Origin of the sequence: Falsiroseomonas sp. E2-1-a20 (assembly GCF_051433195.1) — a bacterium.
GTDB lineage: Bacteria > Pseudomonadota > Alphaproteobacteria > Acetobacterales > Acetobacteraceae > Falsiroseomonas.
The window spans coordinates 1-57671 of sequence record NZ_JBHMFT010000027.1 but is presented as its reverse complement, the minus strand read 5'-3'; the positions used below and the strand labels follow the sequence as shown (position 1 = coordinate 57671).

Annotated in this window: 46 protein-coding genes (1 of these 46 running past the window's edge); 25 read left to right on the top strand and 21 right to left on the bottom strand. The window is 71.2% G+C overall.

Annotated elements, in window-relative coordinates:
• From carA to ACFHPP_RS23930, 6 genes are all read left to right on the top strand, one after another.
• Window positions 1-91, top strand: the final stretch of a protein-coding gene (gene carA, locus ACFHPP_RS23955) for a glutamine-hydrolyzing carbamoyl-phosphate synthase small subunit (protein WP_437165759.1). 1298 nt of this gene lie to the left of the window's left edge; 91 of the gene's 1389 nt are visible here — the last part of the coding sequence; its start codon lies off the left edge, out of view; its stop codon occupies window positions 89-91.
• A 7-nt stretch (window positions 92-98) separates the two neighbouring features.
• Window positions 99-734, top strand: coding sequence for a LysE family translocator (locus tag ACFHPP_RS23950; protein ID WP_437165758.1), 636 nt, complete (start codon window positions 99-101; stop codon window positions 732-734).
• Window positions 731-997 carry a hypothetical protein gene (locus ACFHPP_RS23945; RefSeq protein ID WP_437165757.1) on the top strand — a complete coding sequence of 89 codons (267 nt, stop codon included), beginning with the start codon at window positions 731-733 and terminating at the stop codon, window positions 995-997. Before ACFHPP_RS23950 ends, ACFHPP_RS23945 begins: the two co-directional genes overlap by 4 nt.
• Before the next feature lie 2 nt (window positions 998-999).
• Window positions 1000-4245, top strand: a complete 3246-nt coding sequence (gene carB, locus ACFHPP_RS23940; protein WP_437165756.1) for a carbamoyl-phosphate synthase large subunit — start codon at window positions 1000-1002, stop codon at window positions 4243-4245.
• Window positions 4246-4394: 149 nt separating this feature from the next.
• Complete coding sequence (greA, locus tag ACFHPP_RS23935) at window positions 4395-4868, top strand: transcription elongation factor GreA (RefSeq protein ID WP_437165755.1); 474 nt, start codon at window positions 4395-4397, stop codon at window positions 4866-4868.
• 4 nt (window positions 4869-4872) lie between these two features.
• Window positions 4873-6117, top strand: coding sequence for a threonine ammonia-lyase (locus ACFHPP_RS23930; protein ID WP_437165754.1), 1245 nt, complete (start codon window positions 4873-4875; stop codon window positions 6115-6117).
• Window positions 6118-6123: 6 nt separating this feature from the next.
• Here the strand turns inward: ACFHPP_RS23930 and ACFHPP_RS23925 are convergent, their stop codons facing one another.
• Together ACFHPP_RS23925 and ACFHPP_RS23920 are read right to left on the bottom strand one after the other, a co-directional pair.
• Window positions 6124-7455, bottom strand: coding sequence for a hypothetical protein (locus tag ACFHPP_RS23925; protein ID WP_437165753.1), 1332 nt, complete (start codon window positions 7453-7455; stop codon window positions 6124-6126).
• Window positions 7452-7940: an Lrp/AsnC family transcriptional regulator gene (locus ACFHPP_RS23920; RefSeq protein ID WP_430670714.1), complete on the bottom strand. Its 489-nt coding sequence runs from the start codon at window positions 7938-7940 to the stop codon at window positions 7452-7454. The genes ACFHPP_RS23925 and ACFHPP_RS23920 overlap by 4 nt, the downstream gene beginning before the upstream one ends.
• 180 nt (window positions 7941-8120) lie before the next feature.
• On the opposite strand from ACFHPP_RS23920, the gene trxB reads away from it, so the two are divergent.
• Both trxB and ACFHPP_RS23910 read left to right on the top strand, forming a co-directional pair.
• On the top strand, window positions 8121-9092 hold the full coding sequence (gene trxB, locus ACFHPP_RS23915) for a thioredoxin-disulfide reductase (RefSeq protein WP_437165752.1): 972 nt from the start codon (window positions 8121-8123) through the stop codon (window positions 9090-9092).
• Window positions 9093-9222: 130 nt separating this feature from the next.
• Window positions 9223-10131, top strand: a complete 909-nt coding sequence (locus tag ACFHPP_RS23910; RefSeq protein WP_430670716.1) for a LysR family transcriptional regulator — start codon at window positions 9223-9225, stop codon at window positions 10129-10131.
• A 267-nt stretch (window positions 10132-10398) separates the two neighbouring features.
• Here ACFHPP_RS23910 and ACFHPP_RS23905 read toward each other — a convergent pair whose 3' ends face one another.
• Window positions 10399-10665 (bottom strand): DUF6522 family protein, encoded by a 267-nt coding sequence (locus ACFHPP_RS23905; RefSeq protein WP_437165751.1) that lies wholly within the window; start codon window positions 10663-10665, stop codon window positions 10399-10401.
• Between the two features lie 64 nt (window positions 10666-10729).
• On the opposite strand from ACFHPP_RS23905, the gene ACFHPP_RS23900 reads away from it, so the two are divergent.
• Entirely contained in the window at window positions 10730-11197 is a 468-nt protein-coding gene (locus ACFHPP_RS23900; RefSeq protein WP_437165750.1) for a PaaI family thioesterase, read from the top strand.
• Window position 11198: 1 nt separating this feature from the next.
• Here ACFHPP_RS23900 and ACFHPP_RS23895 read toward each other — a convergent pair whose 3' ends face one another.
• A complete protein-coding gene (locus ACFHPP_RS23895; RefSeq protein ID WP_437165749.1) occupies window positions 11199-12140 on the bottom strand; it encodes a 1-phosphofructokinase family hexose kinase in 942 nt (313 codons plus the stop codon).
• Window positions 12141-12189: 49 nt separating this feature from the next.
• On the bottom strand, window positions 12190-13716 hold the full coding sequence (locus ACFHPP_RS23890; RefSeq protein WP_437165748.1) for an L-lactate permease: 1527 nt from the start codon (window positions 13714-13716) through the stop codon (window positions 12190-12192).
• A 156-nt stretch (window positions 13717-13872) separates the two neighbouring features.
• Between ACFHPP_RS23890 and ACFHPP_RS23885 the strand changes: the two genes are divergently transcribed.
• Together ACFHPP_RS23885 and ACFHPP_RS23880 are read left to right on the top strand one after the other, a co-directional pair.
• Window positions 13873-14748 (top strand): universal stress protein, encoded by an 876-nt coding sequence (locus ACFHPP_RS23885; RefSeq protein ID WP_437165747.1) that lies wholly within the window; start codon window positions 13873-13875, stop codon window positions 14746-14748.
• A gap of 14 nt (window positions 14749-14762) precedes the next feature.
• Complete coding sequence (locus ACFHPP_RS23880) at window positions 14763-15773, top strand: 2-hydroxyacid dehydrogenase (protein WP_437165746.1); 1011 nt, start codon at window positions 14763-14765, stop codon at window positions 15771-15773.
• A gap of 45 nt (window positions 15774-15818) precedes the next feature.
• On the opposite strand, the gene ACFHPP_RS23875 is transcribed toward ACFHPP_RS23880, so the two are convergent.
• On the bottom strand, window positions 15819-19982 hold the full coding sequence (locus ACFHPP_RS23875) for a choice-of-anchor I family protein (protein WP_437165745.1): 4164 nt from the start codon (window positions 19980-19982) through the stop codon (window positions 15819-15821).
• A 274-nt stretch (window positions 19983-20256) separates the two neighbouring features.
• Between ACFHPP_RS23875 and ACFHPP_RS23870 the strand changes: the two genes are divergently transcribed.
• The 7 genes from ACFHPP_RS23870 to ACFHPP_RS23840 are packed head-to-tail and all read left to right on the top strand — an operon-like array spanning window position 20257 to window position 32287.
• Entirely contained in the window at window positions 20257-21732 is a 1476-nt protein-coding gene (locus tag ACFHPP_RS23870; RefSeq protein ID WP_437165744.1) for an efflux transporter outer membrane subunit, read from the top strand.
• Window positions 21729-23096, top strand: coding sequence for an efflux RND transporter periplasmic adaptor subunit (locus ACFHPP_RS23865; RefSeq protein ID WP_437165743.1), 1368 nt, complete (start codon window positions 21729-21731; stop codon window positions 23094-23096). Before ACFHPP_RS23870 ends, ACFHPP_RS23865 begins: the two co-directional genes overlap by 4 nt.
• Window positions 23093-26212, top strand: a complete 3120-nt coding sequence (locus ACFHPP_RS23860; RefSeq protein WP_437165742.1) for an efflux RND transporter permease subunit — start codon at window positions 23093-23095, stop codon at window positions 26210-26212. The genes ACFHPP_RS23865 and ACFHPP_RS23860 overlap by 4 nt, the downstream gene beginning before the upstream one ends.
• 4 nt (window positions 26213-26216) lie before the next feature.
• Entirely contained in the window at window positions 26217-29306 is a 3090-nt protein-coding gene (locus tag ACFHPP_RS23855; protein ID WP_437165741.1) for an efflux RND transporter permease subunit, read from the top strand.
• Between the two features lie 46 nt (window positions 29307-29352).
• Window positions 29353-29769, top strand: a complete 417-nt coding sequence (locus ACFHPP_RS23850) for a PadR family transcriptional regulator (protein WP_437165740.1) — start codon at window positions 29353-29355, stop codon at window positions 29767-29769.
• On the top strand, window positions 29766-31094 hold the full coding sequence (locus tag ACFHPP_RS23845) for an FAD-dependent oxidoreductase (RefSeq protein ID WP_437165739.1): 1329 nt from the start codon (window positions 29766-29768) through the stop codon (window positions 31092-31094). The genes ACFHPP_RS23850 and ACFHPP_RS23845 overlap by 4 nt, the downstream gene beginning before the upstream one ends.
• On the top strand, window positions 31091-32287 hold the full coding sequence (locus ACFHPP_RS23840) for an MFS transporter (protein ID WP_437165738.1): 1197 nt from the start codon (window positions 31091-31093) through the stop codon (window positions 32285-32287). The genes ACFHPP_RS23845 and ACFHPP_RS23840 overlap by 4 nt, the downstream gene beginning before the upstream one ends.
• On the opposite strand, the gene ACFHPP_RS23835 is transcribed toward ACFHPP_RS23840, so the two are convergent.
• Window positions 32272-32964, bottom strand: a complete 693-nt coding sequence (locus tag ACFHPP_RS23835) for a cysteine hydrolase family protein (RefSeq protein WP_437165737.1) — start codon at window positions 32962-32964, stop codon at window positions 32272-32274. The two genes, ACFHPP_RS23840 and ACFHPP_RS23835, sit on opposite strands and share 16 nt — an antisense overlap.
• Before the next feature lie 64 nt (window positions 32965-33028).
• Here ACFHPP_RS23835 and ACFHPP_RS23830 point away from each other — a divergent pair, with 64 nt between their 5' ends.
• Genes ACFHPP_RS23830 through ACFHPP_RS23820 form a run of 3 tightly spaced genes read left to right on the top strand, consistent with a single transcriptional unit; the run spans window position 33029 to window position 35405 of the window.
• Window positions 33029-33322 carry an ArsR/SmtB family transcription factor gene (locus tag ACFHPP_RS23830; protein WP_437165736.1) on the top strand — a complete coding sequence of 98 codons (294 nt, stop codon included), beginning with the start codon at window positions 33029-33031 and terminating at the stop codon, window positions 33320-33322.
• 2 nt (window positions 33323-33324) lie between these two features.
• Window positions 33325-34362: an ACR3 family arsenite efflux transporter gene (arsB, locus tag ACFHPP_RS23825; RefSeq protein ID WP_437165735.1), complete on the top strand. Its 1038-nt coding sequence runs from the start codon at window positions 33325-33327 to the stop codon at window positions 34360-34362.
• Window positions 34359-35405: an ArsO family NAD(P)H-dependent flavin-containing monooxygenase gene (locus ACFHPP_RS23820; protein ID WP_437165734.1), complete on the top strand. Its 1047-nt coding sequence runs from the start codon at window positions 34359-34361 to the stop codon at window positions 35403-35405. The genes arsB and ACFHPP_RS23820 overlap by 4 nt, the downstream gene beginning before the upstream one ends.
• Before the next feature lie 5 nt (window positions 35406-35410).
• Here ACFHPP_RS23820 and ACFHPP_RS23815 read toward each other — a convergent pair whose 3' ends face one another.
• On the bottom strand, window positions 35411-35986 hold the full coding sequence (locus ACFHPP_RS23815) for a peroxiredoxin (RefSeq protein ID WP_437165733.1): 576 nt from the start codon (window positions 35984-35986) through the stop codon (window positions 35411-35413).
• 98 nt (window positions 35987-36084) lie between these two features.
• On the opposite strand from ACFHPP_RS23815, the gene ACFHPP_RS23810 reads away from it, so the two are divergent.
• Window positions 36085-37029 carry an isocitrate lyase/PEP mutase family protein gene (locus ACFHPP_RS23810; protein ID WP_437165732.1) on the top strand — a complete coding sequence of 315 codons (945 nt, stop codon included), beginning with the start codon at window positions 36085-36087 and terminating at the stop codon, window positions 37027-37029.
• Between the two features lie 114 nt (window positions 37030-37143).
• On the opposite strand, the gene ACFHPP_RS23805 is transcribed toward ACFHPP_RS23810, so the two are convergent.
• The 5 genes from ACFHPP_RS23805 to ACFHPP_RS23785 all read right to left on the bottom strand — a co-directional run bounded on the left by ACFHPP_RS23805 (window position 37144) and on the right by ACFHPP_RS23785 (window position 41964).
• Entirely contained in the window at window positions 37144-37452 is a 309-nt protein-coding gene (locus tag ACFHPP_RS23805) for a chorismate mutase (RefSeq protein ID WP_437165731.1), read from the bottom strand.
• A gap of 78 nt (window positions 37453-37530) precedes the next feature.
• On the bottom strand, window positions 37531-38262 hold the full coding sequence (locus ACFHPP_RS23800) for an amino acid ABC transporter ATP-binding protein (RefSeq protein ID WP_437165730.1): 732 nt from the start codon (window positions 38260-38262) through the stop codon (window positions 37531-37533).
• A complete protein-coding gene (locus ACFHPP_RS23795) occupies window positions 38259-39596 on the bottom strand; it encodes an amino acid ABC transporter permease (protein ID WP_437165729.1) in 1338 nt (445 codons plus the stop codon). Before ACFHPP_RS23795 ends, ACFHPP_RS23800 begins: the two co-directional genes overlap by 4 nt.
• A complete protein-coding gene (locus ACFHPP_RS23790; protein ID WP_437165728.1) occupies window positions 39596-40804 on the bottom strand; it encodes an amino acid ABC transporter permease in 1209 nt (402 codons plus the stop codon). Before ACFHPP_RS23790 ends, ACFHPP_RS23795 begins: the two co-directional genes overlap by 1 nt.
• Window positions 40805-40944: 140 nt before the next feature.
• Window positions 40945-41964 (bottom strand): amino acid ABC transporter substrate-binding protein, encoded by a 1020-nt coding sequence (locus tag ACFHPP_RS23785; RefSeq protein WP_437165727.1) that lies wholly within the window; start codon window positions 41962-41964, stop codon window positions 40945-40947.
• 238 nt (window positions 41965-42202) lie between these two features.
• Between ACFHPP_RS23785 and ACFHPP_RS23780 the strand changes: the two genes are divergently transcribed.
• The gene (locus ACFHPP_RS23780) at window positions 42203-44629 is read left to right on the top strand and encodes a membrane-bound PQQ-dependent dehydrogenase, glucose/quinate/shikimate family (RefSeq protein ID WP_437165726.1); all 2427 of its coding nucleotides are present in this window, start codon (window positions 42203-42205) and stop codon (window positions 44627-44629) included.
• Here the strand turns inward: ACFHPP_RS23780 and ACFHPP_RS23775 are convergent.
• The 8 genes from ACFHPP_RS23775 to ACFHPP_RS23740 are packed head-to-tail and all read right to left on the bottom strand — an operon-like array spanning window position 44622 to window position 55188.
• Window positions 44622-46256, bottom strand: a complete 1635-nt coding sequence (locus ACFHPP_RS23775; protein WP_437165725.1) for an alpha-D-glucose phosphate-specific phosphoglucomutase — start codon at window positions 46254-46256, stop codon at window positions 44622-44624. The genes ACFHPP_RS23780 and ACFHPP_RS23775 overlap by 8 nt on opposite strands.
• Window positions 46257-46314: 58 nt before the next feature.
• Window positions 46315-48315 carry a M3 family metallopeptidase gene (locus ACFHPP_RS23770; RefSeq protein ID WP_437165724.1) on the bottom strand — a complete coding sequence of 667 codons (2001 nt, stop codon included), beginning with the start codon at window positions 48313-48315 and terminating at the stop codon, window positions 46315-46317.
• Between the two features lie 17 nt (window positions 48316-48332).
• Window positions 48333-49835 carry a helicase HerA domain-containing protein gene (locus tag ACFHPP_RS23765; RefSeq protein ID WP_437165723.1) on the bottom strand — a complete coding sequence of 501 codons (1503 nt, stop codon included), beginning with the start codon at window positions 49833-49835 and terminating at the stop codon, window positions 48333-48335.
• A gap of 12 nt (window positions 49836-49847) precedes the next feature.
• On the bottom strand, window positions 49848-51587 hold the full coding sequence (locus tag ACFHPP_RS23760; protein WP_437165722.1) for a dihydroxyacetone kinase family protein: 1740 nt from the start codon (window positions 51585-51587) through the stop codon (window positions 49848-49850).
• Window positions 51588-51624: 37 nt separating this feature from the next.
• A complete protein-coding gene (locus ACFHPP_RS23755; RefSeq protein ID WP_437165721.1) occupies window positions 51625-52506 on the bottom strand; it encodes a hypothetical protein in 882 nt (293 codons plus the stop codon).
• Entirely contained in the window at window positions 52503-53537 is a 1035-nt protein-coding gene (locus ACFHPP_RS23750; RefSeq protein ID WP_437165720.1) for an MlaD family protein, read from the bottom strand. The genes ACFHPP_RS23755 and ACFHPP_RS23750 overlap by 4 nt, the downstream gene beginning before the upstream one ends.
• Entirely contained in the window at window positions 53519-54211 is a 693-nt protein-coding gene (locus ACFHPP_RS23745) for an ABC transporter ATP-binding protein (protein ID WP_437165719.1), read from the bottom strand. Before ACFHPP_RS23745 ends, ACFHPP_RS23750 begins: the two co-directional genes overlap by 19 nt.
• Window positions 54211-55188 (bottom strand): ABC transporter permease, encoded by a 978-nt coding sequence (locus ACFHPP_RS23740; RefSeq protein WP_437165718.1) that lies wholly within the window; start codon window positions 55186-55188, stop codon window positions 54211-54213. Before ACFHPP_RS23740 ends, ACFHPP_RS23745 begins: the two co-directional genes overlap by 1 nt.
• A gap of 101 nt (window positions 55189-55289) precedes the next feature.
• On the opposite strand from ACFHPP_RS23740, the gene ACFHPP_RS23735 reads away from it, so the two are divergent.
• A complete protein-coding gene (locus ACFHPP_RS23735; protein ID WP_437165717.1) occupies window positions 55290-56429 on the top strand; it encodes a YihY/virulence factor BrkB family protein in 1140 nt (379 codons plus the stop codon).
• Window positions 56430-56662: 233 nt separating this feature from the next.
• Entirely contained in the window at window positions 56663-57595 is a 933-nt protein-coding gene (locus tag ACFHPP_RS23730; RefSeq protein ID WP_437165716.1) for an IS110 family transposase, read from the top strand.
• Window positions 57596-57671: the final 76 nt, after the last annotated feature.

Genomic DNA, 57671 nt, shown 5'->3' with positions numbered 1-57671 from the left:
GTACCACCCGGAAGCCAGCCCGGGGCCGACGGACAGCCACCACCTGTTCCGCCGCTTCGTGGGGATGATCGAGACGCACAAGGCGGGATGACGGGGCGATGCCCTCCCCCGAGACCTTCCTTGTCTTCGCCGTCCTGTCGCTCGGCCTCGCGGTCACGCCGGGGCCGAACATGCTGTACCTCATGTCCCGGTCGCTCGCGCAGGGCACCGGGGCGGGGATGGTCTCGCTGGTGGGGTGCCAGTTCGGCTCCTTCACCATCATGGTCTGCGCCGCCGCCGGCATCACCGCGGCGCTGCTGGCGGTGCCCTATGCCTGGGACATCCTGCGAATTGGTGGCGCGGGCTACCTGCTGTTCCTGGCCTGGCAGAGCGTGCGGCCCGGTGGACAGCCCATATTCGCCGCCCGGCCTATGCCGCGGGAGCCGCGCGCGCGGCTGTTCTGGGTCGGCTTCGCGACCGCGGCGCTGAACCCGAAGGTGGCGCTGTTCTACATGGCGGTGCTGCCGCCCTTCCTCGACCCGGAGCGCGGCAACCTGTTCCTCCAGGCCGCCATCCTCGGCTTCGTGCAGATCACCATCTGCACGGCGTGGGACGCGGTGCTGGTCTGGGGGGCGGCGGGGGCGGCGCGCTTCCTCGGCGCCAACCCGACCTGGATGGCGGTGCAGCGCTGGGTGCTCGGCGGCGCGCTGGCGCTGCTGGCGGTGAAGCTGGCAACGGAGAGCCGGGCCACATGAACGACCTCGCCTTCGGGCTGTTCGCGCTCGCCTATTCCGGCCTGGTGCTGTTCGCCGTCGCCTCCTCGCTACGCCGGCTGATGCCGCCGATGCGCGCGGCGCTCGGCGCCTTCGCGCTGTCCGTGCTGGTGCATGGCGCGACCACGCTGATGATCGGCGAGGCGGCGCCGCTCGCCCTCGCCTTCTGGGGCATCCCCCACCTGCTGATCCTGCCGCTGCTGCTGCTGAGCGCGCGGCGCCAGACGCATTCGAACGGAACCTGACCATGCCGAAGCGCACCGACATCAAGTCCATCCTCATCATCGGCGCCGGCCCGATCGTCATCGGCCAGGCCTGCGAGTTCGACTATTCCGGCGCGCAGGCCTGCAAGGCGCTGCGCGCGGAGGGCTTTCGTGTCATTTTGGTGAACTCCAACCCGGCCACGATCATGACCGATCCGGGCCTGGCGGATGCGACCTACATCGAGCCGATCACGGTGGAGATGGTCGAGAAGATCATCGCCAAGGAACGCCCGGATGCGCTGCTGCCGACCATGGGCGGCCAGACCGCGCTGAACACCGCGCTGAAGCTGGACGCCGCCGGGATCCTGACGAAATACGGCTGCGAGCTGATCGGCGCCAAGGCGGAGGTGATCGACAAGGCGGAGGACCGGCTGAAGTTCCGCGACGCCATGTCGAAGATCGGCATCGAGAGCCCGAAATCCGCCATCGCGCATTCGATGGAGGAAGCCCGCGCCGGGCTGGACCTGGTCGGCCTGCCCTGCGTCATCCGCCCCTCCTTCACCCTCGGCGGCACCGGCGGCGGCATCGCCTACAACCGCGAGGAATTCGAGCAGATCGTCGCCGCCGGCCTGTCCGCTTCCATGACCACGGAAGTGCTGGTCGAGGAAAGCGTGCTGGGCTGGAAGGAGTTTGAGATGGAGGTGGTCCGCGACAGCGCGGACAACTGCATCATCATCTGCTCCATCGAGAACCTGGACCCGATGGGCGTGCACACCGGGGACAGCGTCACCATCGCCCCGGCGCTGACGCTGACCGACAAGGAATACCAGCGAATGCGCGATGCCAGCATCGCCTGCCTGCGGGAAATCGGCGTCGACACCGGCGGGTCCAACGTGCAGTTCGGCATCAACCCCGCAGATGGCCGCATGGTGGTCATCGAGATGAACCCGCGCGTCAGCCGCTCCTCCGCGCTGGCGTCCAAGGCCACGGGCTTCCCGATCGCCAAGATCGCCGCGAAGCTGGCGGTGGGCTACACGCTGGACGAGCTGAAGAACGACATCACCATGGTGACGCCGGCCAGCTTCGAGCCGACGATCGACTACGTGGTGGTGAAGATCCCGCGCTTCACCTTCGAGAAGTTCCCCGGCACGCCGGCGACCCTGACCACGTCGATGAAATCGGTCGGCGAGACCATGGCCATCGGGCGCAGCTTCGCGGAGGCCTTGCAGAAGGGCCTGCGCGGGCTGGAGACCGGGCTGACCGGCCTTGACGAGATCGAGGTGCCCGGCGATGGCTCGCACGCCGCCATCCGCACATCCCTCGCCACGCCGAAGCCGGACCGTGCGCTGGTGGTGGCGCAGGCGCTGCGCGCCGGCATGTCGGTGGAGGAAATTCACGAGGCCTGCCGCTTCGACCCCTGGTTCATCCGCGAGATTTCCCGGATCGTCGACGCCGAGGCGCGCGTGAAGGCGGAGGGGCTGCCGACGACCGCCGATGGGTTCCGCGCGTTGAAGGCGCTCGGCTTCGCCGATACGCGGCTGGCCAAGCTCACCAGCAAGACCGAGGCACAGGTCTTCGCGGCACGCCATGCCTTGGGCGTGCATGCCGTGTTCAAGCGCATCGACACCTGCGCGGCGGAATTCGCCTCCGACACGCCCTACATGTACTCGACCTATGAGGGCGGCTTCGGCGCGCCGGCCTGCGAGGCACGGCCGACGAACCGGGAAAAGATCATCATCCTCGGCGGCGGGCCGAACCGCATCGGCCAGGGCATCGAGTTCGACTATTGCTGCGTCCATGCCTGCTACGCGCTGCGTGACGCCGGCTACGAGACCATCATGGTCAACTGCAACCCCGAGACCGTCAGCACGGACTACGACACCTCCGACCGCCTGTATTTCGAGCCGCTGACGGCGGAGGACGTCATCGCCATCTGCCGCAAGGAGCAGGAGGCGGGCACGCTGCTCGGCTGCATCGTGCAGTATGGCGGGCAGACCCCGCTCAAGCTGTCCCAGGCGCTGCACAAGGCCGGCATCCCGATCCTCGGTACATCGGCCGAAGCCATCGATATCGCCGAGGACCGCGAGCGCTTCCAATTGCTGCTCAAGTCGCTGGGCCTGAAGCAGCCGCAGAACGGCATCTCCCGTACGCTGGACGAGGCGATGGTGGAGGCCGAGCGCATCGGCTACCCGGTGGTGGTGCGTCCCTCCTACGTGCTGGGCGGCCGTGCCATGGAGATCGCCTACAACCGCGAACAGCTGCGCCGCTTCGGGGCGGAGGCGGTGAAGGTTTCGGGCGACAACCCGATCCTGATCGACCAGTACCTGGCCGATGCGATCGAGGTCGATGTGGACTGCATCGCGGACGAGACAGGCGATGTCTACGTCGCCGGCGTGATGGAGCATATCGAGGAAGCCGGCATCCATTCCGGCGACAGCGCCTGTTCCCTGCCGCCCTATTCCCTGCCGCCCGCCATCATCACGGAGCTGAAGGCGGAGACGGAGGCGATGGCCAAGGCCCTCAAGGTCAAGGGCCTGATGAACGTGCAGTATGCGGTGAAGGACGGCGAGATCTTCGTGCTGGAGGTGAACCCCCGCGCTAGCCGCACCGCGCCCTTCGTCGCCAAGGCGACGGGCATCGCGGTGGCCAAGATCGGCGCGCTGGTGATGGCCGGCGCGCATCTGAAGACCTTCGGGCTGGATGACACGGCGGTGTCGCGCCACGTGGCGGTGAAGGAGGCGGTGTTCCCCTTCAACCGCTTCCCCAACGTCGATGTCATCCTGGGGCCGGAGATGAAGTCGACCGGGGAGGTGATGGGCCTCGACCTGTCCTTCGAGAAGGCCTTCCTGAAGTCGCAGATGGGCGCGGGCGTGAAGCTGCCGGAATCCGGTACCGCCTTCCTCTCGGTCAAGGACAGCGACAAGACGGGCGCCATCACCCTGGCCCGCCGGCTGCTGGAGATGGGTTTTCGGGTCCTTGCCACCCGCGGCACCGCCGCGCGGCTGCGGGAGGTTGGGCTGGACTGCACGGTGGTCAACAAGGTGGCGGAGGGGCGTCCGCATTGCGTGGACGCCATCAAGTCGGACGCCATCCAGCTTGTCATCAACACCGCCAGCGGCGGCCAGACGGTGTCCGACAGCTTCGACATCCGCCGCAGCGCCCTGACACACGGCGTGCCGCACTACACGACGCTGGCCGGCGCGCGGGCCGCGGTGCACGCCATCGCGGCCTTGAAGGGCGGAACCCTTGATGTAACCCCGCTCCAGGCCTATTTCACGCGTTCATTCTGAGCGGGCGGGGACGGGATCATCATCCTGTCCCCGCCTCGCCTGTTTCAGTGCAGCCCGCAATCTGCTTGCATGTGGTCGTCCCGCCCTGGCTCCGGCCAGGCGGCGGCCAACAGCAGGGCGGGCCGGGGTGCCCGGAGGAAGGACGCGACGTGCAGAAGTTCCCCATGACCGCGGAAGGGCTGGACCGGCTGACGGAGGAGCTGCGCCAGCTCAAGGTCGAAGAACGACCGGCCGTGATCCGCGCCATCGCCGAGGCGCGGGCGCATGGCGACCTCTCCGAGAATGCCGAATACCATGCGGCGCGGGAACGACAGTCCTTTATCGAGGGCCGTATCGCCGAGCTCGAATCGATCATCCCCTCCGTCGAGGTCATCGACACCTCCAAGCTGTCCGGCAACCAGGTGCGCTTCGGCGCGCATGTGACGGTGGTGGACGAGGAGACGGAGGATGAGAAGACCTACCGCATCGTCGGCGCCTATGAGGCCGACATGAAGAACGGCTCCATCTCCATTTCCTCGCCGCTCGCCAAGGCGCTGATCGGCAAGGCGGTGGGCGACAGCGTCGAGGTGCCGGCCCCGGGCGGCGCCAAGGTGTACGAGATCGCCGGCGTCCGCTTCGCCTGACGCCATGACACCCGTTCGCGCCCTGGCGGTGGAGCCCCCCGCGGGGCCGTCCATCACGCTCGCCGATGTGCGGGCCGCCGCCGCCCGCATCCGCGGCGCGGTGCTGCGCACGCCGACGATATATTGCGATGCGCTGTCCCGGGCGACCGGGGCGCGGGTGCACCTCAAGCTCGACAACCTCCAGGCCACCGGCGCCTTCAAGGAACGCGGCGCGGCCAACCGCATCGCGCTGCTGACGCCGCGGGAACGTGCCGCGGGTGTCATCGCCATGTCGGCCGGCAACCATGCCCAGGCGGTGGCGCGCCATGCCGCGCTGGCCGGCATCGCCGCCACCATCGTCATGCCGCGCTTCACCCCGGCCACCAAGGTGACGCGCACCGAGGGCTGGGGCTCCCGGGTGGTGCTGCAGGGCGAAAGCCTGGCGGAAGCCGCGGCCCATGCCCATGAACTGGCGCTGCGCGAAGGCCTGACCTTCGTCCACCCCTATGACGACCCTGCCGTGATTGCCGGCCAGGGCACCTGCGCGCTGGAGATGCTCGAGGATTTCCCGGACCTCGACGTGCTGGTGATCCCGGTCGGCGGCGGCGGGCTGCTGACCGGCTGCGCCGCGGCGGCGCTGGAACTGCGGCCCGGCATCACCGTGGTGGGGGTGGAGGTCGAGGGCTATCCCGCCATGGCCCAGCGCCTGGCCGGCCAGCCGGTCTCCGTCGGTGGGCCGACCGTGGCCGAGGGCATCGCGGTGCGCGACGTGGGCGAGGTGCCCTTTGCCTGGCTCAAGGCGCATGGGATCGAGGTGGTGCTGGCGCCGGAGCGCAGCGTGGAACAGGCCATCGCCCTGCTGGCGGAGGGCGCCAAGCTGGTGGCGGAGGGCGCCGGGGCGGCCGGCGTCGCCGCATTATTGGCGCATCCCGAGCGTTTCGCCGGCAAATCCGTCGGCATCCCGATCTGCGGCGGCAACATCGATGCCCGCGCCCTGTCCAACGTGCTGCTGCGGCAGCTGCTGCGCGATGGCCGGATCCTGCGCCTGCATTTCGACATCCCGGACCGCCCCGGCGTGCTGGCCGACATCGCCGGCCGCATCTCGGCCCTCGGCGGCAACGTGATCGAGGTGAACCACCAGCAGCTGTTCGGCGCGCCGACGGTGCAGAGCACCGAGCTGTACCTGATGGTGGAGGTGCGCGACGGCCGCCAGGGCAACGCGATCATCGCGGCGTTGCAGGCGGCGGACTACGTGGTCCGGCGGGGATAGCCGGCCTCAGCGCGGGTTGACCCGCGCCTCCCAGGGCTGCGGCCGGTAGTCCGGCAGGATGCGGCAGGGGCCGAGGGTGGTGATGGCGCTGGCCTCGCAGCGCCCCTGCAATTCGGCGGCGCCCGGCCGGCGGCGCGTCTCGGCCCAGCTACGCAGCGCTGCGGCGGCGGCGGCGTAGATCGGGCCGGACAGCTTGGAATGCTCGATCTCGTCGGTGAAGACCTGCAGCAGCAGATGGCCGTTGCCGGCGCGCTCCAGCGTCTCCCGGTACGCCGACTGGTGCTCCACGAACACCGTCATGTCGCCGATTCCGTGCAGGGTCAGCACCGGGATGGCCACGGCGCCGGTGGGGTCGCCATCGGCCGCCAGCCGCGCCGCGGCATCGGCATCCGGCACGATGCGCGGGATGCGGGCGTTCAGCCCGGCATCGTCGGAGGTGCCGGCATAGCGCACGTCGCGGTTGCCGAAGGCGCTGCGCCCCTCCATCAGCCGCCAGCCGATATCGGCGAAGACCATGGTGGCCCAGACCAGGTGCGCCGGGATCGCGGCCTCCGGCACCCGGCTGGCGGCCGAGAGGTCCGCCAGGGCACGGCGCTGCGCCGGGGTCCGCGCCTCCGGCGCCAAATCGGCGCCGGTGCAGGCCAGGTAGCGGGACATCAGCTCCTCCCGCGTCATCCGCTGGCCGCGCGCCAGGCCGAGGGTCACGAGGTATTGCGGCTCCTCCGGCCGCGGATGCGTGCCGCAGATCGCCTGCCAGGCCGCGCGCAGGTCCACCCGCATGTCGTAGGCCCGCGTCGGGCCGGCCAGCACGGCGGAGGTCAGCAGCGCGGCCTGCCAGGGGCGGGTGCCGTCCTGCCCGGCTTCGTTCAGCGTCTCGATCGCCTTGGCGGCGACGGCACCGCCCCAGCTCTGGCCGTGCAGCAGGCTGAAGCGGACGGAGCCCAGCACCTCGCCGGCGATGCGCCGCGCCGCCAGCGCATCCTCGCCGCCGGAGCGGATGCCGAAGCCGGCGCGACGGCGGGAGGTGGAGGCCCAGGCCCAGCCTTCCGCCAGGAATTCGGAGTAGCGCAGCAGATCCTCATCCGTGCTGTCGGCGGCGGGCGCCGACATGCGGGGGCCGCCATAGACATGGGTGACCAGCCCGCCATGCCAGTTTTCCGGCCGCGCCAGCAGCAGGAAGGCGCCGTTGGCGTCCCGGCCGCGCCAGCATTGCGTGGTGGCCGGCAGCCCGGGCGGGCAGGACGCCAACGCAGGCGGCTCGACAGCCGCCGCCACGCCGGGCCAAACCAACATGGGCCACAGCAGGCCGGCCAGCAGAAGGGCAGCCCGCAGCGTCAAGCCGGCACGCCCTCCACCGGCACGCCGCTTTCATCCTTGGTGGTGCGGATGGTCTGCAAGGTCTGCACCCGCAGCACGCTGGCAGCGCCGGTGAGGCGGGAGGTCAGGGCGTTCTCATGCGCGGTGTCGCGCGCCACCAGGCGCAGCATGAAGTCGCCGCCGCCGCGGATCATGTGGCATTCGCGCACCTCCGGCCATTCGCAGACCATCGCCTCGAAGGCCTGGAGGACCGCCTGCTTCTGGGTTTCCAGGCCGACCAGGGCGAAGAAGGTGATCTCCCAGCCCAGCACCTGCGGGTCGAGATCGGCGTGGTAGCCGCGGATCACGCCCTGTTCCTCCAGCCGCCGCACCCGGCGCAGGCAGGGCGGGGCGGAAAGGCCGACGCGGCGGGCGAGTTCGACATTGGTCATCCGGCCATCGGCCTGGAGCTCCGCCAGGATGTGGCGGTCGACCTCGTCGATGTCCGGGGCGGGTGGTTCGGTCATGGCGATGCTGGCGTGTCCCATTCGGCGTGCGCGACGCAATATCCTTTCGGCCTCGGCGATCTACAAGACGCGGGCCGACGAATCCACTCCGACGCCGCAGGCACGCCACGCCGGGCTTGAGCCGCGGGGCCCGGCGGCCGATATGGACCAGGAAGGTTCATTTCTGCCGGATCGAAGCCCGTGTCCCAAACCCGCCGCACCCGCCTGCTCATCCTCGGCGCCGGCCCCGCCGGCTACACCGCCGCCATCTACGCCGCCCGCGCCGGGCTGAAGCCGATGGTGGTGGCCGGGCTGCAGCCGGGCGGCCAGTTGACCATCACGACGGAGGTCGAGAATTTTCCGGGTTTTGCCGAGCCGATCCAGGGCCCCTGGCTGATGGACCAGATGCAGGCGCAGGCCACCCATGTGGGCGCGGAGGTGGTGCAGGACGTGATCACCTCCGTCGATCTCGGGCGCCGGCCGTTCCTCGCCACGGGCGATTCGGGCGACGTGTACGAGGCCGAATCCCTGGTGATCGCCACGGGCGCGCAGGCGCGCTGGCTGAACATCCCCGGCGAGAAGGAATTGTCCGGCTTCGGCGTCTCCGCCTGCGCCACCTGCGACGGCTTCTTCTATCGCGGAAAAGATGTCGCCGTGGTCGGCGGCGGCAATTCGGCGACGGAGGAGGCGCTGTACCTGTCCAACCTGGCGCGGCACGTCACGCTGATCCACCGCCGCGACAGCCTGCGGTCCGAGAAGATCCTGCAGCACCGGCTGTTCGAGCGGCCTAACGTCTCCGTCATCTGGGATACGGCGGTGGAGCAGGTGCTGGCGGATGACAGCGGCCGGGTGCCGGTGGCCCGTGGCCTGGCGCTGCGCAACCTGAAGACCGGGGCGCGCACCGAATTGCCGGTGCATGGCCTGTTCGTCGCCATCGGCCACGACCCGGCCACCGCCCTGTTCCGCGGCCAGATCGCCATGGATGAGGATGGCTACATCCGCACCACCCCCGGCACCACGCAGACCAGCCTGCCCGGTGTCTTCGCGGCCGGCGACGTGCAGGACAAGGTGTTCCGCCAGGCGGTCACCGCGGCCGGCACCGGCTGCATGGCGGCGCTGGAGGCCGAGAAATTCCTGGCGCACCTGCCTGCGGTGGACGTCGCAGCCGCCTGATCGCGAAAAACTTCGCTTTGCGGGGGGTCGCGCCGGGAAAAAAACGCGCGATGCCGCATTGTCATGCTACCCAGGCCGACGGGTTGCGTGGCAGCTTGCCATGACGTCAAAGCAGGGAATCACCGCGGGCATGCCGCTGGATTGGGACAAGCTGCGGGTTTTCCATGCGGTCGCCGAGGCGGGGTCCTTCACCCATGCCGGCGAGACGCTGAATCTGTCGCAATCCGCCGTCTCACGCCAGATCCAGGCGCTGGAGGAAGCGCTTTCCGTCCCCCTGTTCCACCGCCACGCGCGCGGGCTGATCCTCACCGAGCAGGGGGAGACGCTGAACCGCGCGGTGCGGGAGGTTTTCGCCAAGCTGGCGATGACCGAGGCGCTGCTGACCGAAAGCCGGGAACGGCCGACCGGCCGGCTGAAGGTCACCACCACCACCGGCTTCGGCAGCGTCTGGCTGGCCCCCCGCCTGCGCCGCTTCATGGCGCTGCACCCCGACGTGACGCTGACCGTGGTGCTGGACGATGCCGATCTGGACCTCGCGATGCGGGAAGCGGATGTCGCCATCCGCCTGCATCCGCCGCGCCAGCCGGACCTGATCCAGCGCAACCTCGGCACCTTCGGCTGGCGCGTCTGTGGCTCCCCGGACTACCTGAAGACCGCCGGGATGCCGATGCGGGCCGAGGACCTCGATGCCCACCGGATGATCGTCTATGGCGACTACCGACCCCCGGTCGAAAGCGTGAACTGGCTGCAGGAAGCCGGGCGCCGGCCGGGTTCCACGCGCCGCGCGGTGCTGGAGATGAACAGCCTTCCGGGCATCCTGGCCGCCGTGCGCAGCGGCCTCGGCATCGCGGCCCTGCCCGACTACATGGGCGAGGAACTGGATGGGCTGGTGCAGGTGCTGCCGGACCTCAAGGCGCCGCGGATCGAGGCCTATTTCGTCTATCCGGAGGAACTGCGGCACTCAAAGCGGGTGGCGGTGTTCCGCGACTTCCTCGTCTCGGAACTTGCGCTTCCTGCAAGAATGCAGGCGGCGAGCTGAGAGCGCGTCGCGAAACGCCGCAGTCCTGTCATTTTTGAGTAGCAAATCTGGCTCCATGCATTTCCCGCATATCGGGTAGCGCCAATTCACTCAACCGAAGGTCGCGCGGGCGACTATATTTGGGGTGTTCCGGCGGCGACGCTGGATCAGGGTCATTCAGGGCGAGCCCTGAACCCCTTCGTCTCCCAGACGTGAAGCCTCCCTGTTTGACTTAGGCCGCTACCCCAACGGGTTGGCGGCCTTTTTTTTGGCGGACCGGGCGCGGGTTCATGCCTCGTCGGACGGGTCCGTCTCCAGGACCCGGCCCGTCGCCGCCTCCACCACCAGGCGGCGGCGGGTGGAGCGGCGGTGCAAAGTCAGGCGGATTCGCCCGGCATCCGCGCCCTCCCCTCGCTCGATCACCGAATAGACATGGCCGGCGCGCAGATCCGCCAGGAAATCCTCCAGCGCCACCCCGAGCAGGCCCGCGGCCTGTTCGGCGGACAGCACCACGTCGCCGGCTTCGTCGATCTCGACCCGGTCAGGGACAGGCATGGGGCGCTCCTCGCAGTGCGGGGCAGGATTGACCGCGGCGGCGGCGCGCTGCAACGGAGGTGGCATGACCCAATCCGATCCCTCCCCGGCTACCGACCTCGACCCTGGCGGCGCACCCTACCACGCGCTGCTCGGCCTGACCCTGGTGCAGTGGGAGGAGGGGCTGGCGCGGCTGGCCTGCACGGTGGGGGACCAGCACCGCAACCGCTCCGGCATCGTCCATGGCGGGCTGATCCTGTCCATGATCGACCAGGCGGCCGGCTATTCCGGCCTGTGGTGCAGCGTGCCCGGCCATGTCCGCAAGGCGGTGACGCTGGACCTGGATTGCCGCTTCACCGGCCAGGTGAAGGCCGGGCGCCTGGTCGCGGAGGCCAAGGTGGCGCAGCGCGGCCGCAACATCTTCTTCGTCCGCACGGAAGTGTTCGACGAGGCCGGCAGGATGGTGGCCTTCGGCGCCTCCACCCATCGCTGGCGCGCGGGCAGCGAGACCCATGTCGGCCAGCCGCCGGGCGCCGGGCCGAAGGAGGGCTGAGCTACAGCAGCCGGCGCATCTGGCGGTACAGCGCCTCCACCTCCGCCCGCTTCGCATGAGCCGTGCCGGGCTGCGCCACGGTGGCACCGCCGGCGGCGCTGCCCCAGGCAAAGGCCTCGGCCGGCGCCTCGCCGCGGGCCAGGGACAGGGTCATGGCGGCGACGAAGCTGTCCCCCGCCCCGGCCGCGCCGCGCACCGGCACGTCGGGCGCCGGCAGCCGCCAGACCCGCTCGGCATTCGCCAGCACGGCGCCGCGATGGCCGAGCGTCAGCGCCACCAGCTTCACCGCGCCGGACCGCGCGAGGGCGAGCACCGCGGCGTCCTGGTCCGCCGCCTCGGGCAGCTTGCGGCCGACCAGCGCCTCGAACTCGCCGAGGCTCGGCTTCACCAGCTCCAGCCCACCGGCTTCGATGGCGGCGCGCAAGGGGGCGCCGGAGCTGTCCACCACCACGCGCTGGCCGCGGGCGGGGGCCTGGCCTGCGGCGGTGGCGAAGAAATCCACCGGCATGCCGCGCGCCAGGCTGCCGCTGAGCACCAGCCATGCGCCGGCTTCGCGGGCCAGAAGCTCCAGCGCCGCCGAAGTCTCGGCCGGAGCGATTTCGGGGCCTTCCGGGACGAAGCGGTATTCCAGGCCGCTCGACAGGTCCTGCACGATCTGGCTGATGCGGGTGCGGCCCGCGATCGGGACGCTGCGGCGCGGGATGCCGGCGGCATCGACCAGCTCCTCGATCAGCCGCCCGGTGACGCCGCCGGCCAGCAGCACCGCCAGCGCCTGCCCGCCCAGCTCGCGCACCACGCGGGCGACGTTGACGCCGCCGCCGCCGGGGTCGAACCGCTCATTCGTCGTGCGGATCTTGCGCACGGGGCGCACCGCCTCGGCCTCGCAGGCGAGGTCGACGGAGGGGTTGGCGGTCAGGGTGATGATCGTCGGGGTGTCGGGCATGATGGTGCCAGGGTGCCAGAAGCGGCGCGGGCGCGCGAGGTGGGGTCCATCACCACAAGGCCACCGCCGCCAACGTCGCCGCGCCGCCGAGCGCGGCGTACAGCGCGCAGGCCGGCAGGGTGCGCCGCATCACCTCCCCTTCCCGGCCGCCGAGCCCGACCGTGGCGCCGCCGGCCACGATGTTGTGCGGGCAGATGATGTTGCCGACCGCGGCGCCGAACCCCTGCGCCGCCAGCAGCGGCAGCGCCGGCAGCGACAGCGCCGCGGCGGTGGCCAGCTGGAAGTCGGACAGCAGGATGTTGGAGGCGGTGGCCGACCCGGTGACGAAGGTGCCGAGCGCGCCGGTGGCGGCCGCGAAGGCGGGCCAGCCCTGCCCGGCAATGGCCGCCGCCGCCTCGGCCAGCGCCGCGACCATGCCGGAATGCACCATCAGCCGCGCCAGGGCGAGCATCAGCAGCAGCGCCAGGAACACCGGCGGCAGCCGCGCCAGCGCCCGGCCCGCGGCGGCACCCAGCACCTCCCACCCGGTGCGGCGCAGCCCCGCCGCCAGCAGCAGGCTGGCCAGCAGCAGCGTGCCCGGGTGGTACAGCGGCAGCAGGCTGCCGCTGAAGGCGCCCTCGGCCAGGGACCAGTCCAGCGCCAGGTGGCCCAGCGCCTCCCGCACCGGCGGCAGCAGGCGTGTCGCCAGGATCAGGGCGAGCAGCAGCAGGTAGGGCAGCGCCGCGGCCAGCACGGCGCGGCCGGAGGGTCCGGGCTCGGCCCCGGCCCGGGGCGCACCGCGGCGGGAAACCGCCAGCGCGAAGACGACGCCGCCGATCAGCGCACCGCCGAGCGTCGGCAGTTCCGGCCCCACCCAGATGGCGATGGCGACGAACGGCACCAGGAAGGCGACGGCGGCCAACAGGGCCGTGCCCCAGCCGCCCCGCGCCGCCGGCCCTTCGCCGTTGAGGCCCTCGCCCGCCAGGCGATTTACGAACAGGGCCATGGTCCAGCCGCAGGCGGCGTGCAGCAGCGCCGTGGCGCCGGACAGCGCCAGCGGGTCCAGCCCGCTCGCCGCCACCTGCGGCACCACCGGGGTGCCGACGGCGCCGAAGGAAACCCCCACCGCGTGGCCGACCAGCGCCAGTGCCACCGCCTGCGCCGGACCGAAGCCCAGGCCCACCAGGATCGGCGCCGCCAGCACCACCGGCGTGCCGAAGCCGGCCGCACCTTCGGAGAACAGCGCGAAGAACCAGGCGACCAGCAACGCCGTCACCCGCCGGTCCGGCGACAGGCTGGTGAGCGCCCGGCGCAGCGTCTCGGTGGCGCCGGAGGCCAGTTGCAGTTCGTGCAGCCACAGCGCCGGCAGGATGATCCACAGGATGGTGAGGGCGGAGAATCCGGCCTCGGCCGTGACGCCGGCCAGCGCCCCGCCGGCGCCGCCCGCCGCCGCCGGCCCCTGCCAGCCGAACACCAGCAGCGCCACCGGCAGCGCGACGCCCAGGCCCGCGAGCCCGGCGGCCACCGCGCCACGCCCGGCGCCGACCATCATCAGGATGATCAGCAGGATCGGGAGCAGCGCGGCCAGGGCGGTCATGCCAAACCTCTGGACACGAGACGAAACATTCCTGGATGCCATCTAAATATTTCTAGAAGATTGATTTTAGTCAATGTCGATCGGCTCCATGCGCGTTAGCTGATCCATCCGGGGCGACGCCCCGGCACGACAAACCGACTTGAGGGAGTTCCGCCGATGAGCGCAACCCGAACCGACCCGGCCTGGCAGAACGGCACGCCGAAGCGCATCCTGCTCGCCACCGACCTGAGCAGCCGCTGCGACCGGGCGCAGGACCGCGCCGCGCGGCTGGCCGAGGATTGGGGCGCCACGCTGCACCTGCTGAATGTGATCCCGGGCAAGGAGCCGCCGGAGGTGCCCTCCTGGCGCCGCAGCCAGTCGGAGGCGGTGCAGGCGGCCGAGCGTCATATCCGCGCCGACCTGCAGGGCACGCTCGGCGAGGTGGTGATCGAACGCGGCGAGCCGGCCGAGGCGATCCTGCGGCAGGCCGCCGCGCTCGACTGCCAGTTGATCGTCACCGGCGTGGCGCGCGACGAGATGATGGGGCGCGCGGCGGTCGGCCGCATCGTCGAGCACCTGGTGCAGCAATCGCCGGTGCCGGTGCTGGTGGTGAAGCGCCGCGCCCGGCGCGACTATGGGGAGGTGGTGGTCGCCACGGATTTCTCGCCCACCTCGCGCCACGCGCTCGACTGCGCCCTGGCCTGGCTGCCGGAGGCGGCGGTCACGCTGTTCCACGCCTTCCAGATCCCGTTCGAGGGCATCCTTGGCCGCGATGCCCATATGGCGGAGATGCGGCAACTGGCCGCGACGGACCAGGAGGATTTCCTCGCCACCGTGCCGGAAGCGGCGCGGGCGCGAATCCAGTTCATGCTGAAATACGGGCCGGCGGATGCCCAACTGGCGCGGTACGTCGCGGACCGCGAGGTCAACCTGACCGTCCTCGGCACCCAGGGCCGCAGCGGGCTGGCAGGGTTCCTGGTCGGCAGCGTGGCGAAGCGCCTGCTGGCCTGCCTGCCCAGCGACGTGCTGATGGTGCGGCAACCCAGGGCCTGAGGAACAACCCGCCCATGCATGTCGTCGTGTTCAGCACCAAGCCCTATGACCGGCAGTTCCTGGAGGCCGCCAACGCGGCGGATGGCGGGCGGCACCGCCTGGTCTTCCTGGAGGCGCGGCTCTCGGCGGAAACCGCGGGGCTGGCCAAGGGGGCGGAGGCGGTCTGCGCCTTCGTCAACGACCATGTCGACGCGCCGGTGCTGGAAGCCTTCGCCGGCATGGGCATCCGGCTGCTGGCGCTGCGCTCGGCCGGCTTCAACAACGTGGACCTGGTGGCGGCGCGGCGGCTGGGGCTGACCGTGGCGCGGGTGCCGGCCTATTCGCCGGAATCGGTGGCGGAGCACACCGTGGCGATGATGCTGTCGCTGAACCGCCGCATCCACCGCGCCTACAACCGGGTGCGGGAGGGGAACTTCGCGCTGGATGGGTTGCTCGGCTTCGACATGCATGGACGCACGGTCGGCGTGGTCGGCACCGGGCGGATCGGCCTGGCGGTGGCGCGGATCATGCGCGGCTTCGGCTGCACGGTGGTGGCGCACGACCCCTTCCCGTCCGAGGAGGGGCGTGCGATGGGGCTCGAATACCTCTCCATGGACGACCTGCTGGCGCGCGCCGACATCGTCACCCTGCACTGCCCGCTGACGCCCGCGACGCGGCACCTGATCGACGACGCGGCGGTGGCGCGGATGCGGCGCGGCGCCATGCTCATCAACACCAGCCGCGGCGCCATCGTCGACACGCGCGCCACCATCGCCGGGCTGAAATCCGGCCGGATCGGGCTGCTCGGCCTCGACGTGTATGAGGAGGAGGCCGACCTGTTCTTCGAGGACCTGTCCGGCCAGATGCTGCAGGACGACATCTTCGCCCGGCTGCTGACCTTCCCCAACGTGCTGGTCACGGCGCACCAGGCCTTCTTCACGACCGAGGCGCTGACGGCGATCGCCGAGACGACGATCGCCAACATCACCAGCTTCGCCGGAACCGGACGTGCGACGCACGAGGTCTCGACCGAGAAGCTGGCCTGAAGCGAGCGCGGCGACGCGCCCTGGGGCGCGCCGCCCTGCCTTGGGTCAGAGGATGAAGTCGCTGGCCTGAAGCACCGGCTGGCCGACCAGCCGCACCACCATCTCGAGCGCGCCGCCATCGCCGGCGTCGACCTGGATCGCCGTGCCGTTCGCGCCGTAATGCACGCGGATGGAGGCGACGCCGTCCAGGAAGGCGCCGGTGCCGACGAAGGCGAAGGCCTGGTCGCCATCCGCCAGCGGGTCCGCATCGATGCCGGCGAAGCTGATGCGGTCCCCCTCCGCCGCGTTGAAGTCGCGGATGCGGTCGGCCTGGTCGCGCAGGCTTTCGACGAAGGCGTTGAAGGTGAAGATGTCGACGCCCGCGCCGCCGATCAGCACGTCCGCACCCAGGCCACCCTCCAGCGTGTCGTCACCGGCATCGCCCGACAGCCGGTCGTTGTCGTCGCCGCCCTGGAGGATGTCGTTGCCATCCCCACCGGCGATGGTGTCGCGCCCGGTGCCGCCGAGCACCGTGTCGGACCCCAGGCCACCGACCACGCGGTCGTCGCCGGCCGCGCCGTCGAGCAGGTCGTCTCCATCTTCGCCCAGCACGCGGTCGTTGCCGTCCCCGGCCAGCAGGACGTCACGACCCGCACCGCCAACCAGGCGGTCCTGGCCATCGCCGCCGAACAGCGTGTCGTCACCGGCACCGCCCAGCATCGTGTCGTTGCCGCCGTTGCCGAAGATGACATCGTCGCCGACCGTGCCGAGGATACGGCCGGATCCCTCGCCGTCCTGGATCGTGCCGCCGAAGAAGACGGTGTCGAATTCCTTGCGGTTCAGGTCCTGGATGCGGGTATCGGCGGAGGCGGGCGTGTCGGCCTCGGCGAAGGCGGTCTCCGGCGTCGCGTGGTAGCGCGCCAGGTAGTCCTCCAGCGCCTTCTGCTCGCCCAGCGTTCCGGCCGGTACGATGTCGGCCGCGGTGAAGCTCGCGGTCGGATCCACCGGGGCGCTGAGCGAGCCGTCCTCCAGCAGGTAGCGGAAGTTGAAGCCGTTGGCCTTCACCGGGTAGCCGTCGCCGCCATTCGCCAGGAAGTTCAGCGAGACGACGCTGATGACGGCGGGTGCATCGGCCAGCACCACGCCGTCCTCCACCACGCGGGCGATCACCTGGCCCGCCTGGTCGATCAGCGCCACGCTCTGTACCCGGCTGCCGGCCGCGTTGTCCGGATCGAAGGCGAAGCGCACGCCGCCGAGCTGGGCATAGCCGCCATTGCCCTGCGGGATGCCTGCGGCGAATTCCAGGATGTTCTTCAGGCCCTCCGCCGTGGTGTCGGACACCATCAGCTTGTTGTCGAAGCGCAGCGCATTCTCGATGTCGAGCTCGGAAACGCCGCCGGCGGGCTTGCCCGCATCCGCGTTGGCGATCGGCGGCAGCTTGTCGCCGGTGGCCACCTCCACCGCGCCGATCTGCGCGCGGATGCCGCCGCCATTCTTCAGCGAGACCATGAAGGCCTCGCCGGTCGCCTCGACCGCCGCCTCGCGGTTGGCATCCGCCGTCAGGTTGCCGAGGTTGGTTTCCTGGCTGCGCACCTGGTCGCGCTCGCCTTCGAGGTAGACATCGGTGAAGCCGAAGACGTTGCCGTCCTTGGCGGCGATCACGGCCTGCACGGCGTCGGTGATCTCAGCGACCTCGGCGCGCTTGGTGCCGGCGGCGAAGGCGGTGGTCGCGAGGTCGGCCTCGGCCACGCCCCAGGCGGCGGCGACATTGGCGTCGGTCGCGGCATAGGCACCGTTGATGGCCTCGTCCAGGCTGTCCAGGATGATGCGGCCCTCGGCGTCGAAATCGACGACCAGGCGGCCGAGATAGGTGAACTCGTTGTCGGTGTTGACGATCAGCGTGGTGCCGCCATCGGCGCCCTGCGTGACGATCGGGTAGGTGCCGGCGAAGTCGGCGGCGTGGCCGGGGAATTCCACCGCGACATCGGTGGCATCGCCAAGGCGGGTGTTGGAGCCGGCCGCGAGGATGATGTCGACGCCGGTCAGCAGCGTCGCCAGTTCCTGCTCGAACCGGATCTGCTGCAGGTGCGACATCAGGATGATCTTGTTGACGCCCTGCGCGATCAGGTCGTCGATCACCGGCTGCAACTGCGCCGCCAGCAGCGCCATGTCGTTGGTCTCGGTGCCGTCGCCGGCGAAGCCCTTCACCTCGACATTGCCGGTGGAGGAAATCGATTCCAGGACCTGGGTGGTCACGCCGACCAGGCCGATCGCCTCGCCGCCCTTCTGCACGACGGCGGAGGGCACGATGCGGCCGGCCAGGGCTGCCGCGTTCTCCAGACCGTTGACGCCCACCGTCTCGGTATAGCGGCCGGAGATGCCGGCATCGCCGGAGAAGTCCAGGTTCGCGGTCAGGTAGGGGAAGGCGGCATCGTTGACCGCATCGGCGAAGGCGTTGGTGCCGAGGTCGAACTCATGGTTGCCGACGGTCGAGGCCTCGACGCCGATGCGGTTGTGGATCTCGATGTCGGCGGCACCGGGGTTGTTGCCGCGGCCGTGGGTGGCGGCGACGGAGGCATCGGTGCCGGCTGCCAGGAAGGGACCGGGGATGAAGTTGTCGCCACCGGCCAGGATCAGCGTGTTGGCGTAGCTGCCGTCGAAGGCATCGACCAGGGCTGCCAGGTTCGGCGCGGTGCGCCCGGCCAGCAGCCCGGCCTCGGCATCGGCGAAGTGCAGCAGTTGCAGGGTGAAGGGCGCCGGGTCCACCGTGAAGACGGAGATGGTGTTGCTGACCTCGTTGCTGGCGATGAACAGCGCCTGGCCGGTCGGCGACTCCGCGGCCGGGATGAACAGCACGCCCTCCGGGCTGACGTCACCCTCGCGGCGGATGGCGCCGGTGTAGGTAACGGCATCCGGGTCCGTCACGTCGAAGGCGAGCGTCATGTTGGAGCGTTCGAGGGCGACGAAGGCATAGGTATTGCCGTCGATGACGCCGATCTCGATGCCCTCCGGCTCCGGCCCCTTGTTGTCGCTGCGGCCGTCGTCGAACAGGGCGGGAAACTGCTCCGCCACGATGCGCTCGATCAGGTCCGCGCTGTCGAAGACGATGTTGCCCTGGTCATCGAGGATGGAGAAGGATCGCGCGCCGTACATCAGGATCTGGTCGATATCGCCATCGCCATCCGTGTCGCCACGCAGGCCGGGGGCGTTGGAGACGGTGAGGCGGCCGAGGTTGTCGCTGTCCTTCAGGAAGGCCTCGTTCGGGAAGGTCGCGTCATCGAGGTCGTAGGCATTGCTGCCGACGCGGATCGTCTCACCGGGGTCGAGGAAGTCGTCGCGGTCGTCGCCCTCATTGGCGATGACGTAGAAGGTCTGGCCATTCGCTTCGTAGCTGTCGATCGCGTCCGGCATGTACAGGCCGAAGACCGGCGCGTTCACCAGATTGCCCGGCAGCGGGTCGTTGCCCGGCCCGTCCCGGTCGCTGAAATCGGCCAGCAGGTTCGAGAAATCCTTTGAGCCGAGCGGCACGATCGCGGTGATGGTCGCGCTGGCGATGTCCAGGATCGCCACCGCATTGGCTTCCTGCAGCGTGATCATGGCCTTGCTGCTGTCGGCGGAGACGGCGATGTATTCCGGCTCGACGTCCTGGGACACGGACCGGCCCTCGAAGATGCGCACGCCGGCGGCACGCAGCGCATCCTCCTGCCCATCGAAGGCGTCGAAGGTGGCGGTAATGGGCGGTCCCAGGCGGCCCGGGCCGGCGCCGGTATAGATCAGGGTGACGCTGCCATCGCCATCGGTCCCGTCCTCGTTCAACTCGCCCTCGTTGGCGACCAGCAGGTGGGTGCCGTCCGGCGTGAAGGTCAGGCTGTCCGGCAGGGCGCCGACCTCGACGGCGGCGATCACGACGCCCGGATCATTCGCGGCCAGGAACAGCACCTGGCCCGGCAGGGCCTTGTCGGCATTCGGCAGCGCCACGGCGACGATGCCGTTCTTCACCGCGACGCTGGTGATGTCCGTGGTGGCGAAGCCGAGCGTGGTGAAGTCGACGGTCTCGATCAGGACCGGCATGGCTGGGTTGGACAGGTCCACCACCTGCAATCCGACGCCGGAGGTCACGAAAAGCCGGTCGCTGCCCGGATCGAAGGCGGAAATTTCCGCGCCGGCCAGGGTCAGGCTGCCCGCGGTCGCGAAGCTCAGCGCAGCGGTCGGGGTGGTGGACAGGCTCATCTGTTTTGCTCCGTGGCAGCCGGCGGCCGGGCGGGCCCGGGTTCAGGGCACCGGGTCCGTCTCGAACGGCGGACACGTATCCGCGAATTGTTACGCGGCGGCGTCCGTTCGGCGCCGGATGTGTTAAGGTTTCCTTCAAATTCGGGCCCGGTCGCTTACGCACCGCAACGCTTCGTAGCCAATCGGCGGTGGCAGCGGCGGCGCGGCCGGCGCACAACCAGCCTGGCCGTGGCACGCCCCGGCGCCGCCGCAAACGAGGTTCACCCTGGCATCCATGACGCTTCCCGCCCGCCGCCGCTTCCTTCGCGCCGCCACCCTGCTGGGCACCGGCGGCCTGGCGCAGGGCTGTGCCGCGCGGATCGACCCGGCTGCCTCCGGCCTGCGCATCCCGGGATTCTTCCGCGCCGCCAACGCCAGCCCGGCCCCCACCGCGATGCGCTGGCCCGATGCCGCCTGGTGGCAGGGCTTCGGCACGCCGCAGTTGGATGCGCTGATGCGCGCGGCCATGGCGGAGAATTTGGACATCGCCGCGGCGGTGGCGCGGCTGCGCCAGGCGGATGCGGAGGTGCGGATTTCCGGCGCCGCGCTGCTGCCGCGGGTGGATGCGGACCTGTCGGCCGGCCGGTCGCGCAGCACCAGCCGCAACCCGGGCTCGGCCGGCAGCGCCGGCAACAGCTTCGGCGGCGGCTTCTCCGCCAGCTACGAGGTAGATTTCTGGGGCCGCAACCGGGCGATCCTGGACAGCGCCCGCTCCAGCGCCGTGGCCGCCCGCTACGCCATCGGCGTCACCGCGCTGACCACCCAGGCTTCCGTCGCCAACGCGCTGTTCAACGTGCTCGGCGCGCAGGAACAGCTCGAGATCCAGCGCGGCAACCTGGAAGTGGCCAACCGCAACCTCGGCATCCTGCGCCAGCGGCTGGCGGTCGGCACCGCCACCGGGCTCGACATCGCGCAGCAGGAAACCGTGGTGGCGCAGCAGCGCGCCGCCATCCCGCCGCTGCAACAGCAGGCGGAACAGAACAGCTTCGCGCTTGGCACGCTGACCGGCGTGGCGCCGGGGGAGATCGACATCCGCGCGGTGCGCCTGGATGACATCCGCGTGCCGGAAATCGCGCCGGGCCTGCCGGCCGAGGTGCTGGCGCGCCGGCCGGACGTGCAACTGGCGGAGGCCAACCTGCTGGCGGCGAATGCGAATGTCGCCGCCGCCCGCGCCGCCCTGTTCCCGACCATCGCGCTTACCGGCGGCGGCGGGCTGCAGAGCGTGGCGCTGGAGACCCTGCTGCGGCCGGGCTCCGTGGTCTACAACCTGGCGGCCGGCGCCACGGCGCCGATCTTCAATGCCGGCGCGCTGCGCGCCCAGGTGGACCAGTTCAGCGCCCGGCAGGCGGAGCTTGTGGCGGAATACCGACGCGCCATCCTGTTCGCGCTGCAGGATACCGAGACCAGCCTGTCCGCCCTGCGCCGCACCACGGAAGCGCTGGCCCTGCAACGGGTGCGGGCCGACGCCGCGCGCCGCGCCTATGCCATCGCGGAGGCGCAGTTGCAGGCCGGAACCGTGGATCTGCTGACGGTGCTGAACGTGCAGTCCAGCCTGTTCAGCGCCCGCAACGCCGTGGCACAGGCGCAGACGGACCGGCTGCAGGCCGCCAGCGCGCTGTTCACGGCGCTGGGAGGCGGCTGGACGCTGGCCTCGGTGCCTCCACCTCTGGTTGCCGCCCGCCCCGGCGGATCAGCGAGTATTCCGCGATGAACGACCTGCCCCGCCCGCCCCTCGCCGAGGCGCCGAAGGCCTCGACGCCCACAGCCCCGCGCCGTCGCCGGCGGCTGTGGCCCTGGCTGCTGCTGCTGGCGCTGCTGGCGGGCGGCGGCTGGTATGGCTGGAGCTCGGGCTGGTTCGGCGGGGCGCCGCCTGCGGCAACCGGCCCGACGCGTGGCGGCCGCGTGCCGATCCCGGTGACGGCGGTGGCGGCGACGACGGAGGACCTGCCGATCCTGCTGGATGCGCTCGGCACCGTGCAGGCCTCCAACACCGTCACCGTGGTGCCGCAGGTCTCCGGCCGGATCACCGAGATCGTGTTCCGGGAGGGGCAGGAGGTGAAGGCGGGCGACGTGCTGGTGCGCATCGACCCGCGCAGCTACCAGGCGGCGCTGGACCAGGCGGTGGCGACGCGGGCGCAGCGGGATGCGCAGCTGGCGAATGCGCGGCGCGACCTGCAACGCTACGTCACGCTGGCGCGCAGCAGCGGCACCTCGCAGCAGGTGCTGGACACGCAGCGCGCGACGGTGGCGCAGCTGGAAGCGCAGTTGCAGTTCGACGACGCGACCATTGCCGATGCGCAGGCCAAGCTGGACGACACCACCATCCGCTCCCCCATCGATGGCCGCGTCGGGCTGCGCCAGGTGGATCTCGGCAATTTCGTGCAATCCAGCAGCACCACCGGCATCGCGGTGGTGACGCAGCTGCGGCCCATCAGCATCACCTTCACCCTGCCGCAGCAGACCCTGCCGCAGGTGATCCAGGCGCTGGAGGAAGGGCCGGTGCAGGTCGAGGCACGTCTGGCGGAAACCGCGCCGCCGCGGCCGGATGGCAGCCCGCCGCCGCCGAACCCCATCGGGCAGCTGGTGACGCTGGACAACCAGGTGGACGCGGCGACCGGCACCATCAAGCTGAAGGCGACCTTCCCGAACGACGACCAGCGCCTGTGGCCCGGCGCCTTCGTCAACACGCGCATCCAGGTGGCGGTGCTGCGGGACGTGACGGTGCTGCCGCTGGTCGCCATCCAGCGCGGGCCGCAGGGCACCTACGCCTTCATCGTCCGCGACGACAACACGGTGGAACAGCGGCCCGTGACGCTCGGCACCATCGCCGGGCAACAGGCGGTGGTGCTGCGGGGCATGCGGCCGGGTGAGCGCGCGGTGACCTCCGGTGCGCTGCGGCTGGTGAGCGGCAGCGCGGTGCAGGTGGCGGACCCGGTGGTGCCGGTGGCCGTGCCACGGCAGCGGCGGCGTCCGCCCGGCGCGGGCGGGGCGGCGCCGAGCGCCGGGCCGCCGGCCGGCGCGCCGGTGGCGGCGACCCCGGCCCAGACCCCGGCGCAACCCACGCCGCGCCCGTGAACATCTCCGCCCCCTTCATCGCGCGACCGGTGGCGACCGCCCTGCTGGCCGTCGCGGTGCTGCTGACCGGGCTGTACGGCTACATGCGACTGCCGGTGTCCTCCCTGCCGGAGGTCGACTTCCCGACCATCCAGGTGACGACGCAACTGCCCGGTGCCTCGCCGGACACCGTCGCGGTGCTGGTGACGGCGTCGCTGGAGCGGCAGCTCGCGCTGATCGCGGGGCTGTCGGAGATGGTGTCCGTCAGCGGGCCTTCGGTCAGCCGCATCACGCTGCAGTTCAACCTGGACCGCGACATCGACGATGCGGCGCAGGACGTGCAGGCGGCGATCAACGCGGCACGCGGCACGCTGCCCAATACGCTGCCCTACCCGCCGACCTACGCCAAGGTGAACCCGGCGGACCCGCCGATCCTGACCCTGGCGCTGACCTCCGACACGCTGCCGGTGGCGCGGCTGTCGGACATCGTGGATACGCTGCTGGCGCAAAGGCTGGCGCAGGTCGGCGGCGTCGGACGCGTCGCGGTGCAGGGCAACATGCGGCCGGCGGTGCGCCTGCAGGTCGATCCGCGCCGGCTGGCCGCCTATGGCATCGGGATGGAGGCGGTGCGCAGCGCCGTCACCGCAGGCAACGTGGCCGGCGCGAAGGGCTCCATCGACGGGCCGCAGCAATCCTCCGCCGTCATGGCGAATGACCAGATCTCGACACCCGCGGCCTTCGAGGACCTCATCATCGCCTGGCGGGAGGATGCGCCGGTGCGGCTGCGCGATGTCGGCGTGGCGGTGGAGGATCTGGAGAACACGCTGACGGCGGCCTGGTACAATGGCAGTCCCGCCGTGCTGCTCGACGTGCAGCGCCAGCCCGGCGCCAACATCGTCGCCACTGTGGAGGCGCTGCGCGGCCAGCTCGAGGGTCTGCAACGGGCGCTTCCCGCCGGCGTGCGGCTTTCCGTGGTGGCGGACCGGACGGAGACGATCCGCGCCTCGGTGCACGAGGTGCAGCTGACGCTGATGCTTTCGATGGTGCTGGTCGTGCTGGTGATCTTCCTGTTCCTGCGGACCTGGCGCGCCACGCTGATCCCGGGCGTCGCCCTGCCGCTGTCCATCGTCGGCACCTTCGGCATCATGTCGGTGCTGGGATACTCCATGGACAATCTGTCGCTGATGGCGCTGACCATCGCGACCGGCTTCGTGGTGGATGATGCGATCGTCATGATCGAGAACATCGTCCGCATGATCGAGGAGGGGATGAAGCCGCTGCGCGCGGCCTATGAGGGCGCGAAGCAGATCGGCTTCACCATCGTCTCCCTCACCCTTTCGCTGATCGCGGTGTTTATCCCGCTGCTGTTCATGGAGGGCGTTGTCGGGCGGTTGTTCCGCGAATTCGCCATGGTGCTGACCGTCTCCGTCCTGGTGTCGATGGTGGTGTCGCTGACGCTGACGCCGATGATGTGCGGCCTGCTGCTTCGCCCGCACGGCGAGGACAAGCCCGGCCGCATCTCCGACCTGTTCGAGCGCGGCTTCGAGTCGCTGCGCCGCGGCTACGCCCGCACGCTCGACCGCGCGCTGGCGCGGGAGGGGCTGATGCTGGTGCTGGCGACGCTGACCGTCGCGGGCACCGTCGGCCTCTACATCCTCATGCCCAAGGGCTTCCTGCCGTTGCAGGATACCGGGCTGATCACCGTGACGACGGAGGCGCCGCAGGATGTCTCCTTCCGCCGCATGTCGGAGCTGCAGCGCCAGGTGGCGGAGGTGGTGGCGCAGGACCCGGATGTGGTTGCCATCACCTCCGTCGCCGGCGCCGGCACCATCAACGCGGCGTCGAACACCGGGCGGATCACGGCTGTGCTGCGGCCGCGGGCGGAACGCAGCGACGATGTCAGCGCCATCATGCAGCGCCTGACGCCGCGGCTGGCCGCCATCGCCGGCATCGAGACCTATCTGCAACCGGTGCAGGACATCCAGATCGGCACGCGGCCATCGGCCACGCAGTACCAGTACACGCTGATGGACAGCGACGCGGCGCAGTTGTCCGAATGGGCGCCACGCCTGGTGGCGGCGCTGCGGGCCGAGCCCGCGCTGCGGGATGTCGGCAGCGACCAGCGGGAGGATGGGCTGCGGGTGATGGTGAATGTGGACCGGCAGCGCGCGGCGCGGCTCGGCGTCACCATGCAGGCGGTGGACGACACGCTGTACAACGCCTTCGGCCAGCGCCAGATTTCGACGATCTACGCGCAGAACAACCAGTACCGCGTGGTGCTGGAAGCCGACCCGGCGCAGGCCGGCGACCCGGCCGCCATCGGCATGCTGCGCGTCACCGGCGCCGCGGTGGGCACGGCGATCGCGCCACAGATCCCGCTGGCCGAGATCGCCAGCATCACGCGCGGCCGCGGCCCGCTGACCATCACCCGGCAGGACCAGTTCCCCGCCGTGACCATCGGCTTCAACCTTTCACCCGGCGCCTCGCTGGGTGCGGCGCTGGAGGCGATACGGCTGGCGCAGGCCCAGCTTGGCATGCCGGATTCCATCTCCGGCAGCTTCGGCGGCGATGCGGCGGAATTCACCCGGTCGCTCGCCGGCCAGGGCTGGCTGATCCTGGCGGCGATCATCGTCATCTACATCGTGCTGGGTGTGCTGTACGAAAGCGTCATCCACCCCATCACCATCCTGTCCACCCTGCCCTCCGCCGGCATCGGCGCGCTGCTCGGGCTGTGGCTGTTCGGGCTGGACCTGTCGGTGGTGGCGTTGATCGGCATCGTGCTGCTGATGGGCATCGTCAAGAAGAACGCCATCATGATGATCGACTTCGCGCTGGAGGCGCAGCGCGACCACGGCATGTCGCCGCGCGATGCGATCCGGGAGGCCTGCCTGCTGCGCTTCCGGCCGATCATGATGACGACCATGGCGGCCCTGCTCGGCGCGCTGCCGCTGGTGCTGGGCAGCGGCGCCGGGTCCGAATTGCGGCTGCCGCTTGGCGTCTCCGTCATCGGCGGGCTGCTGCTGAGCCAGGTCATCACGCTCTACACCACGCCGGTGATCTACCTGGCGATGGAACAGCTTCGGGACCGCGCCGCGCGGCTTGGCCGCAGCGCCCCGCCGCCGGCACCGGCGGAATAGAAGCGTGTCGATCTCCGCCCCCTTCATCGCGCGTCCCATCGGCACGGTCCTGCTGGCGATCGGCCTCGCGCTCACCGGCCTCGTCGCCTATTTCGACCTGCCGGTGGCGCCACTGCCGAAGGTGGATTTCCCGACCATCGCGGTGACGGCGAGCCAGCCCGGCGCGGACCCGGCCATCATGGCGTCCTCCGTCGCCGCACCGCTGGAACGCCGCCTGGGCGAGATCCCCGGCATCAGCGAGATGACGTCGAGCTCCTCGCTCGGCAGCACCCGCATCATCGTGCAGTTCGAGCTTTCGCGCTCCATCGAATCCGCGGCGCGGGACGTGCAGGCGGCGATCAACGCGGCACAGGCCGACCTGCCTTCGGGCCTGACCAACCCGCCCAGTTTTCGCAAGCTGAACCCCGGCGATGCGCCGGTGCTGATCCTGGTGATGACCTCGGAAACCCGCACCGCCGGCGAGGTCTACGACGCCGCCGACAGCGTGGTGGTGCCGCGGCTGTCCCAGGTGAACGGCACGGCGCAGGTCAGCCTGTCCGGCGCCGAGCAACCCGCCATCCGCGTCGCGGTGGACCCGGCGGCGGCGACGGCCGCGAATGTGTCGCTGGAGCAGATCCGCACCGCCATCACCACCGCCAACGTCACCCAGGCGACCGGCCTGATCGAGGGTGAGCACCAGTCGGCCGCCATCACGGTGAACGACCGGCTGGCGACGGCGGAGGAATTCGGCGACATCGTGGTGAAGCAGGCGGATGGCGCCATCGTGCGCCTGTCCAGCCTGGCGCGCGTGGAACAGGGGCCACGCGACCGGCGGCAGGCGGGGTCCTACAACGGCCGCCCCGCCGTCATCCTGATGGTCTACAAGCAGGCCGATGCGAACGTGCTGGAGGTGGTGGACGGCATCCGCACGCTGATCCCCGACCTGCAAAGGTGGATTCCCGCCGGCATCGACATCTCCATCATGCGCGACCGGTCGGAGACGATCCGCGCCAGCGTGGATGAGGTGCAGCACACCCTGCTCATCAGCATCATCCTGGTGGTGCTGGTGGTGGCGGTGTTCCTGCGCCGGAAATCGGTGATCTTCGCCACCGCGGTCTCCGTCCCGCTGTCGCTGCTCGGCACGCTGGCGGTGATGTGGCTGGTGGGGTTCTCGCTGAACAACCTGTCGCTGATGGCGCTGACCATCTCGGTCGGCTTCGTCATCGACGACGCCATCATCATGATCGAGAACATGGCGCGGATGACCGAACGCGGCATGAAGCCGCGCGAGGCGGCGCTGGAAGGTGCGCGGCAGATCGGCTTCACCGTGGTGTCGATGAGCGTCTCGCTCATCGCGGTGTTCATCCCGCTGCTGTTCATGGGCGGCGTGGTCGGCCGGCTGTTCTTCGAATTCGCCGCGACGCTGTCCATCGCCGTCGCCATCTCCGCCGTCGTCTCGCTGACCGTGACACCGATGCTGGCGGTGCTGCTGGGCAGCGCGGCGCCGCGGCCGCCGGGTCGCTTCGGTCGCGGCTTCGAGGCGATGATGGATGGGCTCGTCGCGGGCTACATGCGCAGCCTCGGCGCCGTGCTGCGCTGGCGGCGGCTGACGGTGGTGTTCACCTGCGGCCTCGTCGTGCTGACGGTGTGGCTCTACATGCAGGTGCCGAAGGCCTTCTTCCCCGACCAGGACACCAACCTGGTGCAGGGCTCGGCGGTGGCGCAGCCGGATACCTCGTTCCAGGCGATGGTCGGCTACCAGGATTCGGTCGTGGACATCATCCGCGCCGATCCGGCCGTGGAAAGCGTCTCCGCCTCGCTCGGCAGCGGCGGCTTCTTCGGCTCCGCCAGCATCCGCTTGCAGGTCGGGCTGAAGCCGCGCGCGGCACGTGGCGGGCTGACGGCGGCGCAGGTCATCGACCGGCTGCGCACGCCGCTGTCCCGCGTCACCGGCGTGCAGACCTTCCTGCGCGGGCAGCAGGACATCAACATCGGCGGGCGACAGGGCAACGCCTCCTACCAATACGTCCTGCTGACCCCGGACCTGGAGGCGCTGGGCACCTGGAGCGAGCGGCTGGTGAACCAGCTGCGCACCCTGCCGCAGGTCACGGACGTGTCCTCGGACCAGGAACGCACCGGGCTGATCTCGCGCCTGGTGATCGACCGGGACGCGGCGGCGCGGCTCGGGGTTTCCATCTCGGCGCTTGGCGGCGCGCTGAACAACGCCTTCGCGCAGCGCCAGGTCTCCACCATCTACCGCGCCCGCAACCAGTACCGCGTGATCCTGGAGATCGACCCGCGGCTGACGGAGGACCCCTCCCAGCTCACCGGCATCTTCGTGCCGGGCCGCGAGGGGCCGGTGCCGCTGGCCGCCATGGTGCGGCTGGAACGCGGCGTGGCGCCGCGCTCCATCACGCATCAGGGCCTGTACCCGGCGGCCAGCATCAGCTTCAGCCTGGCGGAGGGCACGGAGCTTGGCGCCGCGACGGCGCTGGTGGAACAGGCGGTGCTGGACATCCAGATGCCGGGCAGCATCCGCGGCGAATTCGCCGGCAATGCGCGCGCCTTCCAGAGCTTCCTTGGCGGGCTTCCGCTGCTGATCCTGGCGGCGCTGGTCACGATCTACATCGTGCTCGGCGTGCTGTACGAAAGCCTGATCCACCCGCTGACCATCCTGTCCACGCTGCCGACGGCGGGCATCGGCGCGCTTCTGGCGCTGCTGGTCACCGGCACGCCCTTCACCGTCATCGCGCTGATCGGCGTGATCCTGCTGATGGGCATCGTGAAGAAGAACGCCATCATGATGGTGGACTTCGCCCTGGCGCATGAGCGTGAAGGCGGCGAGGGCGGCATGGTGGCGATCCTGGAAGCCTGCCGCGAACGCTTCCGGCCGATCCTGATGACCACGCTGGCCGCGCTGTTCGGCGCCATCCCGCTGGCCATCGCCACCGGCCCGGGGGCGGAACTGCGCCAGCCGCTCGGCATCACCATCATCGGCGGGCTGATCCTGTCCCAGCTTCTGACGCTGTACACGACGCCCGCGGTGTACCTGACCTTCGAGCGCATGGCGGCGGCGCGGCGCGGGCGGCTGCCGCCGGTGGTGGCGCCAGCCTGATACATTGAGGGTTGATGCATTGAAGGTTGGGGTATAAGCTCCCCCCATGCAGCCTGCCCCGCGTCCCGCCCCCGTCGACTATGGCACCCGCGACTACTGGGCGGGCACCATCAAGATGGGGCTGTCGAAATTCTTCATCCTGCGCGTGCTGCATGACGGCCCGCAGCATGGCTACGACATCGCCCGGCGGGTGGAGCGCGTGACCGGCGGCTGCTGTTCCCCCACCGAGGGCACCATCTACCCGGTGCTGCGCGACTTCGCCGCCGGTGGCTTCGTCACGGTGCGGGAGGAGGTGGTGCAGGGCCGCCAGCGCCGGGTCTATGCGCTGACCGAGGCCGGCCGCGCCGCCTTCGCCGTGGCGCTGGACGCCTGGATGGAAGCCACCGCCGCGCTGACCGACACCGGCCGCGCCTTCGGCCACCCCGAACCCCGCTGCTGCGCGCGCGAAGGAGAAGACGCATGATCGCCATCATCGGGGCCGGTCCCACCGGCCTGGCCGCCGCCGCCCATCTGCGTGCCCGCGGCCTGCGGCCCCTGGTGCTGGAGGCCGGGCCGCGCATCGGCCATTCGGTGCTCGGCTGGGGCCATGTGCGGATGTTCTCGCCCTGGCGCTACAACGTCGATGCGGCGGCGCGGACCCTGCTGGAAAGCCGGGGCTGGATCGCGCCCGATCCCGAGGCCTACCCGACCGGTGCCGACCTGGTCGCGCAGTACCTGGCGCCGCTCGCGCAGGCGTTGGAGGCGGATATCAGGCTGTCCGCGAAGGTGATCGGCGTGGCGCGGCGCGACCTCGGGCGGCTGCGCGATTCGGCGGACCGGGATGCCACGCCCTTCGTGGTGCAGGTCGAGACCTCCGGCGGCATCGAGGAGATCGAGGCCTCGGCCGTGATCGACTGTTCCGGCACCTGGGGCAGCCCGAACCCGGCCGGCGCCCACGGAATGCCGGCGCCCGGCGAGGCGGCGCTGGCGGCGCGCATCGCCACCGGCATCCCGGACGTGCTCGGCGCCGACCGCGCGGCCTATGAAGGCCGGGCGACGCTGGTGGTGGGCGCCGGGCATTCGGCCATGAATGCGGTGCTGGACCTGGCGGCGCTCGGCGGCGGCACCCGCATCCTGTGGGCGTTCCGCCGGCCGCTCGGCGCGGTGAATTTCGGTGGTGGCGCGCGGGATGGGCTGGCGGCGCGGGGCTCGCTCGGGGCGCGGGCGCAGGCGCTGGTGGAATCGGGCGCGGTGACGGCGTTGGCGCCGTTCCGCCTGGACCGGGTTGCGGAGGCCGATGGCGCGCTGGCGGTGACGGGGCGGCAGGATGGGCGCGCGACGACCGTGCGGGTGGACCGCATGATCGTCGCCACCGGCTTCCGGCCGGACCTGTCCTTCCTGCGGGAGGTCCGGCTCGGCCTTGACCCGGCCGTGGAGGCGACGCCTTCCCTGGCGCCGCTGATCGACCCGAACCTGCATTCCTGCGGCACCGTCCGGCCGCATGGGGAGGCCGAGTTGCGCCATCCCGAAACCGGCTTCTACATCGCCGGCATGAAGAGCTACGGCCGCGCGCCGACCTTCCTGATGGCGACGGGCCATGAACAGGTCCGCAGCATCGCCGCCTTCCTGGCCGGCGATGCCGCCGCCGCGCGGCGGGTGGAGTTGGTGCTGCCGGAGACCGGCGTGTGCAGCACGGACCGCGCGCCGGAAGCGGCCTCCGCCTGCTGCACGCCGGCCACGCCGCAGGGCGCCTGCTGCGCGCCGAAGCCGGAGCTGGCGCCGGCGGCCTCCTGCTGCGGGCCGAAATGAACGAGGCGGCGCCCGCCGGGTCCCGGCGCGTCGTCCTCGCGCTCGGCACGGCGCAGACGCTGGCCTGGGCGTCCTCCTACTACCTGCCGGCGATCCTGGCGGCGCCGATGGCGGCGGAATTCGGCATCTCCACCTCCTGGGTGTTCGGCGCCTTCTCCGCCGCGCTGATCCTGCTGGCCGTGACCGGACCCGCGGTGGGGCGGGCGATCGACCTGCATGGCGGGCGCGGCGTGCTGACGCTGTCCAACCTGGTGCTGGCCGCGGGACTCTGTGGCCTGGGCCTGTCGCAGGGGCCGTGGAGCATGGCGGCGGCCTGGATGGTGCTCGGCCTCGGCATGGCGATGGGGCTGTACGATGCCGCCTTCGCCACGCTGGCCGGGCTGTATGGGCGCGCGGCGCGGGGGCCGATCACCGGCATCACGCTGATCGCGGGCTTCGCCAGCACGGTGGGCTGGCCGCTCTCGGCGCTGCTGTTGGAGGCCGTGGGCTGGCGCGGCGCCTGCCTCGTCTGGGCGGCGCTGCATGTGCTGGTCGGCCTTCCGCTGAACCGGCTGCTGGTGCCGCCGGCGCCGCCGCCGGAACGCAAGGCCGCGCTGGCGGAGGAGGCCGGGCCGGCGCCGAGCCGGCTGGCGATGCCGCTCCTCGCCTTCGTCTTCGCCGCCACCTGGTTCATCGCCGGCGCCATGGCGGCGCATCTGCCGGCGCTGCTGCAGGCGGCGGGCGCCACGGCGGCGGCGGCGGTGGCGGCGGGCGCCCTGATCGGGCCGGCACAGGTGGCGGCGCGCGTCGCGGAGTTCGGGCTGCTGCGGCGCTTCCACCCGCTGGTCTCGGCGCGCATCGCGGTGCTCGGGCATCCGCTGGGGGCCGTCGCGCTGCTGGTCTTCGGCGGGCCGGCGGCGGCCGCCTTCGCGGTTCTGCACGGCATGGGCAATGGCGTGATGACCATCGCCAAGGGCACGCTGCCGCTCGCGGTGTTCGGGCCGGTCGGATATGGGGCCCGGCAGGGGCTGCTCGGCGCGCCGGCGCGGCTGCTGCAGGCGGCGGCGCCGCTGGCCTTCGGGCTGCTGCTGGAAGGCGCCGGGGTGCAGGCGGCGCTGACGCTGACCACCGGCCTGTGCCTGTCCGCCTGCCTGGCGCTGCTGGTGCTGCGCGCCGTGCCGGCGGAAGCCGCGCCGCGTCAGGCCGGCAGGTAGCCGAGCAGGTCGTCCACCCGCATCACCTCGCAGTAGATGCGGTTGAGGATTTCCAGCTCGCGCAGGTGCAGGTCTTCGCTGCCGGCGGCGCAGGCATCCTCGACCACGATCACGTCGAAGCTCTCATCGGCGAGGCTGCGGACCGTGGAGCTGACGCACTGGTCGGTGAAGATGCCGGCGCAGACCACATGGGTGATGCCCATGTTCGCCAGGATCAGGCGGAGGTTGGTGCCGGTCAGCGCGGAATCCGTGGTCTTGGTCACCACGATCTCGCCGGGCAGCGGCGCGATGGCATCGACGATGGCGGAGTCCGGCCGGTCATGCGGCAGCAGCAGGTTGTTCCAGCCGGGCTTCTTCTGGCTGAGCGAGCGGTCCGCGCCATCCGGCCGCAGGCAGGCGATGCGGGCGAAGAACACTGTGTTGCCATCGGCACGGAAGCGCGCCAGCAGGCGCTGGATGGCGGGCAGGACGGTGCCGTGCATCCGCGTGTGGAACGGCGTCCAGGCATGGAAGCGCGCCAGTTCCTCGCCGGACAGGCCGGCAGGATCGGGACGTTCGAGGTAGGTGTTCTGCACGTCGATCACCAGCAGACCGACGCGGCCCGGGACCAGCACCGGGTCCGGCGCGGGCGGGGCACCCTGGTAGTAGAAGGATCGCCAGCCGGTCTTCCAATCCATCGCGCCGCCCCATCGCCAAGCCGCTTGCACCCTGCCATGCGCCGGGATAGATCGTCCATCGACGATGAACGAACCCAGTGCCTCCGACGAAGCCCTGGCCGCGCTGGCCAAGGCGCTGTCCCACCCCAGCCGCGTCCGCGTTCTGCGCCTGCTGGCGCGGCATGAGGCCGCCGGCCGCCCCTGCATCGGCTGCGACATCGTGGCCGACCTCGACCTCGCGCAATCCACCGTCTCCGAGCATCTCCGCATCCTGAAGGCGGCCGGGCTGGTGGAGGGCGAGGTGGATGGGCCGCGCATCTGCTACCGGCTCGGGCGGGATGCCCTGGCGCGGCTCAAATCCCTGGTCGAGGTGCTTTGACGATGCAGCGGCTGTCCTTCCTCGACCGGCATCTGACGCTGTGGATCTTCGCGGCCATGGCGGCGGGCATCGCCGCGGGGCACCTGCTGCCGGCGCTGCCGCTTCTGCTGGACGGCGCCTCGGTCGGCGGCACCAACCTGCCGATCGCCATCGGCCTGATCCTGATGATGTATCCGCCGCTCGCCCGCGTGCGGTATGAGGCGCTGCCGGTGGTGTTCCGGGACTGGCGCGTGCTGCTGCTGTCGCTGGTGCAGAACTGGGTGATCGGGCCGGTGCTGATGTTCGCCCTGGCGGTGATCTTTCTGTCCGACCACCCCGAATACATGACGGGCCTGATCCTGATCGGCCTGGCGCGCTGCATCGCCATGGTCATCGTCTGGAACCAGTTGGCGCGCGGCGACAACCAGTACGTCGCCGGACTCGTCGCCTTCAACAGCGTCTTCCAGTTGCTGTTCTTCGGCGCCTATGCCTGGTTCTTCCTGTCCGTGCTGCCCCCCCTGGTGGGGCTGGAGGGCCAGGTGGTGCAGGTGGCGTTTTCCACCATCGCCGGTGCCGTGCTGCTGTATCTCGGCGTGCCCTTCGCCGCGGGATACCTCACTCGGCGCATGCTGGTCGCCCGGCATGGCGAGGACTGGTACGCTGAAAAGTTCCTGCCGCGGATCGGGCCGGTGACGCTGGCGGCGCTGCTGTTCACGATCTTCGCCATGTTCGCGCTGAAGGGCGGCGATGTGGTGCGGCTGCCGCTGGATGCGCTGCGCATCGCGCTGCCGCTGGCGATCTACTTCGTGGTGATGTTCGTCGTCAGCTTCGCCATGGGACGGTGGATCGACGCGGATTATCCGCGCACCACCGCCATTGCCTTCACCGCCGCCTCCAACAACTTCGAACTTGCGATCGCGGTCGCCATCGCCGCCTTCGGGCTCGCGTCCCCCGTCGCCTTCGCCACGGTGATCGGGCCGCTGGTGGAGGTGCCGGTGCTGATCCTGCTGGTCGGCGTGGCGCTGCGGCTTGGCCGGCGCTGGTTCCCGGCAACGGCATGAACGACTTCGATGTGGTGGTGGTGGGCGCCGGACAAGCCGGCCTTGCCGCCGGGTACTTCCTGCGGCGGCAGAAGCTGTCCTTCGTCATCCTCGACGCCGGCGAGGCGCCGGGGGGCGCCTGGCGGCATGCTTGGGATTCGCTGACGCTGTTCTCCCCGGCGCAGTACTCCTCCCTGCCCGGCTGGCCGATGCCGCCGGCCTCCGGCGGTGGGTCTCCGGCCCGCGACGCCGTCATCGCCTACCTCGCGGCCTATGAGGCGCGCTACGAACTGCCGGTGCGGCGCCCGGTGCGGGTCGCGGCGGTACGGCGGGCCGAGGCGGGTCTGGTGGTGGCGGCGGAGGACGGCGCGCGTTGGACCGCGCGTGCCGTCATCAGCGCCACCGGCACCTGGAGCGCGCCTTTCATCCCGCCCATGTCGAAGGACTTCGCCGGCACGCAGATTCATTCTGCCCGCTACCGCCGGCCGCAGGATTTTGCCGGCCTGTCCGTGCTGGTGGTCGGCGGCGGCAATTCCGGCGCGCAGATCCTGGCGGAAGTGTCGCGCCACGCCGCCCGCGCCACCTGGGTCACCGAACGCCCGCCGGTCTTCCTGCCGGATGACGTCGATGGCCGCGTCCTGTTCGACCGCGCCACCGCCCGCATCATCGCCGAACGCGAGGGCCGCCCACCGCCGCCGCAGGGCGACCTCGGCAACATCGTCATGGTGCCGCCCGTCGTCGAGGCGCGCAGCCGCGGCATCCTGACCAGCCGCCCGCCCTTCGCGCGGCTGGAGGCCGATGCGGCGATCTGGCCGGATGGCAGCCGCCTCCAGGTCGACGCCATCATCTGGTGCACCGGCTTCCGCCCGGCCCTCGGCCACCTGGCGCCGCTCGGCCTGGTGGAGCCGGATGGGCGGGTGCGGGTCGGCGCTGGCGGCCGGGCGCTGGCCGAGCCCCGCCTGTTCCTGCTCGGCTATGGCGACTGGACCGGCGGCGCCTCCGCCACGCTGGCCGGGGTGACGCGCGCGGCGCGGGAGGCGGTGGCGGCCATCGCCGCCGCCTGAACGGCTCAGGCCGGGTTCGCCCGCAGCCAGGTCAGCGTCTCCGCCGCGCTGCGGTCCGGCGGGAAGACCGGGTAGAACACCTTCTCGATCAGGTCGCCGTCGCGGATTACCAGCGTGACCCGCCGCAACAGCGTCAGGCCGCCGGCCACGAAGCTCGGCAGGCCGATGGCGCGGGCCAGGCGCAGGTCCGGGTCGCTCAGCACCTCGAAGGGCAGGTGCAGGCGGGCCGCCATCTCCTGCTGATACGCCGTTTCCTGGGTGCTGAGCCCGAAGACGGTGGCGCCGGCCTCCGCCATCTCCCGCGCATGGTCGCGGAAGCCGCAGGACTGCACGGTGCAGCCGCGCGCGCCGGGGATGGCATCCCAACCGTCCGGCTGCGCCACGCCCGGGCGGCCGGTCATCGGGTAGCAGTACAGCACGCTGCGCGGCCTCGGCAGCGCGTCCAGCGCCACCATGCGGCCGGCGGTGGAGGGCAACGACAAGGCCGGCAGGCGCCGCCCGGCCAACCCCGCACAGGCGCCGTCATCGGGCGGGGCCGGCAGGTCCGGCGGCAGGCTGTTGAAATCATGCGGTTCGGCCATGCGCGGCTTCCTTCTGGTTGTGGACCAGGGCGGCCCCCGACTCGTCCGTGCTCCGGTCCTGCTATAGCCTCCCGGCCAACAACCCGGAGGTCCGCCCGATGCCCGAAGCCCCTGCGTCTTCAGGCCCCGTCCTGCCGATCGGCTTCGCCGATTCGCCCGGCCGCAACCGCCGCCTGCGCCAGCTTCTGGGCGGCCGCGACCTGTTCATCGCCCCCGGCGCCTTCGACTGCGTCGGCGCCCGGCTGGTCGAGGCCGCCGGCTTCCCGGCGCTCTACATCACCGGTGCCGGCATCTCGATGAGCGCGCTCGGTGCGCCGGACGTGGCGGCGCTGTCCTTCGGTGAGATCATCGACCGCATCCGCCGCATCTGCGACGTGGTCTCCATCCCGGTCATCGCCGATGGCGACACCGGCTATGGCGGCCCGCTGAACGTCATCCGAACCGTGCGCGAATACGAACGCGCCGGGGTCTCCGCCATCCAGATCGAGGACCAGGAATGGCCGAAGAAGTGCGGCCATGAACCGGGCCGCAAGCTGGTCCCGGCCACGGACATGCAGATGCGCATCCGTGCGGCGGTGGAGGCGCGGCGGGACCCGGATTTCGTGGTGATCGCCCGCACCGATGCCCGCGCCGGGGAAGGCCTGGCCGCCGCCATCGGCCGCGCCCGGCAATACCGCGCGGCCGGCGCCGACGTGATCTTCGTCGAAAGCCCGCAATCCGAGGAAGAACTGGCCGAGGTCGGCCTGGCCTTCCCGGAGGTGCCGCTGCTGGCCAACATGGTGGAGGGCGGCAAGACGCCGATCCTGCCGGCCGAACGCCTGCAGGAGCTGGGATTCCGGCTGGCGATCTACCCCAACGCGCTGACGCGGCTGTTCGCCAAGGCGGGGCTGGAGATGCTGGCCTCGCTGAAGGACACCGGCAGCTCGAACGCCATGTCCGGGCGGATGCTGAGCCATGGCGCGCTGTGGGAGCTGTTCGACAACGCCACCTGGCGGGCGCTGGAGGATCGGTACCTGCGGGTGGATCAGCCCGCCTCACCCTGAACGCTGTCGCAGCCGCCAAGGGCGGCCGGGCGCCCGAACCGGCGCCGCGGCCAGTGCCGCGCCGCCAGGGCCCGGAGGGCCGCCGGCGCCTGAGTCCCGACGGGCGTCAGCCCGTCATGAGCCGGCAATGAGCCGGTGCTGGCGGACCACCTCCGCCATCACCCGGCGGATGAACTCCTCGGCGAAATCCTCATCCAGCCCGGCGCGGCCGGCCATCTCCCGCAGCCGGGCCACCTGCGCTTCCTCCCGCGCCACGTCCACCGGCGGCAGGCGGTGGCGGGCCTTGAGGTGGCCGACCTCCCGCGTCACCCGGAACCGCTCGGCGAGCAGGGCGACCAGGGCCGTATCAAGGTTGTCGATGCTGCGGCGCAGTCGCCAGAGGTCCTCCGTGGCGGCCGGATCGGCCGTGGTGTCTTCGGGCATCTGCGCTGTCCTGCCTGGGTGCTGCGGTTCGGGTCTAGCAGAACCCCCTCGGCGGCGCGAAGGCAAGTCCCCCGGGGGTCAGAGGATCTGGCTCAGGAACAGCCTGGTGCGGTCGTAGCGGGGGGCGGAGAAGAACACCTCGGGCGCCGCCTGCTCGACGATCTCGCCCTGGTCCATGAACACCACCCGGTCCGCCACGGTTCGCGCAAAGCCCATCTCATGCGTGACCACCACCATGGTCATCCCGGTGCCGGCGAGTTCGATCATCACGTCCAGCACCTCCTTGATCATTTCGGGATCGAGCGCGCTGGTGGGTTCGTCGAACAGCATGATGCGGGGCGCCATGCACAGCGCGCGGGCGATGGCGACGCGCTGCTGCTGGCCGCCGGAGAGTTGCAGCGGATATTTGCGTGCCTGTTCCGGAATGCGGACGCGTTCCAGGTGCGACATGGCCAGCGCCTCGGCCTCCGCCTGCGGCATCTGCTTCACCCAGGTCAGGGCGAAGGTGCAGTTCTCCAGCACCGTCATGTGCGGGAACAGGTTGAAGGACTGGAACACCATCCCGGTCTCGCGCAGGATTTCCGCGTCGTTCTTCGCATCGCCGCCGAAGGCGCGGCCGTGGATGCGGATGTCGCCCTTCTGGTGCCGCTCCAGCTGGTTCATGCAGCGGATCATGGTGGATTTGCCGGAGCCGGAGGGGCCACAGACCACCACCCGTTCGCCTTCCGCCACCGTCAGGTCGATGCCCTTCAAAGCCTGGAAGGTGCCGAACCACTTGCTGACGCCGACCAGTTCGATCGCGGCCTTCATCGGCGTTGTCCGGCGCCGAGGCGGCGTTCCAGGTTCAGGCTGTATTGCGACATCAGGAAGCAGAAGACGAAGTAGATCAGGGTGATGAAGAAGAACGGCTCGATGAACAGGCCGAGCCATCGGGTATCCTCGCCCACCGCGCGCGCCATGCTCAGCATGTCGAACAGGCCGATGATGGAGACCAGCGTGGTGTCCTTGAACAGGCCGATGAAGTTGCCGACGATGGACGGGATCATGATGCGCAGTGCCTGCGGCAGGATGATCAGCGAGGTGGACTGCCAGAAGCCAAGACCCATCGCGGCGGCCGCCTCGTACTGCCCCTTCGGGATCGCCTGCAGCCCGCCGCGCACGATCTCCGCCATGTAGGCGGCGGCGAACAGGCAGACGGCGACGATGGCGCGCAGCAGCCGGTTCACCTCCACCCCCTGCGGCAGGAACAGCGGCAGCATGGTGTTGAACATGAACAGGATGGTGATGAGCGGGACGGAGCGGAACAGCTCGATGAAGGTGACGCAGAACACCCGGATCAGCGGCATGGTGGAGCGCCGGCCGAGCGCCAGCAGGATACCCGCGGGCAGCGAGAAGGCGATGCCGATGCCGGAGATCACCAGCGTCAGGAACAGCCCGCCCCAGACCCGCGTCGGCACCTCGGTGAAGCTGAGTTGCGAGACCAGGACGAAGGCCAGCACATACAGCGCCAGCAACGCCATCCGGCCGATCCGGCGCGCCTGCTCATCCGTCTGCGACGGACTGCCCACCAGCCGCGCGGCAAAGGCGCCGAAATCGACGCCGAAGCGCATCTCCGCCAGCGTGGTCAGCCAGACCCACAGGAAGGCGGCGCCGCCCAGCGCGATCAACGCCGTCCAGACCAGCGACTGCGTGCCGCCGAAGAAGAAGTAGGAGGCGAGGAAGGGGTACAGCAGCACCAGGCTCAGCCCGATCGCGACCTTGGAGCGCACGCGCGGCAGCCACAGCGGCACCGCCCAGGCCAGCAGGATCAGGAAGCCGGTGTTGATGCGCCAGACCTGGTCCTTCGGATACAGCCCGTAGATCAGGTTCGGAATCCACTGCGCGACGCCCGGCCAGCAGGCGCCGGAACGGCCGACCATGTCGAGGCACTGTCGGCGGTTCTCCGCCTCCCACACCGCGTTCACCAGCGCCCAGTCGATGATGGCGCGGAAGGTGACGTAGAAGATCCAGGCGCCGAGGATGGTCAGGATGGCGTTGGGCACGCTGGAGAACAGATTCGCCCGCATCCAGCCGACCACCCCGACGGTGGAGGGCGGCGGCGGGTCCGCGGGCTTCGGCGCGAAGACCAATGGCGCATCCGACATCAGCGTTCCCTCAGCAGGATGCGGCGGTTGTAGAGGTTCAGCACGAAGGACACGGCAAGGCTGACCGCGCAGTAGAAGCCCATGGTCATGGCGACGATCGGAATGGCGCGGCCGGACTGGTTGAGCGAGGTGTTCATCCAGACGCTGACGAGATCCGGGAATCCGATCGCGATGGCCAGCGAGGAATTCTTCGTCAGGTTCAGATACTGGCTGATCAGTGGCGGGATGATGACGCGCATCGCCTGCGGCAGGATGATGAAGCGCATGGTGCGGGAGGGCTTCACGCCGAGCGCCCGCGCCGCTTCCGTCTGGCCGTGGCCGACGGACTGGATGCCGGCGCGCACGATCTCCGCGATGAAGCACGATGTGTAGATCGACAGCGCGACGATCAGCGCGCAGAAGGCGGGCGGCACCGAGAAGCCGCCGACGAAGTTGAAGCCGCGCAGCGCCGGCCAGTTCCAGCCCAGCGGCGAGCCCAGCGCCAGGAACACCAGTGTCGGCAGCAGCAGAACCAGCGCCAGGCCGACCAGCCCTGCCGGAAACGGTCGCCCGGTCTCCCGCAGCCGCTTGCGGGCCCAGAAGCGCAGCGCCACCGCACCCACGACGGCCGCCGCCAGCGCCAGAAGCACCAGGCCGAAGCCTTCCTGCGCCACCGGCGCCGGGAAATAGGCGCCGCGGTTGTTGAGGTACATCACGCCGCCCCAGTCGATGCTGGCGCGCGGCAAAGGCAGCAGGTTGAAGACGCCGAAATACCAGGCGATGATCTGCAGCAGCAGCGGCGTGTTGCGCAGGATCTCGATGTACCAGCGCGCCAGCGTGCGGATCAGCCAGTTGGTCGAAAGTCGCGCCAGCCCCATGACCAGGCCAAGCACGCTGGCGAAGACCGCGCCGATGATCGCGACCAGCAGCGTGTTGGCGATGCCGACCTGGAACACCCGGAAGTAGCTGTCGCCTTCCCGGTACGGGATCAGCGTGAAGGCGATGTTGAAGCCGGCCGAGACGTCGAGGAAGTCGAACCCCGCGGACATGCCGCGCGTCGCCATGTTCTCGATCGTGTTGGAAACGAGGTACCAGATCAGCCCGACGACGCAGATGAAGGTGATGGCCTGGTACAGCACCGCCCGCACCGTCGCATCGTTCAGCAGCGCGCCGGGGGAGAGTGATAGCGGACGCGTCGGGTTGCGGCGGGGAAGAGTCGTCTGGGACATGGGCGGCCCTGTTCAGGGGCACGACGCCGCGTGACGGCCGCAGGTCGGGCCACGCCCTGTGCGTGGCCCCCGGCCTCAACCCATCGCGGCCCGGCCGATCGGTTCAACCTTCGGCGGAGCGAAGCTTGTCAGGCCACGCCTCAGCGGAACGGCATGGCGTAGAGGATGCCGCCATTGGTCCACAGCGCGTTCAGCGAGCGCTCGCGCGGGATGCCGATCGGCGTGTTGACGCCGACATTGCGCTCGTAGATCTCGCCGTAGTTGCCGACATGGCGCAGCACCCGCACCATGAAGTCGTTCGGCAGGCCCATGCCCTGGCCGACATTGCCCTCCACGCCCAGCAGCCGCTTGATGCCGGGGTTCGGCGATTGCAGCATCTGCGTGACGTTGGCGGAGGTGACGCCCATCTCCTCGGCCTCGATCATGCCGAACAGCACCCAGCGGACGATGTCGCCCCAGTTGTTGTCGCCATGGCGCACCACCGGGCCGAGCGGCTCCTTGGAGATCGTCTCCGGCAGGATCATGTGGTCGTTCGGGGTCGGGAAGGCGGACCGGCGGGCGGCGAGGCCCGACTTGTCGTTGGTGTAGGCATCGCAGCCGCCGCCGAGATAGGTCTCGACCAGCACGTTGACGTTCTCGTTCGTCACCGCGGTGAAGCGCATGTTGTTGGCGCGGAAGTAGTCCGCCAGGTTCAGCTCCGTCGTCGTGCCGGTCAGCACGCAGATCGTCGCGCCATCGAGCTGGCGGGCGGAGGTGATGTTGGAGGCGCGGGGCACCACGAAGCCCTGGCCGTCGTAGAAGTTCACGCCGGCGAATTCGAGGCCGAGCTGGCCGTCACGCACCGCGGTCCAGGTGGTGGTGCGGGACAACACGTCCGACTCGCCATTGGCGATGGAGGTGAAGCGCACCGCCGAGGTCACCGACTGGTACTGCACCTTGCTGGGATCATCGAAGATCGCCGCGGCGACACCGCGGCACACATCCACGTCCATGCCGGACCAGGTGCCGTTCGCGGCTAGGGCGTAGAAGCCCGGCGTCGGCAGGCCGACCTGGCAGTTCAGGCTGCCGCGCGTGCGCACCTGCTGCAAAGTCTGTTGTGCGGTGGCCGTCGCGGCCATGCCAAACGTCGCCGCCGCCGCAACGAGCAGCGAAACACTCATCTTCATCCCAACGAACTCCCAGAAGCTGCAGCGGAAACCCCCGGAACGGCGCGCCGCGGCCAATCGGCCTGCGTGCTGTGCACTGGTCTTCGCCAGACACCGCTCCTCGGTTCACGCTACGGGCATCGGAAATCCGTTTCAAGCCTAATAATAAATTGCCGCCGAGGGTCCGCGAGCCGCGAGGAACGAAGCGCGATGGCCCCCGTTGCATCGGGCAGGTCACCGCGCGAGGTCCATCATGCCGACCGCCCGCTCCTCCTCCGGCCCACTGATCCTGGGCTTTCTGCTGCTGCTGATGGGCATCGCACTCGCTGGCGGCGGTGCGTGGCTCATCGCCCTCGGCGGGTCCTGGTACTACGCGCTGTCGGGCCTGGCGCTGCTCGCCGCGGGCGGGCTGCTGTGGCGGCGCAACCCGGCGGCGCTGTGGGTCTACGCGCTGCTGACGGCGGCGACGCTGGCCTGGGCGCTGTGGGAAACCGGGCTGGACTGGTGGCCGCTGGCGACACGCGGGGGGCTGATCTTCGTGCTCGGCCTGCTGCTGCTGACGCCCTGGGTCACGCGTGGTCTGAACGACACCAACGGGCGCCGCGGCGGCCTGCTGACCAATGCCGGCGTGCTCGGCGTGGCGCTGGTGGTCGCCGTCGTCGCCATCCTCAACGACCCGCACCGGATCGAGGGACGGCTGCGCGAGGCCTCGGCCACGCCGCCGCCGGACACTGTCCCACCCGGCGAATGGCATGCCTATGGCCGCACCGGCCTCGGCCAGCGCTTCTCCCCGCTCGACCAGATCACGCCCGTCAACGTCGCGGCGCTGGAACAGGCCTGGAGCTACCGCACCGGCGATGTCCGCGGGCGGCCCTGGGAGCCGGTGGAGACCACCTTCCAGGTAACGCCGTTGAAGATCGGCAACCGCCTGTTCCTGTGCACGCCGCACCAGAGCGTCATCGCGCTCGACGCCGATACCGGCCGCGAGATCTGGCGCACCAACCTGCAACTGCGGGACGACCTGGCGCTGCAGCACCTGACCTGCCGCGGGCTTTCCTACCATGAGCGCCGCGCCGATGCGCCCGCGCCCGCGCCCGCTGCATCCCCCGCGGCCGCGCCCGTCGAGGTGCCGCAGGCGGCGGAGGGCAACGCGACCATCGCCGACTGCCCCCGCAAGCTGTACATGCCGACCGCCGATGGGCGCCTGGTGGCGCTGGACCCGGAGACCGGCGGCATCTGCACCGGCTTCGGCGAAGGCGGCCAGGTGAATCTCTGGCGCAACATGCCGAACGCCCGGGCGGGCGGCTACTACTCCACCTCACCCGTCGTGGCGACGCAGCGTCTGGTGATCATCGGCGGCACGGTGCTGGACAACGTCTCCACCACCGAACCCTCCGGCGTGATCCGCGCCTACGATGCGGAAACCGGCGCGCTGGTGTGGAACTGGGACCCCGGGAACCCGGACCAGACTGCGCCGCTGCCGCCCGGCGAGACCTATGTGCCGAGCACGCCGAACAGCTGGTCGATCTCCGCGGTCGATGAGGCGTTGGGCCTGGTCTACGTCCCGCTCGGCAACCAGCCGCCGGACCAGTGGGGCGGCAATCGCAGCGCGGAGGTGGAGCGCTTCTCCTCCTCCGTCGTGGCGCTGGAGCTGGAGACCGGGCGGCTGCGCTGGGTGTTCCAGACCGTGCACCATGACCTGTGGGACTATGACGTGCCATCCCAGCCGAGCCTCATCGACCTGATCCTGGAGGGTCGCACGGTGCCGGCCCTGGTGCAGCCGACCAAGCAGGGCGACATCTACGTCCTCAACCGCGAGACCGGGGAGCCGATCCTGCCGGTGCGGGACGTCCCGGCCCCGCAGGGCGCGGCGCAGGGTGACCAGGCGGCGCCGACCCAGCCGGTCTCGGCCCTGTCCTTCAACCCGCCGCCGCTGACCGGCGCCGACATGTGGGGCGCGACGCTGTTCGACCAGCTGGCCTGCCGCATCCAACTGCGCCGGCTGCGCTACGAGGGTCGCTACACGCCGCCCTCCGAGCAGGGCTCGCTGGTGTACCCGGGCAATTTCGGCGTGTTCAACTGGGGCAGCATCGCCGTCGATCCGCGGCGGCAGGTCGCCTTCACCACACCCGCCTACCTCGCCTTCGTCTCCCGGCTGGTGCCGCGCGCCGATGACACGACGCTGTATGTCCAGGGCGGCAACCCGCCGCAGGGCAGCCTGCCGGCGCTGAACGAGAATTTCGGCGCGCCCTTCGCGGTGGAGCTCTACCCGTTCAACTCGGTGCTCGGCCTACCCTGCCAGCAGCCGCCCTGGGGCTATGTAGCGGGGGTGGATCTGGCCACGGGGCAGGTCACCTGGCAGCACCGCAACGGCACGGTGCGCGACGCATCGCCGCTGCCGCTGCCGTTCCGCATGGGCGTGCCGAACCTCGGCGGGCCACTGTTGACGGCGGGCGGCGTCGCCTTCCTGTCCGGCAGCATCGACGACTATGTGCGGGCCTACGACGTGACGGATGGCCGGCAGATCTGGGAACAGCGCCTGCCCGCGGGTGGCCAGGCGACGCCGATGACCTATCTCGGCGCCGATGGGCGGCAGTATGTGCTGGTGGTGGCGGGCGGGCATGGCTCGCTCGGCACCACCGCGGGGGACCATGTCATCGCCTACGCGCTGCCTAGGTGATGACGGAGGGCTGGTCGCGCCCGGTGTGGCGGGCGATCTCCGCGATCTCGCCAGCCGCCTGCACGACCGGCGCCAGCACCTCGGCCGTGTCGAGCCCGTGCCGGGCCGGGTCGGGCTCGAAGCGCTCCAGGTAGACGCGCAGTGTGGCGCCGACGGTGCCGGTGCCGGACAGGCGGAACACGGCGCGCGCGTCCTCGGCGAACAGGATGCGGACGCCCTGGGCTGCGGTGACGGAGCCATCGACCGGATCGGTATAGGCGAAGTCGTCGGCGGCGGAGACCGTGAGCCCGGCGAAGCGCTGGCCCGGCAGCGTGGCCAGCCGCCCGCGCAGCGCCTGCATCAGCGCCTGCGCCGCGTCCGATTCCACTTCCTCGTAGTCGTGCCGCGTGTAGTAGTCCCGGCCGAAGCGCGCCCAGTGTTCGCGGACGATCACATCCGCCCGCTGGCCTGTCGCGGCCAGGATGTTCAGCCAGACCAGCACGGCCCAGAGCCCATCCTTCTCCCGCACATGGTCGGACCCGGTGCCGGCCGATTCCTCGCCGCACAGGGTGATACGGCCGGAATCGAGCAGGTTGCCGAAGAACTTCCAGCCCGTCGGCGTCTCGTAGCATTCGATGCCGAGCGCCTTCGCCACCCGGTCCACCGCGCGACTAGTCGGCATGGACCGGGCGACGCCGGCCAGGCCACGCGCATAGCCCGGCGCCAGATGCGCCTGCGCCGCCAGGATCGCCAGGCTGTCGGAGGGCGTGACGAACAGGCCGGGCGCCACGATCATGTTGCGGTCACCGTCGCCGTCGGAGGCCGCGCCGAAATCCGGCGCATCGGCGCCCAGCATCGCCTGCATCAACTCGGCGGCGTGGACCGGGTTGGGATCCGGGTGGTGGCCGCCGAAATCCGGCAGCGGCGTGCCGTTCCGCACCGTGCCCGGCGCGGCGCCGAGCGCGCCTTCCAGGATGGCGTGGGCATAGGGGCCGGTGACGGCACACATGGCGTCGAACTGCATGCGGAAGCCGCCGCGGAACATTTTTGCCAGGGCATCGAAATCGACCAGCTTGCGCATCATCGCGGTGTAGGCGGCGACAGGATCCAGGACGGAAACCACGCAGTCGCCAAGCGGGGTGTCGCCCAGCCGATCCAGGTCGAGGTCCGGCGACTCCACCACGGCAAATTCCGTGATGGCACTGGCGCGGCGATGGATGGCGCCGGTGACGTCCTCCGGCGCCGGGCCGCCATTCGCCGCGTTGAACTTGATGCCGAAGTCGCCATCCGGCCCGCCCGGATTGTGGCTGGCCGACAGCACCACGCCGCCGATGGCACCCGAGATGCGGATGAGGTTGGACGCCGCCGGCGTGGACAGCAGCCCACCCTGCCCCACCAGGACCTTCCCGAAGCCATTGGCAGCCGCGACCCTCAGCGTGGTCTGCACAACCTCCCGGTTCAGGAAGCGCCCGTCGCCGCCGACCACCAGCGTTGCGCCCTGGCGCGCCTCGCCCAGCGTGTCGAAGATCGCCTGGACGAAGTTCTCGACATAGTGCGGCTGCTGGAAGACCGTGACCTTCTTGCGCAGGCCGGAGGTCCCGGGCTTCTGGTCGGCGAAGGGTGTCGTGGTCACGCGGCGGATCTGCATGTGTGTCTCCCGTCGCCGCACCATCACCCCGGCGCGGCGACGGCGGCAAGCCCTGGCGCTACGCCTCCAGCAGCCCGCGGTTCCGCAGCAGCGCATCCACCTGCGGCGGGCGGCCGCGGAAGGCGATGTACAGCTCCATCGGGTCCCTTGTGTCGCCAGCCTGGTAGATGTCCTTCAGCCGGGCCGACAGCGCCGGGTCGAAGGGGTCGCCGGCTTCCTCGAAGGCCTCGAAGGCATCGGCATCCAGCACCTCGGCCCACATGTAGGCGTAGTAGCCCGCGGCATAGCCGCCGCCGGCGAACAGATGCTGGAAATGCGGCGGGCGGTGGCGCAGGCCGATCGCCTCCGGCATGTCGATCCCGGCGAGGAATTCCCGCTCGAACGCCACCACGTCCAGCGCCTCGGGCTCCGGATGCGTGTGCAGGGCGAGGTCGATCAGCGCGGAGGACACGAATTCGACGGTGGCGAAGCCCTGGCCCTCGCGCCGCGCCGCGAGGATGGATTGCAGCAGTGCCTCCGGCAGCGCCTCGCCGGTCTCGTGGTGGCGGGCGTGTTCGCGCAGGATCTCCGGCACTTCCAGCCAATGCTCCAGCACCTGGCTCGGGAACTCCACGAAATCCGCCAGCACGGCGGTACCGGACTGGGAGGGATGCTTCGCGGTGCTCAGCAGCCCGTGCAGCGCGTGGCCGAATTCGTGGAACAGCGTCCGCGCCTCGTCGAAGGACAGCAAGGCGGGCGAGGATTTCGCGATGTTGTTGTTGTTGACGACGATCGGCGTCACCGGCCCGTCGAGGGATTCGCCGCTGCGGAAACTGCTCATCCAGGCGCCGGACTTCTTGCCGGGGCGGGCAAAGCTGTCGAGCAGGAACACGCCGCGATGCGCGCCGGCTTCGTCCTGCATGTCGAAGGCGCGGACATCCGGGTGGTAGACGGGAATGTCGGGCCGCTCGACGAAGCGCACGCCGAACAGCCGCCGCGCCGTGTCGAAGACGGCGCCCAGCATGCCCTCCAGCGCAAAATACGGCTTGGTCAGCGTCTCATCCACCGCATGGCGCGCGCGGCGGACCCGCTCGGCGTAGTGGCGCCAGTCCCAGGGCGCGATGGCGTGGCCTGCGAGCGCCTCCAGCTCCGCCCGCTCCGCCGCCGCGCGGCGCTTCGCGGGGTCCCAGACCTGGCGCAGCAGCGCGCCGGCGGCCTCCGGGTGCCGCGCCATGTTGTCGGCCAGGCGCCAGTCGGCGTAATCCGCATGGCCGAGCAGCCGCGCTCGTTCGCGCCGCAGCGCCAGGATTTCCCGGATCAGCACCGTGTTGTCGCGGGTGCCGGTGCCGCGGGCGACCCAGGCGCGCCAGGCCGCCTCGCGCAGGTCGCGGCGGGTGGAGAAGGTCAGGAAGGGCTCGATCGAGGAGCGCGACAGGGTGACGACGTGGCCCTCCACGCCGCGTTCCCGCGCGGATTCCCGCGCCGCCTCGATGGCGAAGTCCGGCAGGCCGTCCAGGTCATCGGCGGCCAGCGCCATCTGCCATTCATTCTCGTCGGCCAGCACGTTCTGGCCGAACTGCGTGTGCAGCACCGCCAGCCGGGTGGAGATCGAAGCCATCCGCTCCCGCCCCGCCGCATCCAGCGCGGCACCGCTGCGGCGCAGGCCGGATTCCAGCCGCACCAGCAGCCGGTCCTGGTCCGGCGCCAGGCCGAGCTCCTCCCGCCGCGCCAGCAGGTCGGACACCCGGGCGAACAGGCCGGGGTCCAGCGTGACCTCCGCCCGGTGGCGCGCCAGGCGCGGCGCGTAGTCGCGCTCGATTGCCTGCAGGGCCTCGGTCGCCTGGCTGGAGACCAGGTTGAAGAACACGGAGCGCACGCGGTCCAGCGTCCGGCCGCTGCGCTCCAGCGCCTCCACCGTATCGGCGTAGCTGGAGGGCGCGGCGGCGATGGCGGCGATCTCCGCACGCTGTTCCGCCATGCCCTGCTCGAAGGCGGGGGCGAAATGCTCGGCGCGGATCAGGTCGAAGGGCGGCACGCCGAAGGGCGTGGTCCAGGGGGTCAGCAGCGGGTTCTCGGTCATGCCTCCGAGATAGGGGCTCAGGCCGCCGCGGTCACGGCCTCCTCCGGCCCGTTCGGGTCGCCCGGCGTGGTTTCCCAGGCGAGCCCGACCAGCACCACGCTGCGCCGCCCGCCACGCTCCGCCCGGATCACCAGCGCGCCCTGTTCCTCCATGTAGGTCAGCAGCCGCCGGGCGCGGCCGATGGACCGGCTGCCATAGGCGCGCGCCAGCGTGGCGTCGGAGGGACAGGGCAGGCGTTCCAGCGCGGCGCGGGCCAGCAGCAGGAAGACGCCCTGCACATCATCCGGCAGCGCCTCCGCCCGCGCCACCGCCTGTGCCCAGTCGCTGCCCTCCGCGGCCTCGGCACCGATGCCGGCGCGCGCCGTGGTCAGCAGGCGGCGGAAGGCGGGGATGTCGATGGCGGGGCCCGTAACCTCCTCGATCCGGCAGCGCACCAAGAAATCCTGGTACAGCACGCTGGCCGGGCGGAACGGTGCGTCAGGCTCCGCCAGCACTTTCCGAAGTACAGCCGCCAGCCTGCGCCGCTGTTCCGCCTTTTCCTCGGCCGTCGGCGCCGCCACCGGCTCGGCCTGCGGCAGGGCCGGGCGATGCTGGGCGAGCTGCGCCAGGATGTCGGGCGTCGGCGGGCGCGGGGTGCGGCGCGGGACGCGGATCGCCTCGGGCTCGGAGGCCGCCAGGATCAGCCCGCGCGTTTCCGCCGCCGAGGCCAACGGCGGCGGCGGCACCAGCTTCGGCGCGGCGCTGCGCGAGCCGGTTTCCACCGCGCCGATGCGCAGCCGCAGCGGCCGGCGCGACAGGGCCGGGCCGAGCGCCACGAAATGCCCGCGCTCCAACTCGCGGAACACCTCCGCCTGCCGGCGCTCCATCCCCAGCAGGTCCGCCGCGCGGGCCATGTCGATGTCGAGGAAGGTACGGCCCATCATGAAGTTGGAGGCTTCGGCCGCGACGTTCTTGGCCAGCTTGGCCAGGCGCTGCGTCGCGATCACGCCCGCCAGCCCGCGCTTGCGGCCACGGCACATCAGGTTGGTCATGGCGCCGAGCGCGGCGCGGCGGGCCTCGTCGGAGGTTTCGCTTGCCGCGGCGGGGGCGAACAACTGCGCCTCGTCCACCACCACCATCACCGGGTTCCAGGCATCCCGGTCGACGTCGAACAGCCCGCCGAGGAAGGCGGCCGCCAGGCGAAGCTGCTGCTCCACCTCCACGCTTTCCAGGTTCAGCACGACGGAGACGCGGTGCCGCCGGACCCGTTCCGCCACCACCTGCAAGGCCGACTCGGTATGGTCCGCGGCGTCCACAACCAGGTGCCCGTGGCGGTCGGCCAGGGAGACGAAGTCGCCCTCCGGGTCCACCACCACCTGCTGCACCCAGGGCGCGCTCTGCTCCAGCAGCCGCCGCAGCAGATGCGACTTGCCGGAGCCGGAATTGCCCTGCACCAGCAGGCGGGTGGAGAGCAGTTCCTCGAGGTCCAGGGTGGCGGGGGTGCCGGAGGCGCTCAGGCCGATATCAATGGCGATGGTCATCAGGCCGGAGACCTAGCGGCAACCGCACGCCACCGGAAGTGGCGGCGACCGACGATCACCGCCCCAGGCTGGTTCCGACCGCCCGCATCCAGACCAGCACCGCCGCCGCCCCGCATCCGGCTGGCCCAGCGCCCGGTCGCCGAGATAGGCGGCGCGGCCGAGCCGGGGGCGCATGGTCCGCGTCGCCTCCTGCCCTGCCAGCGCCGCGGCCAGCGCGGCATCCCAGGCCGCGCCGGCGGGCAGGTGCCGCGCGGCGGCGAAGGCCTCGGCGGCCGGGTGCAGGGCGTCCAGCATGGTGCGGTCGCCCGGCCTGGCGCCACCCAGTTCCGCGATGGCCGCGACCGCTGCGCTGAAGGCGGCTTCCCACTCGGCGCGCCCTGGCGCGGGCTGGTCCAGCCGCCGGGACGCGGCCAGCAGCGCGGCGGCGTAGAACGGCCCGGAACTGCCGGCGATGGCCCGCCGCAGCGCCTGCGCCATGGCGGTGAGCGCGCTGGCCGGGGTGGCGAAGGCGGCCTCCGGCAAGGCGCGGATCGCCGCCGCGCCGCGCGCCATGGACAGGCCGAGGTCGCCATCCCCCGCATGGCTGTCGAGCGCCGTCAGCGCCGGCTCCTCCGCCTCCAGCGCCGCCGCCACGGCCAGCACCGCATGGCGCAGCGCCGGGGCCAGCGGGCCGGGCGCGGCGGCGGGCGGCGTGGCCTCCGCCGGTGGTGCCGACACCACCTGGCGCGGCGCCAGCATGCCACCGCCGGGCCAGGCCGGCGCCGAGGCGGGCGCATCCAGCCGCGCCAGCCGCGCCGCATCCAGCCGCATCAGGCTCAGCGAACAGCCGGTCATTTCCAGCGCCGTCATGAAGTTGCCCGCCCAGCCGCGCGGCACCACGATGCCGCGGGCGCGCAGCCCGGCCAGCGCGGCGCGGGCGACGATGGCCAGCTCCATCGGCGGCGTGCCGCCCAGCCCGTTGACCAGCAGCGCCACCTCATCCCCCGCGCCCAGCCCGGCATCCGCCACCAGCGTGTCCAGGATGGTGCCGACGATGGCATCGGCGGGCGCCATGGCGCTGCGGCGGACGCCCTGCTCGCCATGGATGCCGAGGCCCAGTTCCATCTCGTCCACGCCCAGCGTGAAGCCGGGCGTGCCAGCGGCCGGCACCGTGCAGGCGCCGAGTGCCACGCCCATGGACACCACCGCGGATGCCGCCGCCGCCGCCTCCGCCCGCACGTCGTCCAGCGCCAGGCCCGCCGCCGCCGCCGCGCCGGCCACCTTGTGGACCAGCGCGGTGCCGGCGATGCCGCGGCGCTGGCCGGGCTCCACCGTGTCGCGCAGCGCCGCGTCATCGGCGACCAGCACGACCTCGGTCGGGATGCCCTCGGCGGTCGCCAGCGCCGCGGCGAGGCCGAAATTCAGCCGGTCGCCGGTGTAGTTCTTCACCACCAGCAACGCCCCGCGCGGACCGGCGCTCGCGCGGATCGCGGCCACCACGGCATCGACGGAGGGCGAGGTGAAGACATCCCCGGCGATGGCGCCGGCCAGCATGCCCTCCCCGACATAGCCGGCATGGGCCGGTTCATGCCCGCTGCCGCCGCCGGACAGCACCGCGACCGGACGCCCCGCCGCCTCCGGCAGCCCGGCGCGGATCACCACATCCTCGGCATCGAGAAGCGCCAGGCCTGGGTCGAGGTCGGCCAGGCCTTCCAGCATCTCCCGCACCACACGGCGCGGATCGTTCACCAGCTTCTTCATGCGGTCCTCCACGCCGCCATCCTCGGCACTGCGCGAGGGGCGGGCAAGCTCAGCGCTCGCGGGTGGCGCGGGCCTGGCGAATGGCGGCGCGCAGCCCGGCATCGGCGCCGGCCAGGCGCTCCGCCTCGCCGAGCCAGCGCCGCGCATCGGGGGCCTCGCCACGTTCGGCGGCGCCGCGCCCGGCGCGGAGGTAGGCATCGGCCGCGGCGGCTGGCTGGCCCAGCCGTTCCAGCGCCGCACCCTCCGCCGCCAGGGCGCGGGACAGGCCGCGATAGTCCAGCGACTGCCGGCGCAGCTCGGCCGCCGTCACGGCATGGATCCGGGCGGTGGCGGCATCGCCACGCAGCAGGGCGGCGGCGGCCTCCAGCTCCACCGCATCGGCACGGAAGGCGATATCCGCCGGGGCGCCGATGGCGGCACGCGCGGCCACGACGCCGCGCAAATCCTGCCGCTGCGAGGCGATCAGGCCGAGCAGGAACTGCGCGCGCAAAGCGGCCTCCGCATTCTCCGCGCCGCGCCCGGCCACCTGGCGCGCCAGCGCCTCCGCCCGGGGCACCCGGCCGAGCCGGAACAGCGCCGTCGCCTCCGCCAGCAGCAGCCCGGCAGAGGCGCCGCGGCCGCGCCGGGCGAGGCCCACGCGGACCTCCTGCGCCACCGCCAACGCCGCCGCGGCATCGCCATGCGCGAGCGCCGAGGTGGCCTGGCCGAAGGCCATGGCATCGATCGCCGCGGCGTCGTCGCGTTCCCGCGCCCGCGACAGGGCGCGGGCGTAAAGACGCTCCGCCACCTGGGGCTGGTCCTGGTTCAGCGCATCGCGTGCGCTGTCCGCGGCGCGGTCCAGCACGCCGTCCGGCGGCGGGCCGGGCGGCGGCGCGCGGCCACCACAGGCGGACAGCATCGTGACCAGGACCAGCGCCGCCAGCCGTGTCACGGGCGCAGCCGTTCCACCATCGGCCGCGGCACGGCACCGGCCGAGACGCTGCGCACCTCCGCGCCACCACCGCCGCCGCCGAGCAGCCAGTGCCGACGAAGCTGCGCCAGCAGCAGTTCCATCTGCCGCGCCGCCTCCTGCGCCTGCACCATCACCGCCGGCAGGCTGTCGGTGCCGTCGCGGACATTGGCGGCGGCGCGCGGCAGCGCGGGGGTGGCGCGGGCGATGTCGGTCGTCGCGCGTTCGATCTGCGCCAGCGCGCGATCGGCGCGGGCCATCAGCGCCGGCAGCGAATTCGGCGCCGCGCGGCCGCCAGCGCCGGTGCCAGTCAGGCTGGCCGTCAGGGTCTGCACGTCGCGCGAAGCAGCCTCGATGTTCTGCATCAGCGTCGCGGCGCGCTGCGTCGCCTCCTCCGCGCGGCGCACCAGCGTGTCATCGGCCAGCAGGCGGCCCACCGTGCCCTCCCCGCGTTCCAGCCGCTGCGTCGCGGCGGCGAAGGCGGCGGTGCCGGTGCGCAATTCGTCCAGGATCGGGAAGACGCGCTTCTGCAACTCGTCCAGCAGGGCGCCCACGGTTTCCGTCGGCGCACGCTCGCTCGTCGCCTCGATGGTCGCCCAGTCCCAGTTCAGCGGTTGCCCCTCGCCGCGCTGGATATCGAGGAAGGCCGGGCCGGCGACGCCGAAGCGGCGGCGCACCACGGCGGTGGAATCCTGGCGGATGAAGGGCTTCGCCTGTTCCTCGATACGGAGTTCCGCATGGATGCGCTGGTTCGGGTCCACCACGATGCGGCGCACGGTGCCGGCGCGGATGCCGAGCACCTCCGCCTCCGCCCCCACCGACAGCCCGGCGACGCCTTCCTCCGGCAGCAGCACCGTCAGCGTCTCGCCGCTGGCGAACCACTCGCGGATCACGCCGCGCTGGAACAGGGCGCCGAAGAACAGGGCGAGCGCCAGGATCACCAGCAGCCCGACCCAGCGATCGGTGTGGCGCAGGCGGACGCGGTCTTCCCGCGTCATGGTGGTGCTCGACACAGCCCATCCTCCTCGAGTTCGAACCACTGCGTCGCCGGAAAGCCGGGTGTCTCCCAGGCACGACGGGACCGGGTGGACCAGATGGCGGCGGCGCCGCGCGCCCGTGCCGGCTCCAGCGCCTGCAACAGAGGGCCGGCCAGCCTATCCGCCGTCTCCCGGTCCAGCGGGCTTTCCAGCAGCACCAGCGCCGGTGCGCCGAGGAAGGCGCGCGCGCAGCCGGCCCGCGCCAGGTCTTCGCGCGACAGTTCCGCCGGATGCTCGATCGGCAGGCCGGGCAGGCCGAACAGCCGGGCCAGCGCCTCGGCCTCCTCGCGCAGAGATTTATCCGGGGTGTCGTCGTGGTGGCGGCGGGCCAGCAGCATGCCGTCCGCCACGCTGAGATGCGGCAGCCAGCCGCCATCGCCCGGCGCAAGGCCGATCCGGCCGCGCAGCGCCTGCGCCGGCTGCCGCGGCAGCGCCGCCCAATCCTCGCCCAGGAAGGCGACGCGCCCCGCCCGCAGCGGGATCAGACCGGTGCATAGCAGGGCCAGCGCGCGGGCCATCGCCGGATCCTCCGCCCGCACCAGCGCCAGATCCCCCGGCGCCAGGCGCAGCTCGACCGGCCCGCCGATCGGCGCGGCGCCCGGCTCAGGGCACGCGGCCTGGAGGTCCAGCACGGGCGCGCCGGCCGCCATCAGGTCGCCGCCACGCTGAGCAGCGCACTGGTGGCGAGGATGCCGAGGAAGCCGCGCACGAAGCCGCGCGGCAGCAGGTGAGAGGGGGTTTCAGCGCGAGTCGAGGACATGCCGGTGATGGCGCAGACCAGCGCGACCACCGCGCCCACCAGAACCAGCTTCACCGCGAACAGCGCGAATTCGGCGGTGTCGGTGGCGCCGAACAGGTTCACCAGCAGTTCGCGCGGCGTGACTTGTGACAGGCCGCCAAGCCAGCTCACCATGTAGCCGGTCGCCAATGCGACGCCGAGGAAGATGACGCCCAGCGTGAAGCAGGCGAGCGACAGCGCCACCACGCGCGGCAGCACCAGCAGCGCGAAGGGGTCGAGGCCCTGCGCCTCGAGCACGTCCAATTGGCCGGAGGCCTTGGTGGCGCCGAATTCCACCACCGTGACGGTGCCGCTGCGGCCGAGCAGAATCAGCCCGACCAGCACCGGCGTCACCTCCCGCACCAGGACCGCGGTCAGCAGGTTGCCGGTCAGGCCCTCCTGCCCCGCATAGCTGAGCCAGGTCAGCGTCTGGTGGACGATGCCCCAGCCGACGAGGCCGGCGGCAATGAGGACGGTGCCGAGGCCGCCGGCAATGGCCTGGCGCAGGGTGCGGCGGAATTCGGCGCGCAGCGTCCGGCGCCAGGTGCCGGGCCGGACGCCCTCCGACACCACGCCGAAGGCGAGCGCCGCGGTCGCCAGCAGCAGCAGCACGCCGCGGCGCACCGGCGCGCCGAGGCGCTCCAGAAGCAGCCAGACCAGGGCGGGTGGCGGTGCCTCACGGGACGGCGGCGTCGGATCCGGCTGCTGCCTGGGCGTGGCCGCCGCGGTGGGCCGGGGCGGGAATTGCAGGACCGGGCTCGCGCTGTCCCTTGCCGCCGGCGTCCGCTCGGGCGGCGCCTTCCGCGCCGGGGCGGGCCGTGCCTCCAGCATCGCCTCCTCCCTTGCCATCCCGCATCGTTCAGCGCCCTGCGCGGCAAAAAGTTTCCGCACCAGGGGCACCCGGGCGGCGGCGCCCGCGTTGCGCCACCGAACGACGGAGACCTTTGCACATGCCGGACAATCAGGGGGATGCCCGCCAGGGCGGCGGGGGATGGATGGTGGCGGCGGCCGCGCTGGCCGGATTGCTGGCCATCAACGCCAAGCGCGGCGGCCCGCAGCCGGTGCTGTCGCGCGCCCGCCGCGATGCCGCGCGCCGGCAGCGTCTGGGTCAGGACAGCAGCGAGAAACCCGCCGCCAAGGCTGGCGGCGAGGCTCAAGGTCGGGGACGCAATGCCACCACCCCGTCCGAAATCCCGGCGCGCGGCTGGTGGCAGGTGGCGAAGCGCACGCTGTCCCAGGCCAGCGAGGACCGGCTGCTGACGGAAGCTGCCGGCATCACCTTCTACACGCTGCTGGCGCTGTTCCCGGCGATCGCTGCGTTGGTGTCGCTGTATGCGCTGGTCGCCGACCCCGCCACCATCCAAGGGCACCTGGAGGCGCTGGGCGGCGTCATCCCCGGCGGCGGCATGGACATCATCAATGAACAGGTCAGCCGCGTGGCGGAGACCGCGAGCGGCACGCTGGGCTTCGGCGCCATCGCCGGCCTTCTGGTGTCGCTGTGGTCGGCCAACCAGGCGGCGAAGGCGGTCTTCGATGCGCTGAACGTGGTGTATGAGGAGGAGGAGAAGCGCAGCTTCATCAAGCTGACGGTGACGACGCTGCTGTTCACCCTGGGCTTCATCGTCTTCGCAATCCTGACCATGGTGGCGGTGGTCGCATTGCCGGTGGTGCTGGGCTTCGTCGGCCTCGGCGCGACGGTGGAGGCGCTGCTCGCCTATGGCCGCTGGCCGCTGCTGCTGCTGGTGGTCTCGCTGGTGCTGGCCTGCCTGTATCGCTGGGGGCCGAGCCGGGCCAAGGCGCGCTGGCGCTGGGTGACCTGGGGCAGCGCCTTCGCGGCGCTGTCCTGGCTTGGCGTCTCCGCCGCCTTCTCCTGGTACGTCTCCAATTTCGGCAGCTACAACGAGACCTACGGCTCGCTCGGCGCCGTCATCGGCTTCATGACCTGGATCTGGATCTCGGCCGCGGTGATCCTGCTGGGGGCGGAGGTGAACGCCGAGATGGAACACCAGACCGCCCGCGACACCACCACCCGCCCGGAACGCCCGATGGGCCAGCGCCAGGCGGAGATGGCGGATACGGTGGCTTCTTGAGGCCCTCAGGCGCCGGGCGCGGCCGTCCGGCGGCTTGTGTCTTGTTGATGGGCGTATGGTGGTGGGCGCCACCTGCTGGGGGCATGCCCCCAGCAGGTGGTCCGTCCGGGAGACCGATCCGCCGTGGGGAGGTCATGCTCCGTAGCCAAGCCGGGTTCCCCGAGCGGTGTCCTCAATGGCCCGAACAGTTGCACGGGGTGCCAGCCCCGCACGTGCAAGGATGGGGAATAGGGATGACCGACACAACACCGATCCTCGCCGTCGACGTCAGCAAAGATCGTCTCGACGGCTTTGCCCTCGACCGCGCTGAGGCCTTCAGCCTCGCCAATACACCCAGCGGCCACGCCGCGCTGACCAGGCGCGCAAAGGCAGGCCGCTACATCGTGGTCGTCGAGGCCAGCGGTGGCTATGAGCGCGCGCTCATAGCCACCTGCCTCCAGGCCGGCGTGGCGCTGCGTCTGCTCGACCCGCGTCGCGTCCGCCACTTCGCCCGCGCCTCCGGCCAATGGGTCAAAAACGACCGCCTCGATGCCCGCGTCATCGCCGCCTACGCCGCGGCCATCGCCGGGCCGCTCCATACACCCGACCCCGAGGCCGAGCGGCTGGCCGAGCTGGTCACCTATCGCCGACAGCTCCTCGACATCGAGACAACGCTCGCCAACCAGACCGAGCACCTCACCGATCCCGAACTCCGCCGTGACGCCAAGCTCCGGCTCAATGCACTCAAGCTGCGCCTCATCCGCCTCGACCAGCGCATCGAGGCCGCCATCGCCGCCTCCCCTAAGCTGACCCGCAAGGCCGAGATCCTGCGCTCTATTCCCGGCGTCGGTCCCGTCCTGTCCGCCACCCTCCTCGCCAGCCTGCCCGAACTCGGCCAACTCGGACGCCGCCAGATCGCCGCCCTCGTGGGCGTCGCCCCCATGGACAACAGCTCGGGAAGGCGACACGGCCCCCGCAGCATCTACGGCGGCCGACCTGCCATCCGCGCCACCCTCTACATGGCAGCCCTCGTCGCAGGACGCTTCAACGACACACTCGCCACATTCCGCGACAGGCTCCGCGCCGCCGGCAAAAAGCCAAAGGTCGCCATCGTCGCCGTCATGCGAAAGCTCCTCGTCCTGGCCAACGCCCTCATGCGAGACAACCGAACCTTCGCAAAACCATGAGACGGAAAGACAGTTGCTTGGCTCGCCGCATAGGCGGCGGGCCGCGTTCGCGGCCTCGGACCGCTGGGCGGTCCGC

Coding starts and splice junctions, on each gene's coding strand:
- ACFHPP_RS23950 (WP_437165758.1), top strand. CDS start 99: ATGCCCTCCCCCGAGACCTTCCTTGTCTTCGCCGTCCTGTCGCTCGGC.
- ACFHPP_RS23945 (WP_437165757.1), top strand. CDS start 731: ATGAACGACCTCGCCTTCGGGCTGTTCGCGCTCGCCTATTCCGGCCTG.
- carB (WP_437165756.1), top strand. CDS start 1,000: ATGCCGAAGCGCACCGACATCAAGTCCATCCTCATCATCGGCGCCGGC.
- ACFHPP_RS23930 (WP_437165754.1), top strand. CDS start 4,873: ATGACACCCGTTCGCGCCCTGGCGGTGGAGCCCCCCGCGGGGCCGTCC.
- ACFHPP_RS23920 (WP_430670714.1), bottom strand. CDS start 7,940: ATGACCGAACCACCCGCCCCGGACATCGACGAGGTCGACCGCCACATC.
- ACFHPP_RS23910 (WP_430670716.1), top strand. CDS start 9,223: ATGCCGCTGGATTGGGACAAGCTGCGGGTTTTCCATGCGGTCGCCGAG.
- ACFHPP_RS23905 (WP_437165751.1), bottom strand. CDS start 10,665: ATGCCTGTCCCTGACCGGGTCGAGATCGACGAAGCCGGCGACGTGGTG.
- ACFHPP_RS23900 (WP_437165750.1), top strand. CDS start 10,730: ATGACCCAATCCGATCCCTCCCCGGCTACCGACCTCGACCCTGGCGGC.
- ACFHPP_RS23895 (WP_437165749.1), bottom strand. CDS start 12,140: ATGCCCGACACCCCGACGATCATCACCCTGACCGCCAACCCCTCCGTC.
- ACFHPP_RS23890 (WP_437165748.1), bottom strand. CDS start 13,716: ATGACCGCCCTGGCCGCGCTGCTCCCGATCCTGCTGATCATCCTGATG.
- ACFHPP_RS23885 (WP_437165747.1), top strand. CDS start 13,873: ATGAGCGCAACCCGAACCGACCCGGCCTGGCAGAACGGCACGCCGAAG.
- ACFHPP_RS23880 (WP_437165746.1), top strand. CDS start 14,763: ATGCATGTCGTCGTGTTCAGCACCAAGCCCTATGACCGGCAGTTCCTG.
- ACFHPP_RS23875 (WP_437165745.1), bottom strand. CDS start 19,982: ATGAGCCTGTCCACCACCCCGACCGCTGCGCTGAGCTTCGCGACCGCG.
- ACFHPP_RS23870 (WP_437165744.1), top strand. CDS start 20,257: ATGACGCTTCCCGCCCGCCGCCGCTTCCTTCGCGCCGCCACCCTGCTG.
- ACFHPP_RS23865 (WP_437165743.1), top strand. CDS start 21,729: ATGAACGACCTGCCCCGCCCGCCCCTCGCCGAGGCGCCGAAGGCCTCG.
- ACFHPP_RS23850 (WP_437165740.1), top strand. CDS start 29,353: ATGCAGCCTGCCCCGCGTCCCGCCCCCGTCGACTATGGCACCCGCGAC.
- ACFHPP_RS23845 (WP_437165739.1), top strand. CDS start 29,766: ATGATCGCCATCATCGGGGCCGGTCCCACCGGCCTGGCCGCCGCCGCC.
- ACFHPP_RS23840 (WP_437165738.1), top strand. CDS start 31,091: ATGAACGAGGCGGCGCCCGCCGGGTCCCGGCGCGTCGTCCTCGCGCTC.
- ACFHPP_RS23835 (WP_437165737.1), bottom strand. CDS start 32,964: ATGGATTGGAAGACCGGCTGGCGATCCTTCTACTACCAGGGTGCCCCG.
- ACFHPP_RS23830 (WP_437165736.1), top strand. CDS start 33,029: ATGAACGAACCCAGTGCCTCCGACGAAGCCCTGGCCGCGCTGGCCAAG.
- arsB (WP_437165735.1), top strand. CDS start 33,325: ATGCAGCGGCTGTCCTTCCTCGACCGGCATCTGACGCTGTGGATCTTC.
- ACFHPP_RS23820 (WP_437165734.1), top strand. CDS start 34,359: ATGAACGACTTCGATGTGGTGGTGGTGGGCGCCGGACAAGCCGGCCTT.
- ACFHPP_RS23815 (WP_437165733.1), bottom strand. CDS start 35,986: ATGGCCGAACCGCATGATTTCAACAGCCTGCCGCCGGACCTGCCGGCC.
- ACFHPP_RS23810 (WP_437165732.1), top strand. CDS start 36,085: ATGCCCGAAGCCCCTGCGTCTTCAGGCCCCGTCCTGCCGATCGGCTTC.
- ACFHPP_RS23805 (WP_437165731.1), bottom strand. CDS start 37,452: ATGCCCGAAGACACCACGGCCGATCCGGCCGCCACGGAGGACCTCTGG.
- ACFHPP_RS23800 (WP_437165730.1), bottom strand. CDS start 38,262: ATGAAGGCCGCGATCGAACTGGTCGGCGTCAGCAAGTGGTTCGGCACC.
- ACFHPP_RS23795 (WP_437165729.1), bottom strand. CDS start 39,596: ATGTCGGATGCGCCATTGGTCTTCGCGCCGAAGCCCGCGGACCCGCCG.
- ACFHPP_RS23790 (WP_437165728.1), bottom strand. CDS start 40,804: ATGTCCCAGACGACTCTTCCCCGCCGCAACCCGACGCGTCCGCTATCA.
- ACFHPP_RS23785 (WP_437165727.1), bottom strand. CDS start 41,964: ATGAGTGTTTCGCTGCTCGTTGCGGCGGCGGCGACGTTTGGCATGGCC.
- ACFHPP_RS23780 (WP_437165726.1), top strand. CDS start 42,203: ATGCCGACCGCCCGCTCCTCCTCCGGCCCACTGATCCTGGGCTTTCTG.
- ACFHPP_RS23775 (WP_437165725.1), bottom strand. CDS start 46,256: ATGCAGATCCGCCGCGTGACCACGACACCCTTCGCCGACCAGAAGCCC.
- ACFHPP_RS23770 (WP_437165724.1), bottom strand. CDS start 48,315: ATGACCGAGAACCCGCTGCTGACCCCCTGGACCACGCCCTTCGGCGTG.
- ACFHPP_RS23765 (WP_437165723.1), bottom strand. CDS start 49,835: ATGACCATCGCCATTGATATCGGCCTGAGCGCCTCCGGCACCCCCGCC.
- ACFHPP_RS23745 (WP_437165719.1), bottom strand. CDS start 54,211: ATGGCGGCCGGCGCGCCCGTGCTGGACCTCCAGGCCGCGTGCCCTGAG.
- ACFHPP_RS23740 (WP_437165718.1), bottom strand. CDS start 55,188: ATGGCAAGGGAGGAGGCGATGCTGGAGGCACGGCCCGCCCCGGCGCGG.
- ACFHPP_RS23735 (WP_437165717.1), top strand. CDS start 55,290: ATGCCGGACAATCAGGGGGATGCCCGCCAGGGCGGCGGGGGATGGATG.
- ACFHPP_RS23730 (WP_437165716.1), top strand. CDS start 56,663: ATGACCGACACAACACCGATCCTCGCCGTCGACGTCAGCAAAGATCGT.